The sequence below is a fragment of the Ancylobacter sp. IITR112 genome (assembly GCF_041415945.1).
GTDB lineage: Bacteria > Pseudomonadota > Alphaproteobacteria > Rhizobiales > Xanthobacteraceae > Ancylobacter.
The window spans coordinates 1,464,611-1,518,320 of record NZ_JBGCUS010000001.1 but is presented as its reverse complement, the minus strand read 5'-3'; the positions used below and the strand labels follow the sequence as shown (position 1 = coordinate 1,518,320).

Sequence of the window (53,710 nt, the reverse complement as noted above, 5' to 3'; positions counted from 1 at the left end):
TGATCTCGGCGGCGAGCGAGCGCATCGGCGCATCGGAAATCTGGTCCTCGGGGTAGAGCCACGGGCCAAGCGGCAGGATCTGCGCCAGCCATTCGCGCAATTCCTTCAGCCCGTCGCCGGCAAGCGCGGAGACCATGAACAGCCGGTCGAAGCTGATGAGTTCGGCGACCTTGGCGGCGAGTTCCAGCAGGCTCTCACGCTTCACCAGGTCGATCTTGTTCAGCAGGATCGCGCGCGGCCGCTTCACATCCGTCAGCCCGCGAATGATCGCCTGCACGTCCTCGGTCAGCCCGGCGCGCGCGTCGATCAGCAGCACCACGGCGTCGGCGTCGCCCGCCCCGCTCCAGGCGGAGCGCACCATTGCCTTTTCCAGCCGGCGCTTCGGCGCGAAGATGCCGGGCGTGTCCACCAGCACGATCTGCGTCGCGCCCTCAATCGCGATGCCGCGCACCAGCGCGCGGGTGGTCTGCACCTTGTGCGAGACGATGGAGACCTTGGTGCCCACCAGCGCATTGGTCAGCGTCGACTTGCCGGCGTTGGGCGTGCCGATAAGCGCGACGAAGCCACAGCGCGTGGTCTCGGCCGGTGCTTCGGGTGTTTCTTCGATGGTGTCGTTCATGCTGTGACCCGTTGGAGAAACGCCGCAGCGGCGGTCTTCTGAGCGTTCTGCTTGGAGGAGCCGGTCGCCTCTACCGGCTCGAAGCCCGGCACGTCGACGGCAATGCGGAATTCGGGATTATGGTCGGGCCCGGAGCGCTCCACCAACCGATAATGCGGCGGCGGCAGGCCCCGGCCCTGCGCCCATTCCTGCAAAGCGGTCTTGGGGTCGCGGGCGGAACTGCCGGGCGTGGAAAGGCGAGCGCGCCAGAAGCGCTCCACCATCGCTTCCGCCGCGGCGAAGCCGGCGTCGAGATACACCGCCGCCAGCACCGCCTCCACCACATCGGCCAGGATCGCCGGCCGCTCGCGCCCGCCTGAGCGGTCCTCGCCGGAGCCGAGCCGCAGATGCGGGCCCAGCCCCATGGCGAGCGCCACCTCGGCGCAGGCGTCCTCGCAGACGAGATCGGCGAGGCGACGCGACAGTTCGCCCTCCTCCGCCTGCGGGAAGGCGCGGTAGAGCATGTCGGAGACGATCAGCCCCAGCACATGGTCGCCGAGGAATTCAAGCCGCTGATAGGAGCGCACCCGCGCCTTCGACCCCTGCACGCCGGTGACGGCGCTGATATGGGTTAGCGCGAGCCGCAGATGGGCGCGGTCGGCGAAAACATGTCCCAGCGCCGCTTCCAGCGCCTCCAGGCCGGCGTCGTCGGCGACGCGGTTCTTGCTGCGCGTCATCGCACGAAGGTGAACAGACGGTCCCAGCGCACCGTCCACGGCCATTTCCAGAACTGCCAGGCCGCGTCGCCCTCCTTCACCGAGAAGAAGATGATTTGGGCGCGGCCAATCAGGTTCTCATAGGGCACATAGCCGACCTGACTCAGAACCCGGCTGTCGGTGGAATTGTCGCGGTTGTCGCCCATCATGAAATAATGGCCGGGCGGCACCTTGTAGACATCGGTATTGTCGTAGAAGCCGTTCTCGACGAGGTCGAGCGTGTAGTAGCTCACGCCATTGGGCAGGGTCTCGATCCAGCGCTTCACGCGCTCCACCTTGCCATTGCCCTCGTCATCCATCCAGTAGCCGGCGTCCTCGCGCTTCACCGGAACGCCGTTAATGTGCAGCAGACCGCCGATCATCTGGATCTCGTCGCCGGGCAGGCCGATCACCCGCTTGATGTAATCGGTACTCTCATCGCGCGGCAGCTTGAACACCACCACGTCGCCGCGATTGGGCGTGGAACCGAGAATGCGCCCGTCAAAAAGCGGCGGCGACAGCGGCAGCGAGAAGCGGCTGTAGCCATAACTGTATTTGGAGACGAAGAGATAATCGCCGACCAGCAGCGTCTCCTTCATCGACCCGGAGGGGATGTTGAAGGGCTGAAACAGAAAGGTGCGGATCAGCAGGGCGATCAGAAACGCCTGAAGGATGACCTTCACGGTTTCGCCGAGGCCGCCTTCCTGCTTCTTCGGTTCGGTGGTGGACGTCATGTTGCCTTCCGGTGCGCTCAGCGGCACGGCGATGCCGCGCGCGGCGGCCGTGCGGCTCCTATAGCGGCTCAGCGAAGCCGCGGCAACGCGCCCGGCTCACCTTCGCATGAGGTGACCTGACGGCAGAACCGCCTATCCCCCAGTCGAAAGCGGGACCGCGCTGATGATGACGAAGGCCTGCGCCAGCGGGCCATCATCGGTGATGGTCAGGTCGATGCGCGCCTCGTGCCCGGCCGGCGTCAGCGCGTCGAGGCGTGCCTTGGCTCCGCCAGTGAGGTTCATGGTCGGCCGGCCGGAGGGCAGGTTGACCACGCCCATGTCGCGCCAGAACACGCCCTGCGCCAGCCCGGTGCCGAGCGCCTTGGCACAGGCCTCCTTGGCGGCGAAGCGCTTGGCATAGCTCTCGGCCCGGCGGGCTCTGCGATCCGACTTGGCGCGCTCCACTGGGGTGAACACCCGGTTGAGGAAGCGCTCGCCGTGCCTCTCCAGCACTTCGGCCACGCGCCGCACGTCGGTGATGTCCGAGCCGATGCCGAGGATCACGCCCTGTTCTCCCTCACGCCGCCTGCGGCGCCCCGATACGGGCCCGCCCGCGTGCCATGGCCGCGCGCATCTGGCGCACGGCACCTTCCAGCCCGACGAAGATGGATTCGCCGATGAGGAAATGGCCGATATTGAGTTCGCGGATCGGCTCGATGGCCGCCATCACTTCCGCCGTGGCGAAGTCGAGCCCATGCCCGGCGTGGATTTCCAGCCCCAGCGCGCTGCCCTGCGCCGCCGCCGCGACCAGCCGCCCCAGTTCGGCCTCGGCCTCGTGGGCCTCGCCGGCGGCCAGGAATTCGCACCACGCGCCGGTGTGAAGCTCGATCACCGCCGCGCCGATATCGGCGGCGCGGGCGATCTGCTCGGCATCCGGGGCCACAAACAGTGAGACGCGAATGCCGGCCGCGCCGAGCTTCTCCACCTTGTGGGCCAGGTCGATCCCGCCGCCGATCACGTCGAGACCGCCCTCGGTGGTGCGCTCCTCTCGCCGTTCCGGTACAAGGCAGGCGGCGTGCGGGCGCTGTTCGAGCGCGATGGCCACCATCTCGTCGGTCGCCGCCATCTCGAAATTCAGCGGCACGGTGAGTTCCTCGCGCAGGCGGCGCATGTCGCTGTCGCGGATGTGACGGCGGTCCTCGCGCAGATGCGCGGTGATGCCATCGGCCCCGGCGGCGCAGGCCAGCTGGGCGGCGCGCACGGGGTCAGGCAGGTCGCCGCCGCGCGCATTGCGGATGGTGGCGACGTGGTCGACATTCACGCCGAGGCGGATGGGCGGGACGATGCGGGTCACGCCTTCACCCCCTGAATGCCGCGCGAGCCCGGCTTCACCGGCGGCAGCGCCGCCAGTTCCGGCGGCAGCGCATCGGCGGGATAGGCGGGAATGTCGAGCCTGGCCAGCGCCACCAGCGGCACGCCAAGGTCGGCCTTGCCGTTGGAACGGTCAATCAGGCAGGCGGCGCCGACAACATTGGAGGTGTGCTCGGCAATGGCCGCGAGGCATTCGCGCGAGGAAAGGCCGGTGGTGATGATGTCTTCCACCATCAGCACCTTGGCCTCCGGCGGAATGGTGAAGCCGCGGCGCAGCTGGAAGGTGCCGCCTTCGCGCTCCACGAACACCGCCATGGCGCCGAGTTGCCGCGCCGTCTCATAGCCCGGAACGATGCCGCCCACGGCGGGGGAGACGACATAGTCGATCCTGCCGAACGCCGCCTGCGCCTTCTCGGCCAACGCCTTGCACAGGCGCGCTGTCCGCACCGGGTCCTGGAAGATGAACATCTTCTGCAGGAACACCGGGCTGCGCAGGCCGGAGGAGAGAATGAAATGCCCTTCCAGCAGCGCACCAGCGGCGCGGAACTCGGCCACCACCTCGTCTTGTGTCATCGCAAACGCCCGGAGCAGATTTGAGAACGGCTGGCGTGATAACTCATCCCGCGGGCGCCGTCACCCATTGCCGCCCGGCTCAGGCGCGGACGGAAGGGACCACCCGTCCGACCCGGCTGCGCGCGCGGGCGCAAGCCAGAGCGGCCTCCCCGGCAAGCTGCTCGACTCGGCCGCTGGCGACCCTGTGGGCATCGCCGGCCAATTTGCCCCAGAAAACCTTGGCGGCACCCGACATGATACGGACATTGGCCTTGATCTGGTCGGTCATCGCGGTCTCCTGCGGAGGCTTCAGGGCACTGCCGAGGAAACGCCGAACAAGGTTAACGGTTCCCTATCACCCGTTTACCCGCTCGACACTCGACACCACGGGGCGTGCGCGCAGGTCGCTTAGAATGCCGTTGAGGTGGCGCAGATCATAGACGCCGATGTCGATCACCATCCGGGTGAAGTCGGCCGAACGCGAGGACATGCGCAGATTGTCAATATTACCGTCGCGCTCGCCGATCACCTGGGCGATCTGCGCCAGCGAGCCTGGCTCATTGGTGGCGACGACGACGATCTGCACCGGGAAGCGCTGCGGGTCATCCTCCTCCACATCCCAGCGCACATCGAGCCAGCGCTCGGGCTCCTCCTCGAAATCCTGCAGTGCCGGCGACTGGATGGGGTAGATGGTGATGCCTTCTCCCGGCGAGAGAATGCCGACGATACGGTCGCCGGGCACCGCGCCGCCATTGGGCGCGAAGCGCACCGGCAATTCGCGATTGATGCCGCGAATGGGGATGGCTGTCAGCGGGTCGGGATCGCTCTCGATGCCAGGGATCTTGAATTTGAGGCTCTGGCCCTTTTCCAGCTCGAACCAGCCCTCGCCCTTCAGCGCGGCACGCTCCTCGGGCCGTGGGCCGGTCCATTCCGGGTGAACCGCCTTCACCACATCGTCGGAGCGCATCTCGCCGCGGCCCACGGCGGCATAGACATCCTCCAGCGAGGCGCGGGCGAGCCGGCCGACCGAGGCGGCGAGCTTTTCCTCGGAGAACACCTTGCCGGCGCGGACGATGGCCCGTTCGACGATCTTCTTGCCGAGTCCGGCATATTGGGCGCGCACGGCGGCGCGGGTGGCGCGGCGGATCGCGGCGCGCGCCTTGCCGGTGACGACGATGGATTCCCACGCCGCCGGCGGGGTCTGGCCGGCGGCGGTGATGATCTCCACCTCGTCGCCATTCTGCAGTTCCGACACCAGCGGCGAAATCTTGCCGTTGATCTTCGCGCCGACCGCCCGGTCGCCGACGCCGGTGTGCACGGCATAGGCGAAGTCGATCGGCGTGGCCCGGCGCGGCAGGGTGATCAACCGCCCCTTGGGGGTGAAGCAGAACACCTGGTCATGGAACAGTTCGAGCTTGGTGTGCTCCAGGAACTCCTCGGGGCTGGACCCCTCGGCGAGCAATTCGATGGTGCGCCGCAGCCAGGCATAGGCGTTGGAATCGCGGGTAAGCGGGTCGGAGCCGCCCGTGTCCTTGTAGAGCGCATGCGCGGCGATTCCGTATTCGGCGATTTCGTGCATCTGCCGGGTGCGGATCTGCAGCTCGACGCGCTGGCGGCCGGGTCCGACGACGGTGGTGTGAATGGAGCGGTAATCGTTCTGTTTCGGCGTCGAGACGTAGTCCTTGAACCGCCCCGGCACCAGCGGCCATTTGGTGTGCACGACGCCCAGCGCCGCGTAACAGTCCTCCACCGTGTCAACGATGATGCGGAAGCCGTAGATATCGGACAATTGCTCGAAGGCGACGGATTTGCGCTCCATCTTGCGCCAGATCGAGTGCGGCCGCTTCTGCCGCCCGGTCACAACCGCGCCGATGCCCTTCTGGGCGATAGCGTCGGACAGTTCGCGCTCAATGGCGGCCACCAGTTCGCCATTGCTTTCCTGCAGCGCCTGAAGCCGCCCGAGGATGGAGTCATAGGCTTCCGGCGAGAGTTGGCGGAAGGAGAGGTCTTCCAGCTCCTCGCGCATGTCGTGCATGCCCATGCGCCCTGCGAGCGGCGCATAGATGTCGAGCGTTTCCTGCGCGACACGGGAGCGCTTTTCCTCCGGCACCCATTTGAGCGTGCGCATATTGTGCAGGCGGTCGGCGAGCTTGACCAACAGCACCCGCACATCGTCGGCGATGGCGAGCAGCAGCTTGCGCAGATTCTCCGCCTGCTTGGCCTGCTTGGACACCAGGTCCAGTTTCTTGATTTTGGTCAGCCCCTCAACCAACGCCCCGATCTGCTGGCCGAAGATCTTGTCGATCTCGTCGCGGGTGGCGTCGGTATCCTCGATGGTGTCGTGCAGCAGCGCCGCGACGATGGTCGCATCGTCCAGCTTGAGGTCGGTCAGGATGGCGGCGACTTCGAGCGGATGGGAAAAATAAGGATCGCCCGAGGCGCGCTTCTGCGTGCCGTGGGCGCGCATCGCATAGACGTAAGCGCGGTCAAGCAGCGCTTCGTCGGTATTGGGATTGTACCGGCGCACGCGCTCGACGAGCTCGTACTGCCGCATCATGACAGGGACTCGCGAGAAGGATCGGCCGGGGCGGCCGCTCAGCTAGATATCGTCCGCAAGACCGGCCAGCGCAAGCCGCATGTCGCGGAAATGGCAGGCAAAACGGAAACGGCCCGGCACAGGGCCGGGCCGTCTGCAAAGGGGTGGGCGCGGAGCCGAGCCTCGGCTCAGCCCTCGTCGTCGTCGCTCGGCTCGGGCGGCACGAGGCCCTGCAGGCCGGCCAGCAGCTCTTCCTCGGTCATGCGGTCCAGCATGACATCGGAATCGTCGCCGCCCGAAACCTGGGAAGCGATCATCGGAACGGTCTCTGGCTCCGGCTCGTCCACTTCGGTGAACTTCTGGAGCGAGTGGATCAGTTCCTCGCGCAGATCTTCCGGCGAGACGGTCTCGTCGGCGATCTCGCGCAGGGCGACGACCGGGTTCTTGTCATTGTCACGGTCAACCGTGATCGGCGCGCCGGACGCGATGGCGCGCGCACGATGGCCGGCAAGAAGGACCAGCTCGAAGCGATTGTCGACCTTGTCGATGCAGTCCTCGACGGTGACGCGAGCCATGCTTCGGCACTCCTGACGAAAGAGGGGAAGCGCGGTCCTTAAACCAATCCGCGCTCACGGGCAAGCTCTGCCGCCGGCATGAGGCGCCCTCTCCGTCCCTCCGGCGATTAAAAGCGGCGGACAACCGGGTCCACCGTCTCGCCGCCGCCATAAATCCGATATGTCTATGGCGTGAACGTTTCCCGGTATCGGCACGTATACCGGGGCGGCCACATTGTCAGTCCGGGTATATTCTCATTATGGTCCACGGCATGGAAAAGATCGCCCTCTTCATAGACGGGGCCAATCTGTACTCCGCCACCAAGTCCCTCGGCTTCGATATCGACTACAAGCGACTTCTGAAGGAATTTCAAAGCCGCGGCTATGTATTGAGGGCGTTTTATTACACGACTCTGGTTGAAGATACCGAATATTCCTCGATCCGCCCGCTGCTCGATTGGCTGGATTACAATGGCTATTCGGTGGTGACCAAGCCGGCGCGGGAGTTCACCGACAGCCAGGGCCGTCGGCGGGTGCGCGGCAACATGGATATCGAGCTGGCCGTTAACGCCATGGAGCTCGCCGCCCATGTCGACCACATCGTCATCTTCTCCGGCGACGGCGATTTCCGCTCGCTAGTGGAGGCGGTGCAGCGCAAGGGCGTGCGGGTGACGGTGGTCTCCAGCATCCACACCCAGCCGCCGATGATCGCCGATGAGTTGCGCCGGCAGGCCGACGTGTTCCTCGACCTGGTGGACCTGCAGGCGAAGGTCGGCCGCGATCCGGCGGACCGTTCCGGCCGCATGCAGGAAACCCCGCGCTTTCTGGAACGGCGCACGCCGGCTCCGGCCCCGGACGACGACGCGGCGGATTCCTGAGCCCCGATGGCGGCTTTCCACGCCTCCCCGGCGGTGGCCGACGCCGAGCCGCCGCACGACTGCCCGCTCTGCCCGCGCCTCGTCGCCTTCCGCGATCACTGGCGCGCGCAGGAGCCTGGCTGGCACAATGCGCCGGTTCCCTCCTTCGGGCCGGTCGATGGGCGGCTGCTCATCGTCGGCCTCGCGCCGGGGCTGCGCGGCGCCAACCGCACCGGCCGTCCCTTCACCGGCGACTATGCCGGCGAACTGCTCTATTCGACGCTGATCCGCTTTGGCTTCGCCACCGGCACCTTTGAGGCGCGCCCGGACGATTCGCTGCGGCTGGTGGATGCGCGCCTCACCAACGCGGTGCGCTGCGTGCCGCCGGAGAACAAGCCGACGACGGAGGAGATCCGAACCTGCCGCCCGTTCTTCTCCACGACGATCGGGCTGCTGCCGAGCCTCAGCGCCATCGTCGCGCTGGGCAAGATCGCGCATGACCAGGTGCTGGCGGCGCATGGCGCGCGGCTCTCGCACTTCAAATTCGCCCATGGTGCCGTGCATCAGCTCGGCGATCTCGTGCTTTTCGACAGCTATCACTGCTCGCGCTACAACACGAATACCGGTGTGCTGACGACGGAGATGTTCCACGCCGTCTTCGCCAAGGTGCGGGCGCATATCGACACGCTGGGCTGAGCGGTCAGGGCGCGACGGGCGCCCACAGCACATCCTCAATGTGGCGCGCGCCTGCGGCCAGCATCACCAGACGGTCGAAGCCCAGCGCGATGCCAGAGGCTTCCGGCATCTGGCCGAGCGCGGCCAGGAAATCCTCGTCAATGGGATAGCGCTCGCCATAGAGCCGTTCCTTTTCGTCCATCCATTGGACGAAGCGCCGGCGCTGCTCGGCGGAATCGGTAAGTTCGCCGAAGGCATTGGCGAGTTCGACCGCGCAGACATAGAGCTCGAAACGTTCCGCCACGCGGGCATCCGAGGGTTTCGGGCGGGCCAGAGCGGCCTCGGAGAGCGGGTACTCGCACAATAGGGTCGGCCGGCCGAGGCCGAGCCGGGGCTCGATCTTCTCCACCATCACCCGCGTGAACACATCCGCCCAACTGTCATCCCCGGCGACCCGAATGCCCGCCGCCCGCGCCGCCTGCCAGAGCGCGTCGCGGTCGTTCTCCGCCACCCCCACCGTCGCCATCAGGTCGATCCCGGCGAAGCGGGTAAAGGCCTCCGCTACGGTCAACCGTTCGGGCGCCAGCGTGACATCGCAGGAACCGCCGCCGAAATGGAACGTGTCGGCACCGACCGTGCGCGCCGCCAGCCCGAGCAGCGCCGCGCAATCCTGCATCAGCGCCTCATAGGTCTCTTCCGCCCGGTACCATTCCAGCATGGTGAATTCCGGATGGTGCAGCGCCGTGCGCTCGCCATTGCGGAAGACGCGGGCAAGGGTGAACAGCCGCGGCTCGCCGGCGGCCAGTAGCTTCTTGGCGGTGAATTCGGGTGAGGTGTGGAGATAGCGCGGCGTGCGCGCGCCATCGGGCCGCTCCAGCGTGGTGGCGAAGGCTTTCAGATGCGTCTCATTGCCGGGCGACACCTGCAGGATCGGCGTCTCCACCTCGATGAAGTCGCGTTCCGAGAAGAAGCCGCGCAGCGCGGCCAACAGATGCTGGCGCGCGAGCAGGAAGGGGCGCCGGTCGGCGTGGCGCGCGGGCGACCACCAGGGTGAGGCGGCAACAGACATGGCGGTTCTCCGGCGCGTGGATGCGCTGCGGGCGGGGTTGGCGGAAGACGGGCGCGCTTGTATAGGAGGCGCCAACGGAATCCCAGCGGTGCCCCGCGTGAGGCGGCGCACCCAACAGCCAGAGGACCGAAATGGTCAAGGTCATCGCCAGCACGCTGCGCAAGGGCAACGTGGTCGACATCGACGGCAAGCTCTATGTCGTGCTTACCGCCGACAACATCCACCCCGGCAAGGGCACCCCGGTGACCCAGCTCGACATGCGCCGCATCTCCGATGGCGTGAAGATCTCCGAGCGCTACCGCACCACCGAGCAGGTCGAGCGCGCCCATGTTGAAGACCGCCCCTTCACCTTCCTCTATTCGGATGGCGAGGGCTATCACTTCATGAACCCGGAGAATTACGACCAGGTCGCGGTGCATCCCGACGTGGTCGGCGACCAGGCCGCCTATCTGCAGGAAAGCATGCAGGTCATGCTGAAGATGCATGAGGGCGTCGGTATTGCCATCGAACTGCCGCAGCGCGTCGTGCTCGAAGTCACCGAGACCGAGCCGGTGGTGAAGGGTCAGACCGCTTCCTCCTCCTACAAGCCGGCGATCCTGTCGAACGGCGTGCGTTCGGCGGTTCCCCCGCATGTCGGTGTCGGCACCCGCATCGTGGTGATGACGGCAGACGGCTCCTATGTCGAGCGCGCCAAGGACTGAGGCCGTCTCACGAGACGAATCAAAAAGCCCGGCCAAGTGCCGGGCTTTTCTTTTGTTTCGGGCAGCGCGACCCTTCAGCCGCGGTCGCGCATCAGGCGCTGCTTGTCGCGCGCCCAGTCCTTTTCCTTCAGCGCCTCGCGCTTGTCATGCGCCTTCCGGCCGCGGGCGATCGCGATCTCGACCTTGGCCCGCCCCTGCTCGTTGAAATAGATGCGCAGCGGCACCACGGTCATGCCCTCGCGCTCCACCGCCTGCCAGATCTTGGCGATCTGGCGCTTGTGCAGCAGCAATTTGCGCGGCCGGCGCGGCTCGTGGTTGAAGCGGTTGGCCTGCAGATATTCCGGGATGAAGGTGTTGTAGATGATCGCTTCCCCGGTCTTGGCGGAGACATAGCTCTCCGCCACCGTGGCGCGACCGCCGCGCAGGCTTTTCACCTCGGTGCCTGACAGCGCGATGCCCGCTTCGAACACCTCGCCGATCTCATAGTCGAAACGCGCCCGCCGGTTGTCGGCAACGACCTTGCGTGGTTGTGTTTTCTTCTCAGTCATTGCTTTGCTCCGAACCGGAGCACGCGCCCCGATCTGACGTCAGTTGAGGATTCCGGCGTGGCGCATGGCCGCGCGGACGGTCTCCTTGGTCTTTTCGGTGACGGGCACCATCGGCAGGCGCGCCTCGTCGACGATCTTGCCGAGCACGCTCAGTGCATATTTGGTGGGGCTCGGATTGGTTTCAACGAACAGTGCCTGGAACAGTGGGAACAGCCGGTCCTGCAATTCCAGCGCCTTGGCGTAGTCACCGGCGAGGCAGGCGTCGATCAGTTGCGCGCACAGCTTGGGGGCGACGTTGGACGCCACCGAGATGCAGCCTTCGCCGCCATGCGCCATGAAAGCGAGCGCGGTGGCATCCTCGCCGGAGAGCTGGTTGAAGCCCGGCCCCATCGCCTGGCGCTGCTGGCTGACCCGGGCGAGATTGGCCGTCGCATCCTTCACGCCGACAATGTTCGTGAGCTCGAACAGCCGCGCCATCGTCTCCACGGACATGTCGACCACCGAGCGGCCGGGAATGTTGTAGATGTAGATCGGAATGCCGATGGCGTCGTTGATGGCCTTGTAGTGCTGGTACAGGCCTTCCTGTCCGGGCTTGTTGTAATAGGGCGTGACCACGAGCACCGCATCCGCCCCCGCCTTTTCGGCGTGACGGGCAAGGTCGATGGCCTCGATGGTGTTGTTGGAACCGGCGCCGGCGATCACCGGCACGCGACCCGCCGCCTGGGCGACGGTCCATTCCACCACGGCCTTGTGCTCGTCATGCGAGACCGTCGGGCTCTCGCCGGTGGTGCCGACCGGCACGAGGCCGTGAATGCCCTCCTCGATCTGCCAGTCGACGAGATCGCGAAAGGCTTTCTCGTCCACCGCGCCGTCGCGGAACGGCGTCACAAGCGCCGTAAAGGATCCACGGAAGGGCAGCGGGTGAGACATGGCGCGCTCCTGAAGCTCGATCATTCTTGTCGCACGGCATTGCGGGGCATGATGCGGCGAGGGGGCATCAGATATCGCGTCGGCGCGGCCGAAGGAAGGGCATTGTTGGCACTTCCCGTGGCAAAGCCCGGCAAAGCGTGCCTACGAAGCCACGCTGCCCCTGTTTCGCCGGGTTGCGCCGCTACACCCATGCGATGCTGGATGAGGGCGGAAAGTGACGGGCGGCCGGCATTGTGGTTAGCATTTCGTCAATAAGATCGCGCGACATTCGAAGCTGCCCATCTCGGCCGGAGGCAAGGCCGGCCCGAGCATCGTCCGTCTGGCAGGAGAGTGAGCCGTCATGAGCGAGTGCGCGAACATTTGTCCGCCTCGGCCGCGTTTGCGGGCCGGCCTGCGCCGCGGCTCGCGCGGCGTGCTGACGCTCGCCGCCGCGCTGCTCCTCGGCTCCGCCGCGCTCGTCCCCACGGCACAGGCTGCGACGCCGACCCCGCCCACCAAGCCTGCCAGTGCGAAAGACAAGCCGACAAAGACGACGGCGGCCAAGACGACGGCGAAGAAGAGCGCGCCGACCCCTTCCGCCAAGCCGACCGTGCAGGTATCGCCGAAAGTGACGGCGGCTTCGGCCGCAGGCGGCATGGCGCTTGCGGCCGGTTCCTCGCTCGCCGGCGCCAGCGGCGATCTCAAGACCGCGACCGATCTCATCGACAAGGGGCAAAGCGCACAGGCGCTCGCCATCGCCGATCAGATGCGCGATCCCGGCGCGCAGGCGCTGGTGCGCTGGCTGGCGCTGCGCGTGACCGCGCGCGATGTCGGCTATGACCGTGCCGTCGCCATTCTGCAGGCACACCCCACCCTGCCGACGCCGATCGTGCTGCGCCGCCGGCTCGAATATCTGCTCTATGTCGAGAACAAGGATCCGCAGACCATCCTCAGCTTCTTCGCCGAGCAGGCGCCCTATTCCGGCGAAGGCAAGATCGCCCTTGCCCGGGCGCTGTTCGCCGCTGGCGATCAGAAGGCGGGCGCGGCGTGGCTGCGCAATGCCTGGCAGGAGGACGCGCTCGCCTCCGACACCGAATCGACCGTCATGGTGGAGTTCGGCGGGCTGCTGACCCGCACCGACCACAAATACCGTGCCGACAAGCTGCTCTATGCCGAAGATGCCGAGCGCGGCCTACGCGCCGCCCAGCGTGCCGGCGACGATGTGGCGGCGCTGGCGCGGGCGCGCATCGCGCTCTTCACCGGCAAGGGCGACGTGGCAAAGCTACTGGCGGCGGTGCCCGGCGCGCTGCGCTCCGATCCCGCCTATCTCTACGCGCTCGCCAAGATGCAGCGGCGCAATGGCGACCACGCCGCCGCCGCCCGCACCCTCGCCAGCGCGCCGAAGGACCCAGGCCTTCTCGTCGATCCCGATGAGTGGTGGGTGGAGCGCCGGCTGGTGGCGCGCGGCCTGCTCGACAAGGGCGACGCCCGCACCGCCTACAAGGTGGTGCAGGACGCAGCCGTGCCGGAAGACGAGCACAAGCGGGCCGAGGCGCATTTCACCGCCGGCTGGCTGGCGCTGCGCTTCCTCAACGATCCGCGCGCCGCCCTTGTGCATTTCGCCAGGGTGCCGGAGAACCAGACCCATCCGGCCACGGTGTCGCGCGGCTATTACTGGCAGGGCCGCGCCTATGAAGCGCTCGGCTCCACCGCCAATGCGCGCTCGCAATATGCGACCGCGGCGCAATATGGCACCGCCTATTACGGCCAGCTTGCCGCGGCTCGGCTGGGCAACAGCAAGGTGAAGGTACAGTCGGCCCCGGCCGCCAACGCCGCCCAGCGCAACGCCTTCAACCGCGACGAAGGGGTGATGATCTTCAAGCTGCTGGAGAAGCTCGACAAGTCGAGCCTCTCCATCGCCCTCGGCTATGACCTCGCCGAACGCCTGCCGGATGCGGCGCAGCTCGGGCTGCTGGCCGAACTCGCCAAGCAGCAGGGCGACGCCCGCGCGGTGACGATGATCGGCAAGGTGGCACTCAACCGGGGCATACCGCTTGAGGCCGAGGCCTACCCCACCTTCGGCATCCCGGACTATCGGCCCATTACCGAGGATGTGGACCGCTCGCTGGTCTTCGCCATCGCGCGGCAGGAGAGCATGTTCAACCCGTCGGCCCGCTCCAGCGCCGGAGCGACCGGACTGATGCAGGTGATGCCCGCCACCGGAGCGACCATCGCCCGGCGCACCGGCACCAAGCTTGACCCCAAGCGCCTGGCCGTGCCGGCGGTTAATGTGCAGTTTGGCGCCGCCGAGCTTCGCAGTCTGCTGGACAATTACCAGAACAACTACGTGCTGACCTTCGCCGCCTATAATGCCGGGCGCGGCAATGTCGCCAAATGGATCGCCGCCTATGGCGACCCGCGCGACCCCTCGGTCGATCCCATCGACTGGGTCGAGCGCATCCCCTTCTCCGAAACCCGTAATTATGTGCAGCGTGTGATGGAGAATGCGCAGGTCTACAAGTCGCGCTTCGGCTCGCGCGGCTCGCTACAGATCGAGGCGGATCTGCGCGGCTCGCGGCTCTGACCCCGCTGAGTCGCCCTGCACGCCGTCTTGGGGTGTCAGGCTTGGGTGTCAGGCTTGGGTGTCAGGCGGGCCCGCGCCCGCGCAGCAGGCGCCGCAGCCAGCAGCCGCCCATGCAGCCCACGAGATAGGCGGCCAGCATGAGCACGGTCACGTCGATGGCGAAAGGCGTCATGATGCCCCCTTTCCCGTCGGGGCCGAGCCTCGCCGCCGGCGCGCCGGCGTGCAGCCGCTCCACCAGCCGGTGGCGAGGCCGAGCACCAGCGCGGCGGCCAGATAGGGCCAGAGTTCAAGCGCCAGGAACAGCATTCCTCACCTCACGATCAACTGAACGCCGGCGGCGGCGGGCAGGCTCGCCTCCCCCGGCGTCTGAACGGCGAGCGGGCGTTGCTCCCCGGTGATCAGCCGGTCGGGGGCGATGCCGGCCGCAGCGAGATACTGCACCAGAGACTGCGCTCGTGCCGCGGCCGTCATCATGTCCGTGTCGGGCTGGCGGATGGAGATCTCGATCAGCGCGTCCGGGCAACTCGCCGCCGCCGCCGCGAGACGGTCGAGCAATCCCAGGCTGGAAGGGTCTATACCCGCTTCGGCGGAAAAGCTGATGCTGCCCTTCTCAAGCAGATGGTTGATCACGCTCTGGCAGGCCGCGGCATCGAGCGGCGCCGCCGGCGGCGCGACATCGAGCGCCACGTCGAGCGTGAAGTTGGACGGCAGGCCGGCGGCCAGATTGGCCCGGACGGAAGCCACCGCCTCGGGGTAAAGCACGGTTCCCGTCACCTTGAGCTGGGTGTCGTCGAAGCGTGCCTCGCCGTTGTCCAGCCGCGAGAGCTGCCGCATTGCTGTCATCACTGCCGCGGTGAAGCCCTGCGGCGCGCCCTGGGCGATTGCCGATACGTCATTGAGCCGGTCGCCGAGAAACTGGATCTTGGCGGCCTCGACCAGCCGCTCATGCTCCGAGGGCGACGGGAAGAAGCCCGACAGCGTCAACCCGTCGCCATCCTTGCGCAGGCTGAACACATAGGGTGAGACGACCGGCGGGCGGACATCGCTGCGCAGGGTGAAGCCGCGCGGCGGCGATTCTTCCAGCGCCGCACGGACCGTCAGGAATGCCGCCGCGTCGAGCGCCTCTCCGGAGATGGCCAGCGTCGTGCCATTGCCCCGCACCGAGCCCTGGCGCAGCCGCGCAAGCTGGTCGATGCCGAAACTGGTCGCCGCCACCCAGACTTCCCCGGCGGGGCCGCCCATGGCGATACGCATCTCGTCGCTCACCGGGACACCGGGAAAATCGCCGCGCACCGCGTCGAGCACCAGCCGCTTGGCCTCTTCCGACGGTGCAAAGCCAGTCAGCCGCAGCCCGTTGGCGGTGCGCTGCACGCCCCAGATGAAGGGGTCGACGCGCGGCGGCTCGACGGCGAAGCGCGTGAGCGTGTAGCCCTCGGGAAGGTTGCGCCGGGCCGCGGCCACCGCATCATAAGCGGCGAAGTCCGGCGCCGTTCCTTCAATGGCGATGGTGGTGCCGGACAGCATCACCGTGCCATTGGGCAGGCGCGCCAACTGACTGAGGGCGAAGGCGGCCGCCTTGAGCCAGCCTTCGGTCGGCGGGGCGCCATCGGCGAGGCGCAGCCGGTCGGAGATCGCCGCTCCCGGCAATGCCCCGCGCACGAGATCGAGCAGGGCCCGCCTGGCATCGCCGAGCGGAATATAGCCCGACAGGGTCACGTCGCCGTCGCGTTCGCGTGCCGCCGACCAGATGAAGGGGGAGACGATCGGCGGCAGCACGGCGAAGCGCGCCAGTTCGAAATCCTTGGGCAGTTCGCTGCGCACCGTCACTTCCAGCGCGTCATAGCTGGCGAAATCGGGCGCCCTGCCCTCGATGGAGAACGCATTGTCGGAAATGGTGATACGGCCCGCCGGCATCTTGGCGAGCTGCTCGATGCCGAAGGCGACGACGCCGATGAAATCGCCGGCCGGCACGCCGCGCGCGCGCACCAGTTCCTTCTCGCCCGTCACCACGACGCCTGGCGCCATCGCCGCAGCCGCCTCGGCGATGCGTCGGCGTGCATAAGCGGAGGGGACATAGCCTTCCAGGTGCAGCTTGCTGCCATCGCGAATGGCGGTGAAGGTGAAGGGGCGCCGCTCCGGCAGCAGCGTGGTGCGGTCCTCGACGGTGCGCACGCCCGACAGGCGCGCCAGTTCATAGCGCACCTTGATGCGCGCCTCTTCCGACAGCGCCTCGCCTTCGAGCAGGGCATTGCGGCCCTCGAACCGCGCATGCGCCCAGGATTCGCCGATGACCGTGAGCAGCGATTCCGCCCGCGCGGTCAGGTCCTGTTCCACCGGTGCCCGTGCGAACATGACCGTGATCGCCACCAGAACGGCGAGGGCGGGCAGCCCTTTCCACCAGGCGCGCCAACGACACATCATTTCTTCCCCCGTGCGGCAGCCGGAATCAACCGGCCGCCAGGCCGGGGGAATTGACCATAGTTCCACGACATCAGGAAGCGGCCCCCTCCTGCCGGCGTCTCGTCACACCCACTCACCCGCGCGCATCACCAGCTCGGCCGTTCCGGCGGCGGTGACGCCGTCGACATCCACCTCGCCCGATCCGATCATCCAGTCGATATGGATCAGGCTCGCATTGGCGCCGCGCGCCGCCAGTTCTTCCGGCGTCAGCGAGGCGCCGTTGACGAAGCACTTGGAATAGGACTGGCCGAGCGCAATATGGCTGGCGGCGTTCTCGTCGTACAGCGTGTTGTAGAACAGAAGGCCGCTCTTGGAGATCGGCGAGGAATGCGGCACCAGCGCCACCTCGCCGAGCCGGCGGGCGCCCTCATCGGTGTCCAGCACCTTGTTCAGCACATCGGCGCCGGTGCGCGCCCGCGCCTCGACGATCCGCCCGCCCTCGAAGCGCACCGCGATGTCCTGAATCAGCGTGCCCTGATAGGACAGCGGCTTGGTGCTGGCGACATAGCCCTCCACCCGGTCCCTGTGCGGGGTGGTGAAGACCTCTTCGGTCGGGATATTGGCATTGCAGATGATGCCGTTCTTCGCCTGCGAGGCGCCGCCGGCCCATTCATGCTCGTCGGCGAGGCCGACGGTGAGGTCGGTGCCCGGCCCCCGGAAGCGCAGCGCGGCGTAACGCTGCGCGTTCAGCCGGGCCGTGCGTGCCTGAAGCTCGGCATTATGCGCCGCCCATGCCGCGACCGGATCGGACGCATCGACGCGCGAGGCGGCGAAGATCGCGTGCCACAGCTTGGCGACGGCGATGTCCTCGGGATCGTCAGGGAACATCGCCTTGGCCCAGGCGGGCGCGGCATAGGAAACGATGGTCCAGTTGATGTCGAAATTGGCGATGTGGGTCAGCGCCGGCATATAGGCCTTGGAACGCGCCCGGTTGGCCCGCGCGACCTTTTCCGGGTCCTCTCCCGCCAGCAGCGCCGGGTTCTCGCCGGAAATGGCGAGCCGGGCCGCACCGGATGCGAAGGCCTTGGCCATGCCCTCATAGAGCCAGCCGGAAGCGGTGTCGAAGCTGTCATCGCGCCCGCTGCGAAAGCGCATCAGGGTCGCTTCCTCATCGCCGAACAAGGTGGTGACGAGGCTGGCGCCGGCCTTGTAGGCGTGTTCGGTGATTCGGCGCACCAGCGGCAGCGCGTCGAGCGAGGCTGTCATCACCAGTTCCTGGCCCGGCTGGAGGCCGAGCCCCACATGCACGGCGACAGCGCCGAGCCGGTCGAGACGCTCCTCGTGCGACAGGAGTTCGGGAGGGGTGATGGCGTGCTTGGTCATGCGGGTCTCCGAAGCGGCGGTGTCGTCGCTGCACCATTGAAGGAAGCAGCGGCAGCGCCCGTCAAGCCGCAAGCCCTACAAACGAAAACGGGCGAGCCCAAGGCCCGCCCGTCTCCTGCTGTCAAAGCCGGCGTGATCAGCGCTCGCTGCGCTTGTTCGCCCGCTCCTGATTGATGATGGCCTGATCGCCGGGCATGTACCACGGATCGGCATAGGAAGGCTCATAGCCATAGGACGGGCCGAGCGGCACGGTACGGACCGGAGGACCATAGACCGGCTCGCCATAATAGCGCTCGCCGACATAGGCGTTGCGGCCTTCATAGACATGACCGCGGTAGCTCGGGTCGGCGAAGGCGGTGCCGGCCGCGCCGGCGGCGAGAATGCCCAGAGTAGCAGAGGCAAGAAGAAGCTTGCGCATGTTGTCGTCTCCGTCGTCTGAAAGCTTTTGTTTCTGGATCGGAGCCTGAACTCCGGTCCGTTCGGCCAGACAACGGCGCTGATGATGAAAAGGTTCCGTTCACGTCTTTGCGCGCAGCGCGCGAACAAAGACAAAAGGCAGCGAATGCACGGCAGACGTGCCGAATTACCACCCAACCAGCCAATTGGCGAGCTGGCCGCCCAGCACCGCCGCGCCAAGGCTCAGCCCGAGCGCGACGATCACGGCGCGGCGCGTGCGCCGCTGCAGGTCGCGGTTGCGCACGCTGAAGGACAGCGCGTCCACCGCCGCCGCTATCGCCTCTTCCGGGGAGGTTGCGACCGGGCGGCCGTCCGGGACGATCATCAGATTTTCCGGCTTGCCCCAGTCCTCGACCAGATGCCCGTCGCCGTCCCGCCCGTCCACCTGCGGCGGATGGCGCTCGACCAGCGCGCGCGGATCGGCCGACCACAGGAAGACGGGCTTGCCGCGCGCCTCCGCATAGCCGATCTCGAACGCGGTGCCGGGGTCCATATGGGTGCCGCGAAATGGGGAGATGTTGGCGATCACCGCGTCCGCCGCGTCGACCATGTCGAGGCAGGCCCGGCGGATGTCGACGCCTTCGGGATGAAACGGAAACAGCCCCTGCGCCCCGGCCGCCGCGCAGATCGCCTGCAGCCGGGCGCCCTCTGCGGCGGCGTCGGCGCGAAAGACCTCGGGACCGGCGAGATAGAGGCGAAGCTGGCGGGGCATGTGCATCTCGCGGCTCGCAGGCCGACAGGTTCGCCAGGCCGGCACGCCACGGCGCCCGGGCAGCGTTCATCGGGCGGGGAGTGGCGACCGCGGCTGGGCTCGAACCAGCGACCTGCCGCTTAGAAGGCGGCTGCTCTATCCAGCTGAGCTACGCGGCCCCGCTCCCGCCCGCCATCGGCCCGGTCAATGGGTCCATTGGCCGACGCGGCGGAAGCTGAAATTGTCGGAATAGGCCATGCGGCGGCGGGCCGGCTCCTGCGGCTCCTGCAGTTGATAGGCGATGCCGTGCCGCTCGGCATAGGCGACGGCTTCTTCCTTGGTCTCGAAGCGCAGGCGCACCTGGCTCTTCATGTCGCCGGAACTGGTATAGCCCATCAGCGGCTCGACCAGGCGCGGCTGCTCGGGCTCGTAATCGAGCACCCAGAGCTTGGTCCGGGCGTTGCCGGACTGCATGGCGGTCCGGGTCGGCTTGTAGATGCGTGCGACCATTTCCCCTCGCTCCCTTGCCGCGCCGCCGGCCCCCGCCGCATGAGATCGGCGTCGCCGGGCAGGCCCTCGCCCGCCCTGATTAAGGCGCTCCCTACGTTCTGGCAATGGCCGCGCGCCACCTTCTCCCGCAGCGGTGACGGGACGGCGCGGCGCCGCGTGCGCCGGCGGGTAACGCCGGGACGGACGGGCCCGTAATCGGCGTCGAAACCGACAGCATTCGGGCCCTGCGAGCAAGCAAGTCGCCCACGTCGTATCAGCATCTCCCGACCTAGGACGGGGGCTCCCCCAGGCCATCGTGCCGCTACTGGATAACGCTCGATCGTAAGCACCCCTGACTTTTGCTGTCTCTCGTCCTATATAAGCAGGGCGTCGTCATGTGTGACGGCCTATTTTACCATTCAATCAGACCACAGGATTGGACAGGATTTGCAGGTTCTCGTACGCGATAACAATGTCGACCAGGCTTTGAAGGTTCTGAAGCGGAAGATGCAGCGCGAAGGCATATTTCGCGAGATGCGGGCGCGCCGCGCCTATGAAAAGCCCTCCGAGCGCCGCAACCGCGAGGCCGGTGAGGCCGTTCGCCGCGCCCGCAAGGTGGCGCGCAAGCAGGCGGTGCGCGAGGGGCTGATCGCCGCCCCGAAGAAGAAGCCGTCGACCCGGCAGGCCCCTGCCCGTGCGGTCGCTCCCAAGCCGCCTTCCGCGTCCTGACGCGCGACGCCTCCCCAGCGCCTGACGACCTCGAAAGGAATCGACCATGAGCCGTACGCTCCCCGCCTCTGCCCTGCCCACCGCCGATGCGCCGGCCGCCCGGCCGGCCATGACCCGGATGGAATCCAAGGCCGAGGCGATCTCGCGCGCGGCGATGGAAGCGATTCAGCAGGAGGTCGCCAAGCGCGAGGCGAAGACCGCGCAGCTACGGGCGGCGCGGCTGGCCAAGGAAGCCGCCGACCGCGCGGCCGCGCCCAAGCCCGCAGCCGCCAAGCCGGCCGCTGCCAAGGCTGCCGGACCCAAGCCGGCCGCTGCCAAGCCGGCCGCCGCCAAGGCCGCCGGACCCAAGGCTGCCGCCGCCAAGCGTAGGGCTGCAGCGGCCGGCTAGATCATGTCACTGTTTCACGCAAACAGTGACATGATCTAATTCCTTGTTTTGGCGCGTTCTCCTCACGCGGACCGGGCATCCCGCTTGGCTCGAAAGCGCTCTGGGCGCCGTCGGGCCGGCCGGTCCGCGCCGGGCGATGCAGGCGAGTTGCCGGTGCTCGCCATCTTGCCGAGCGGGACCCTTCTGTGCCATCTGACAGCGGCCCGGTGTTCTGGGCTGGGAAGATTGGTCCCGGCCGTCGGGAACGAGCCTTGTCGGGGCATAGCGCAGCCCGGTAGCGCGGAAGTTTTGGGTACTTCAGGTCGCAGGTTCGAATCCTGCTGCCCCGACCAGCCATCCGATTGATTTTGAAGGTGATTTCGGTAGGCGTTCTGACGCCGTTCTGACAAAACGTTCTGACGGCTGTTCCGGCGGTGTTCTCACGCGGGGCTGTGGCGAGCGCAGCCTAGCCTTCGCCCGCCAGCTTTGGCTTCGTCTCTGGCTTTGGAGGGTGCGCCGATTGTGCCCACCCGATTGCAGGCGGCGCAAACCCGATGGCTCACGGTGCGATGAGTGCGCGGCGTGGATGTCAGTCAAGTAGACCCGCCCCAGGTCGGCACATGCGCCGGCAGCATGGTGAGCGCGATCCGCTTCGATCCGCATTCAGCGCACCGGAGCTTGGGCACGAGATCCGCATGCAGCGCGCCATGTTCCGGGCCGAGCTTGGCGGCGAGCGCCGGCAGGTCGAGTTCGCGCGCATGCCAGCAGGCCAGGCACGTCGCCCGGATGCCGTAGCCCAGCGCAATGCAGCCGCCGATGGTGTCATTCGATGATCCCATGGCAGGAGCATAGGCCAGAAACGCGAAAAGCGCCCCGCCACCCGTGAGGGCAGCGGGGCAAGGCGACAGGGAGGAACGCCCCGAGGGGCATTGACCGGGAGGCGTCCCGGCGGCGATCCGCGCGTCTGCGCGAATTTCTTCGGTCTCCACAAAATGGTGCTTGTATTTAGCGTAAATTGCGCTATATTGATCCTGTCAGCCGGGGCTGACGTCCGGCGCCTCCCGGATATAGCGAGGCAGGAGATAAGACCATGACCAAGATTTTCTTCGGCGACCGCTGCATGCTCGAAGTGACCGAGCTCCCGTCTCTCACCGGCACCGAAAAGCAAGTCGCTTGGGCCGAAGACATCCGCGCTTTCGCGATCAATGAAATGCGTCGCGCCTTTGATCATATGCGTACCGCCAAGAATATTAACGACAGCGCCGACCTGGACCGTGGCGCCGAATTCGCCCACAAGACTTTTGCTCCGCTTTTCGACACCAAGACCGAAGCAAAATACTGGATTGACAACCGCAACACCGATATCCGCACCCTCGCCAAGTCACTCTGAAAACGACGGGCGGCGGCTGATGCCGACATCCTTGCCGATCTCATCAATGAGCATCTATGCCTGCCGCGACACGCTCGCGGCAGGCCTCGTCACCCGGTTTTCCGGCCTCCACCCGAGCGACACGCCTGCGGTACACCGCGCCGCGATGCCGCGGGGCGTGGATGTCAAGAGCCTCGAATCGACACCGGCCATCGTGACGCCTCTCCGGTCGCCCTCGCTCGATGAGATCCACAATCTGGCCATCACGCGGGCATGGGCATCGGGAGCCTGGGATATCACGCTCTCCCTGACCTCTCCGCTCGACGACAGCGCCATCATGATGGTGGTCGCGGGCAAGGATTATGACCTCGCGCCCGGGCTCCGCGATGCCCTGATTTCCGCCGGGCAAAAGGGCCGGCTGGCACTATGGCTGTGGAGGCCGATCCATAGAGGGAGCCCTACCCGCGGACTCGCGCACGCCGCCAAGGATCGCACGCTGCAGCCTGATGGCAGCCGAGCGGGCGAGCCCCCGGAGGGCCTTAAGCGGCCGATATGGTCGTGGCGAGGCAGCCGGCAATGGACAATCCGGCTTGGCCAATGGAGCGAGACGCATCGGCCGGCGACAGCCGCGCAGCGGCGATATCTCGCCGTCCTCTTGTCTCAGCGTCGGGACGCGACGCCGATCCCGGCCTTGCTATCGTTTGCCAGGGCGTCGGAGTGGATCGACACACTCAAAGGAGACAGCGCGTGACCAGTCGCTATATCAAGCACATCACGCTCAACACTGGACATTCCGTCCAGTCGCCGCGCGCCGGGGTGCGGGACGATATCGTCAATCTGCTGCGCCCCGTCCTGCGTAACGCCATCGAGAGCCACGCCCTTACCCCTCTGGTCTATGGCGCTCTCAACGTCTCGCTGCGGGCGACCAGTGGCGGCGCCCACGCGATGATTACGCTCTTTGACGACGCCTCCGGCCACCCCATCATCACCATGACCGTGGCGACGAGGTCGCGAGGGGCAACGGGCCTGTGGGAGATGCTGCATCGTGATTTTGCTGGCATGGACACGGACCCGTCCGTACCGCCTCTGGCACCGTGGTGCGGCGTCGTCCTGCTGCCAGCCCTGCCGCTGCGGCCCGACGCTCTCGGATGGGCGGGAGACCTCGAGCGGTGTCTCGCATGGGCCTGGATGGAGGAGAGACATGGATCTTGATCTGGAGGCTATCCGCCTGCGGCTCGGCGTGCCGACTCAGGTCGGCTTTGCCGCCCTGCTGGGCATCAGCGGCCAGCAATATCGCAAGATCATTGCTCGCACATCGCCGCCGACACGCACGCTAACTCGGCTGGTACACGCCTATATCGCCGGCTACAGGCCGGCGGATTGGTCGGACATCACTGTCGACCGGCGCCGCATCCGGCAGGCGGGCTAGCCGCCTCACACCTCCGGCCCCGCCGGCGGGGCCGGCCACTTGCCCTCATAGGCGTCCATCCGCGCCCGGTGCCGGGCCGACCTGATGGCGCGCTCGATAGCCTCCCACTCCTCCAGCGTGCCGATGCCGGAGAAGCCGGGGCCGTCGATGATCAGAAGGCCGGTTGGCGGATCGTAGGAGGCGCGGAAGCCGGGCGTGGCAATCAGCTTCATGGGCGATGCACCGGCTGGCGCTTGGCGGCATTCTCGACCACCCGGTCGAGCCGCTCGTTGATTCTGTCGAGCGAGGTCCGCACCCCGCCGACCGCGCCGAGAATTTCATCGCGCACCTGCTGCACATCGTCCTTGCTTACATAGGTGCGCGCAGCCTCCAGCTTGAACTCGGCGAGTAGGCTTTGCGCCAGCGCGGCAGCGGCGTGGGCCGCTTGCGCCTTCATGTTCGCATCGTCAGCCACGGCCTTCCCCGTCTTGTCGATCCTTCCCTCGATCCTCCACCAGACGGCGGCAACGGCCCCGAGAATGGTCAGAACGAAGAGGACGCCCTCGCCCGTCACGTTTCCGATCATCAGCGCCACCCACACACGGCTTTGCCGGCCGCATTGTTGGCCTTGACCTGGCGGATCGTTTCATCGGTATCGGCGGCAGACCAGCGCACGGGCTGGAGCACCGTGCAGACCGCCTTACCCGTCGCGCCGCTGCCATCCGTCATCGTCGCGCAGCCGGCCGTCGAGAGCGTCGCGATCAGCGCGCTGGCGCGCAGCAGTGCCGCGCTCAATGATGTCGTCCGCACGGGCCTGCTCCTGTTCTTTGGCGCGCTGGAGGGCGCCGGACGCGCCTTTGTTGCGTCCGGCGAGATAGGCAATGCCGCCCGTCGCGAGGGCTATGGCGGCGGTCTTGATCGCGGATGGCAGCAGCGCCCACACGGGGCGCCAAAGCGAGTAGGTGGACGCGAGGAGAGCGGCGCCGGCGAGCGCCCACACCCACCAGGGCGTCCAGTCGAGGATGGCGGCGAATATCCAGCTCATGCCAGCGCCTCGGCAAGCCGGGCCGCCTTGCGCCGGGCGTACCAGCGCCAGCCGAGCCCGCCGAGCGTGACCAGAGCGCCGGCCACGATCAGCGCGACGACAAGCTGCTGCACGCGCTCGCTGGCGCCCGCATAGGGCTCGATCTGCTGGCGCACCGTCTCGATCACAGTTCCGACCGTCGCGGTGCCGCCGCCGGCACCAATCGCCGCGTCGGCTCCGGCCGTCGAAGGCGGGCGCGGCGCGCTTTCGGCCGACGCCTTGGCGCCCGCGCCGTGGATTTGCTCCGGCGCCGCACCCACCGATCCGCTCGCCCACGCCTGCCCCGTCGACTGGACGGCGGCGACGCGGCGCGCCCATCCTTTTCCGAAGGTCTTCCAGGTCTTGAGCGCCCGCAGAAAGGCCAGCCGCTCGGCGCAGATCGCGGCGACCAGCGCGTCATGGTCCGAGTGCGCCTGCACGGCGGCAAGCGTGGCGACCCCAAAGATGCCGTCGACGCGATTGAGCCGCAGCGCCCGTTGCAGCCAGCGGATGGCACGGCCCGGCCCGGAATTGACCGCGGCATCGTAGACCGCGAAGTCGACACCCGCCGGCAGGTCGTCGCCGCGCACCGCGTCCCAATACTGCTTGCGGTAGATCGAATCCCGCTGCTCCGCCCAGCCCGGCCATTTGCCCGTGCTGGCGGAAAGGGTGCGCTTGGGCACGCCGCTGGCAGCGCACCAAGCGTCAAAGACGCGCTGGGTGATGCCCTCATAGGTACGCCCGCCCGGATCGGACGGGTGATTGCTGAATTTGCCCTCATAGGCGAGCACATGGGGCTGCGCCCGCGCGAAACCGGCGGCGGTCATCGGCAAATCTCCAGATTGTCGGCATGATAAAGCCGCCCGGCGAGGGCGGCTCTTGAGGCGGTCAGTGGCGGCGCTCGGTTCGCGGCGGCGCCTCGTCTCTCGCCGCATCGGCGATGTGCTCGGCAAGCGCCAGCACCAGCATGGAGGCGAGATAGGCGGCGAGCCGCAGATCAGGATCGTCGCGCAAGGTGTCGTGCAGGCGCTGCGCGGTGTGGCGCAGGGTCAGAAGCTGGTCGATTGGCATGTCCCATCCCCTCGGTTGCAAGGGGAACAGACTTGCACGGGCAATATGCCGTATATTACCTATGGTGAGATTACTCTGCGCCGCCTGCTATTCCGACGGGATGATCCGCACCAGCCCCGTCGCCTCGCTGATCAGGGCATAGGTGCGCATCGGCAGCGTTTCGGTGTTTTCGGGGTCTTCGAGCGTGGCGATCTTGGCGCTCTCCGCCGCGTTCGACACATCCGTCGAGGTCACACCGCCAGCCAGAGGCCAAGTATAAGGCGACGGCAGCGACCAGGCGGCCGTCTTGGAGTAGGGGTAGCTCGCCGCTTGAACGTCCGTAAGCGGACAAGACATCATGAGGTGTGTCGCCGGCTCAAGGCCGTCTGCCGACATCGGAATGGAAACGTTGTCGCCCTCGTCCCCATTCACCACGTTGAAGAGGCGATTGATCGCCTCCCCGTACTCGATAGGCACGAGATACATGCACCACCTGGACATCAGAAAGCTCCTGTTTTGGAATTGACCCATTGTTCGGTCGCCGCGATCAGCGCGGCAGATGTTGCGCCGCCTCGCGCGATCAGCGGCCCTATGCGACCGTTGAAAAAAAGAGATGTGCCGCTGCGACCACCAATATAGTGCGTGTAGTTCCCGAAATTTCCGCTTCCCAGTGACGAGCCAGCGGGCACCAGAGGTGGGACGGCCCCGTTAATGCGCGGCATTATTTCGGTAGCTAAACTCGCGCCCGCTATGTCGTATACGCACGACGCGACGAGAGTGAGCGGCGCGGACGCTAACGCCGTGGTGTTCTGCCCGCCGAGGCCGGTGCCCCGCCCCGAAAAGCTTATTTGTCCCGAGTTTACGGCGGTGGGCACAACGAATGCGATTGATCCGTTATTGGTAATCGTCGTCGGAGAAGTATCCCATATGACAGACACAGCGGCCTCCGACAACTTACGGAAGCCCGCCCACACGGTAAGCTTGTCTGACGCCGATAGCGGTACGGACGACACTGTGGACATGAAGTCGTCGAAGGCATCCGGCAGCGCCCAGTAATAAGTGCCATCGGTCTGCCACTTGAAACGCTTGCTCTGTACCGACTGTATGTAGTGGTTGCCGTTCCCGCTGATGTCATCGGCGCAGGCGATCAGGTCATCATGCGCCGTGCAGGGGACGGTGCGCGCGGTGTCCTTCCAGACCGTCCCCGGCAGCCAAGGAATGATGTAACCCTGCTCACCGGATCCGAAGAGATCCGACACGGGGCTGAAGCCGCCAGCCCGCCGGCTGCGCATCGTCAGCCCGTACCCAAATCCATACATCTCACTGGCTCCTCGGTGCTGCGCTCTTGTAGGGATTGCCGGCATCCATCCGCCCGGCATCGCCAAGCGTCCAGGCGACCCATCCCTCGATCCGCGCGAGATCGGCATCGCTCAGATAGGCATCGGCGATCACATGCGAGGACAGCCCGCCAAAGCCGTTGACCGTGTAGCTGCCGGTGCCCGAAAAGGCCGCGACCGACGATGTGCCGCCCCCCGCCGCTGCGCCATTGATGCGGAAGCCGTAGGTGCCGGCCGGCCGCGCGGTCTTGGCGGCGACGAGATAGGTCTCGCCATCCACGATCAGCCGGCTGCTCTCCTGCAGATTGGCAAAGCCGGCGGTGAGGATGCCGAGCACCCGCGTGCCGTACTGCGTCGCGGGCGAGGCCCAGCTCTTGAAAAGCCCCCAGCCGGTGACATTGCTGTCGGAAATGATCGCGGTCCAGTTGAACCAGTCGTTCGGGCGCGGCGACAGCAGGCCGACGATGCTGCGCGCGGCTGGCGCGGCACTCAGCCCGCCGACGCTCAGACGGCGGTCGAAATCGAGATAGATCGTCGGCCGCCCATCCGCGCCCGTCGCCTGGTAGAGCGGGCGCAGCGCCGTGCTGGGCTGGGTGTAATACATGCCGCCGGCAATCGGCGACCAGCCATAGAGGCGCCCGCTGTCGAGATAGAGCCCCTGGCGCACGTCGAAGGCCCCGACAAGGCCGTCGAGCCCAGCCGGGGTCCACATCTGGATGGCGTTGCTCACGCGCTCGCCGACGCGGTAGCGGATCGCCCGCCCCTCCAGCTCCAGCGTCATCGTCCAGTCCTGCGCCGTCTCGCCGGGCAGGTCGACGCCATCCGCCTGCCACACCCCGCCGGGCTGGTCGGCATGGTAGAGCGAGCCGGCATAGCCGCCGGTCGCCGCGCCCGCGTCTATGGTGATGACCGGCGGCAGCAGCCGCCGGCGCGTGATTACAAGCCCCTCGCCCAGCATCACCGCCTCAGAACTTGATCGCGTACAGCAGCGCGACATTTCGCGGCCGCGTCTCCGCGCCGTGATTGCCGCTGGTCGGCGCGCCAGTATTGGTGTTGGTGATGCTGAAGGCACCACCATCGCCATAACCGAGACCGCCAGAGACACGCGCCGCGCTGTGGTCGTGGTCCTGCAACTGATGATTTTGCCAGGAGCCCAGCGCCCGGCCGCTGTCCACCCCGCGCCCGTCATCCCAGGCGCGATCGAACTCGCCGCGCAGGTCCGGCAGCCGGAAGGTGCCTCCCGATGCTTCGCGGAAGCGGAAAGTGCCCGCCGCCCACACGCCGCTGGTCTCCACCAGCCCATGATGCAGCGCCCAGCCATAGAGCGCGGCATAGGTGGTGGTGCTGATATCCGCGCCATTGGCCTTCAGCGTGCCGCGCCGGGGCGTGGACCGGCCGAGCTTGACGATGTCGCCGATCCCGTCGCTGGCATAGCCCTCATAGGCCGCGCCATTGGCGTCATAGACCTGCCAGGTCATCGTGTCGGCATAATCGACATGGTAGAGCGGCCCGACATCTTCGGTCGGCAGCGGAGAACCCGCCGCCACCGTCAGCAGCGCGCCGGTGAAGGTCACTTTTTCCGCCAGCTCGTCGAGTGCCGCCTGCACATTCTCCGCATCAAGGCCGGACGTGGCGTTGTCATAGCGGGTATTGGCGGAATTGAAGACATCCGCCTCGACGCCATCGGGGTCATAGTCCGCCGCGTTCATACTGCCGACATTGGCATCCTGCGCGGCGGCGATCAGCGTGCCGAGCGTAGCCGTGATCTCGTAAAAGCCCGCCGCCACATAGAACGCCACCCCGCCGTCGCCATCGGGGTCTATGGTGAAAGGATTGTCCAGCGGCTCGGCGCCCTCCTTGTCGGCGAAAAGGCTTGCCAGCAGGCCCGTCGCCTCATTGCGCACCGTCACCTGCGCCCCGGGCATCACATTGCCGGCCTCGTCAGTGATCGTCGCCTGCCAGCGGTAAAGGGTCATGGTCCGTCCTCGTGCGCGGAAATGGCGGTCACAGCAGGCCGATGATGCCGGTGGCGGTCGTGCCCGTGGCCCACACGCGGGCCGGGCCGATATCCAGCGGGCCGGGGCTGGCCACGGTGAATGTCACGGTGCCGCCGGCCACCATCGTCACCTTGATCGTGCCGGCGCCATTGACGTAAAGCGCCTTCGGCACCTCGGCGAGGTCGGTGCTGTCACTGGGCGTGATGTCGAAAGCCCTGCGCGCCGGCGCGGTCGGCGTCGCGGCATGGGTGGCGAACGAGTCGGCCATGGTCGTCTCCTGTTGAGCGTCAGTTGATCTGCGCACCGCGGATATCCGCTGTGCCTGAAAGGGTGAGATGGCTCACGCCGTCGATCGCAACCCCCGCAGCGCCGCCCGTGGCGAAGCCGCTGCTGGTACTCGGCCGCCCGGCCTGTCCCGGCCCGCCGCCGCGCCCCGCCGTGCCGAATCCGACGCCCGGCGCCTCGGAGGTGCCGGGCGCGCCATTCCCATTGCCGGGGCCGCCCTTGCCGCCAATGGCGCCCTGGCCGCCGCCGCCACCGAACACCGTGTTGCCGCTGACATAGGCGACGCCGCCGCCGCCGCCCCCCCACACACCGCCGCCCTCGAATTGGAGTTCCGCCGGCTGGGCAAGCTTCAGCGCCGGCCCGCCGGGCCGGCCGAACAGGTCGAAAAGCCATCCGCCATTGCCGCCCGCGCCCTGTATGCGCCCGCGCAGCACGATCTTCGGCACCGTGTAGGAAGGCCAGTCGCCCAACTCGATCGCCGGCAGCGTGGTGGAGGTTGAGCCCACCACCACCCCGGCCTCGATGACGAAGGTCACACTGTCGCCGCTCACCGGCTCCGGATAGCTGTAATCGTGGATCGTGCGCAGGTTGAGGTTGAAGTCATTGGCGTCGATGTTGAGCACGCGGTTTGTCAGGTCGTCATCGTCGAGGATGGTGCCACGCATCTCCTCCGCTTCCACCTCATAGAAGGTCGGCGTCGGGTTGATGCTCACCACCTGCACCGGCACAAGGTCGGCCTCGCCCGTGTCTGTCTGCAAGATGCGCGAGGCCAGGAAATAGCCCCGCCCTTCCAGCGGCGTCAGGCGTCCGCCGCGCAGGATGGAGAAGCTGAAGCGCCGCGGCGCGTCCCGAAACCGGCCGAGCAGGATATACTTAACCTATCTGTTTGTTTTCAGCGGCTTACGCCTTCTTGTAGCGCCCTTGTCGCGCCAAAGGCGGCCGCAATCCCATGAGCGGCCCTAGAGGTGCGCTCATCTTCCGGGAATAGATGGCCATAAACATTGTAGGTCGTCGTGACCGAAGCGTGCCCTATTACTGTCTTCAGGTTCATTGCGGGCAGGCCAGCCTCAATCAAGAGGCTCGCAGCTGCATGGCGCAGAGAGTGGATGGTAAAGCGCACACGGTCCCCATCGACCAAATTGGCATCTTCCATCATTCTCCGCCATTCATCCGATATGTTGGTCCTCGCAGGCGTTCCCCTAGCCGTTCGCAGCACATCGCCTGACATGTCCATAAAGCTATCTGGTCCGAACACCGAAAACGCCTTTCCAGCCTCGTAGAGGTCCAGCTTGCGTTTTCTCAGAGCGCTAGGTTTACTTGATCGCCCCCCGTCACTTGCCTCTTTGTCGACAAACTCATTTATCCGCCACAATCGAGCGACGCGGCAAAGCGCTTCATATACAGGGTACGTCAATGGCACCGAGCGCACGCCCGCGCGCGACTTGGGGCACTTCCTTCCATCGTACCGGGATCGGGAGTGTCGGACATGAATAACGCCGCGACGGATATCAATGTCCTCCCACCGAAGCGCACACATCTCGCCAAGCCTCAGCCCCCCGAACACGCCCAGTCGTACAATGGCATACCGGTTCACCGCAGAGGCCAAAAAGCCCCCTTGCAGCCTCCGCGATGACGCCTCCAATAGCGTGCTAATTTCCGCTTTACTCGGGGCCACCCTCCTTTTGCGATTAGACTGAGGTAATTGCACCGGATCATCACGAAGAACATTCCTTGTGATCCATCGGCGCTTTATCGAAAATCGGATAATTCCGATCAAAGTAACCATCACATTTGAGATCGTTGCTTTAGCAAGATGCTTTGACAGATCGTCAATCAAAAATTGCACTCTATCACTCGTAACATCTTTTATCTTCATATGTCCGATATTTGGAATTATATGGTTATTTACCCGCGAGATATGTCCGTGGAGAGTTCCGCCGGCCATTCGGTCAGCCACTTTCCAGCGCCGCTCACAATCGAGAAGATACCCCTCCGCTGCTTCCTTAACCGTCTTTGACGCTCGGTCAGCGACGTGCGTGCCGTTCTCGATTTCCGTTTCAACGGTTGACCTGAAGCGATCGGCATCCTTTTTCTTCTCGAATGTCTTCATGCGGCGCTTGCCGCCTTGGTCGGTGTAGCGCACCACCCAGGCCGTTTTCGTCTCGCCCTTGTGGGTCCACTCGCGCTTTGCCACGCTCGCCATAGCTTCAACTCCTGAATATGAGGGGAAGCCGGCCGCACCTCACCGGGCGCGGCCGGCGAGGGTGTCAGTTCGCGGCGCTGCCGGCCTCGGCGAGGCTTGCGCACCAGTGCTCAATCTGCCGGTCTATCTGCTCCAGCCTGTCGCAGGCATGGAACAGCACGGCTTGCAGAGCGTCGGAATGAGGTGGGCTTAGCTCATCCCTCAAGCCGTCCACCATCAGCCGCGCCGCGAGGCAGAAGCGGGCCGCGTCCAACGCCGGCAGATGGATCTCGCGCAGATGCGTCAAGGCTGACGCCGTCATGTCGACACCCCCCGCTGCGCCTGCTCCCACAGGCCGTCATGGTCGGCGATGCCGCTGTCGTCGTCGTCGTGCGGCTGGTCGAGGATATCGCCGCCGTGCTCGTTCTCAGCCTCGGCATCGTCGCCCGCGTCTTCCTCGCGGTCATTGGCGCAGCCGATAGCCCATCGCGATTGATCGCCGCCGGAAGCGCCCCGCAGCCGGTCAGAGAAGCCGTAGGCGGCAGGGAGCGGCCCGCCGTAGCAGATGCGGGGAAAACTCTCCGGCGCGGCCAGAGCGGGCTCCCTATCGCTGTCATAGCCGTCTGGATCGTCAGAGGCGTCCCACTCGCGGTCGCTGCCATCATCGAAGAACCAGCACCCGCCGCCGATGGCGTGCCAGCCGAGCGAAGGCTCGTCGTCTTCCTGCGACACGGCCCGCCCCGAAATGCACGGGCCAGATTGCTCCGGCCAGCTGGCATCAAGCTCGTCACCATCCGGCTCGCGGTCGGCGTCGATAGTGTCGAGGGCATCGAGCATGGACAGCGCCGACTCGATGATGCGCGAAAGCTCCCGGCGGGTATTCAGCCGGTCGGCAAGCGGGGGCGGGAACGGCCCTCCGTAGTCTTCTCCGATGTACATGGGTTCTGCTCGCGGTCTAGAACCGGCTTTCCAGGGCCGGGGATGCCACCCAGTTGGGGGCACCCACGCCAGCGACAGGCTGGCACCGGGAGTCTGGAAACACGTCCGCGAGAACGTGCGCCACGGCCTTCACCCGAAGGCTGTTTTATCCCAAGCAACTTTTCAGTTGCCTGCGCCGTGGCACTCCCGGCATAGTGAGCCGGTCACGCCCACGGCAGGGCGCGTCAAATTTCGGCGACGCACAGACCCGGCAAGGTCGCAGCGCACGCCTATCGCGGCTGAGATGCTATCCCCGGCAAGGGACCATCTCGGGAGTTTCCAGGCTCCATTTCAATTCATGCGCCAGTTCGCACCATCCGGCAAGATGGTGGCGAACCCGCGCGCGTTATTTTTGTAGCTACGTTTATTGACGCATCTTATTTTCGTAGCTACGAATATCCACATGATCATCACATGGGACGAGCCCAAGCGGCTGGCGAACATCGACAAGCACGGCTTCGACTTCGCCGCGCTGTCGCTCGAGTTCTTCGCCGCCGCTGTCATCGTCCCCGCGAAGGACGGTCGCCAACTCGCCATCGGCGAGCACAACGGCGCGGTCATCATTGCCGTGGTGTTCGCCCCGCTCGGCACCGAGGCGCTTTCGGTCATCTCCATGCGCCGCGCCGACAGGAAGGAAAGGAGCCTCTTGCATGACTAAGGCATGGCCCAGCTTCATCACCCGCGATCTTGGAGACACCCCCGAGGATGCCGCCGAAATGATGCGCCGGTGGGAAGCCTACAACACTGAAATGCAGGCGATCATTGCCGCCGGAGGCGCGCGCCAGGACGCGGACGGCTGGTGGATTGACACGATGACCGGCGAGCTTATCGGCCCCGATCCCGAGACCGAACGACCCCGCACAGACGAGGAACTGGCACAGGCCCGCCCTCTTGCCGAGGCGCTGCCGGAGCTTGCCGAGACCATCCGGCGGGGGCGCGGCCGTCCGAAGTCAGAAACGCCCAAGCGCCTGCTTTCGCTGCGGCTCGATTCCGATGTGATCGAGGAATACAGGCGCACCGGGCAAGGATGGCAGGCGCGCATGAACGATGACCTGCGCAAAGCGCGGGGGCTGTAGGAGCTGGTGATGGCCAGAACGGCAATCCGGCGCGCCCATCCGCAGGGCGGGCCGCTGGTGGCGGCGGATGGCGCATCCTGACGCTGGCCGCCCGAAGACCGGAACGCCCGCCCACGGCGCCCGCTGGCGAGCGGCGCCGCATAAGCCCGCGCGGCGCACGATCAGCGAACCGGGCCGCTCAATATCTCCGCGATGCGCGCCAGCCCCTTCGCGGTCACGTGGACGCGGCTCGCCACGCGGTCGCGCCCGTCGTCGTCGCGATACAGGAAATCGATGTGATCGAGAAAGCCGGACTGAATCTTGTCCTGATAGCCGATCCAGCTGGCGTTGCCCGGCCGCTTGTAGATCCATCGCCGCATCGAGAGGAAGGATATCAGCTCCGTAGGCCGCACGTTGAGCGTCTTCGCCGCGTCGCGCAGGCACATGCTGCCTTCCGCGCCCTCAAGCCGCGCCAGGTGGCGGACCTTCTCGGCCTGTCCGGCGATGATCGCGTCGCGTTCCGTCACCTGCCGGCGCATGTGATCGACCACAGCAAGCACTACCAGCGGATCGGACGGGTCGAAGGCGGCGGATGGCGGCGCCGCGGCGGCTTCCAGTTCAAGCCAGCGATCAATGATGCGGGCGCGCAGATCGAGGCGATAGCCGGAAACGAGGATAAGCGTTTCCCGCTTGGGAAGGCGTAGAACAGGCGACTTGATTGGAGCGCCGCCACTGGGGTTAGGGCGCTCCACCACGCCCCCAAAGTTGGGGAGACGGTCGCCCCCGTGGAGCTCTGCCAACATCTTGCGCGCGTCGCGCATGACATGATCGTGCCGCTTGTCGAGCAGGTCCGCAATTTCCAGCGTGGACATGGTGAGCGGCTGGGCATCCACACCGCTGATGTCGATGGCGGCAAGGCCCGTATCGGTCCCTGAATTCATCCCAAATCCTCCGAAGAACGCGCCCGGCCGGCCGAAGCAGGACGCACAACGAAAAGCGCCTGGACGAGCTTTTGCTCGGGCGCTGCACCCTCTCGGCCGAGGGAAATGATTGGCGGTGTAGTCAAGACCTAACCGGCCGCACCGAGCCGCAGGGCGGGCCGCTGATTGCGACGGACGGCACGCCCGGTGCCGAAGCCGTGCCAAGGCCAGAACGCCCGCCCACGGCGCCCGCTGGCGAGCCGGGCCGGCAATCCGATGGCGAGGGGCGCCCCGAACCTGCGGCGCGGCGTCAGGGCCGGCGAGGATGCCGGGGCGATCCGGCGAGCCCAGCCGCAGGGCGGGCCGCTGGCGGCGACGGTGCGGCGTGCCCGGTGCCGAGGTCGCGCCAAGGCCAGAACGCCCGCCCACGGCGCCCGCTGGCGCGCCCGGCTGGCGATCCGAGGGCGAGCGGCGCCCCGAACCTGCGGCGCGGCGTCAGGGCCGGCGAGGATGCCGGGCCGATCCGGCGAGCCCAGCCGCAGGGCGGGCCGCTGGCGGCGAAGGTGCGGCGCGCCCGGTGCCGAGATCGCGCCAAGGCCAGAACGCCCGCCCACGGCGCCCGCTGGCGAGCCGGGCCGGCGATCCGATGGCGAGCGGCGCCCCGAACCTGCGGCGCGGCGTCAGGGCCGGCGAGGATGCCGGGGCGATCCGGCGAGCCCAGCCGCAGAGCGGGCCGCTGGCGGCAGATGAGCGGCGTGCCCGGTGCCGAGGTCGCGCCAAGGCCAGAACGCCCGCCCACGGCGCCCGCTGGCGAGCCGGGCCGGCGATCCGATGGCGAGCGGCGCCCCGAACCTGCGGCGCGGCGTCAGGGCCGGCGAGGATGCCGGGGCGATCCGGCGAGCCCAGCCGCAGAGCGGGCCGCTGGCGGCAGATGAGCGGCGTGCCCCCTGCCGAGGTCGCGCCAAGGCCAGAACGCCCGCCCACGGCGCCCGCTGGCGAGCGGGCCGGCGATCCGGTGGCGAGCGGCGCCCCGAACCTGCCGGCGCCGCATCAGGGCCGGCGGGGATGCCGGGCTGGTGAGGTAGGCGCTTCGGGGCGCTTCTGCATGCGCATTGCCAGGCGTGCCATTACCAACCGCACCGCAAGGCCAAGGGGAACCGGGACGTGCGGCAGTCGCCCGCGTGATGCGCTTAGGTCATCGCTCCCGAGATCGTCGGCGTGACGACGGGGGAAACCGCTCGATCTCATGGACGAGCCTCCGTAGTGGACTGGAAAGGAAGCGAAGGGCGAGGCCGGCGCCGCAGTGGGCGCACGGCAGCAGCATCGCGGGACGGCAACGGAAGCCGCCGCGAGTTCCTAAGTCATTGGTGTTGCGTCGAAAAAAACTACCGGCGGAATTACGCGCCGAAAAACTCGCTCTTGGGCGCCGGTACGGCGGCGAAGGCTGGAGAGTTTTGACCCACCCCTCCCCTTGGCCATCAGCTCACAATAGGGAAATAAATAGGCTTGCCATGGGCCAGACTATATCTAACCCATTGATTTAAAACGTTTTAATTGAACGCTTGCGGCGTCGTGCCCCTGAATTCTCGCTCGACCGGAAAAAAATCCCTCAATGCGAGGGACGCGGGTCTGCGGGCAACGCGCCTTCCAGACTTTTGACACCCCCCACCCCCGACGCGCTCGCGCCACGACGCAGGCATGTGCCATGCCTCAAGCATCCAGCACCGACGGCGCCCGTGCGCCCGGCCCTGTTAACCGGGCCGCCGCCCGACTGATGGCAAGATGAACCGAACACGGCGATGCGCGGCGCTGCTCCCACCAACCCGAAGGCCCCTTACCTTAACCGCTTGATATAACTAAGAAATATAAGAAGAGGGGCGCGCGCGTGCGCGATCCCGCGCGTGACCCCGAGGTGTGGAGGTATGCCAAGCTATTGAAATGTCGGGGTGATTAGGTGGCAACCTGCATTTAAGAGGTGGCCGAACGTGTGACAGGTACGCCAACGCAACGGGCGCAGAGCAGCACCAACGGTAGAGGCACGCTAACCCTCGCCGCTTCCGTCGTCTACTCCCTGCGCCGGGCCGTCCCCTTCGGACGGTTGATCGGCCTCATCCTCAGCATCAGCGTCGCGCGTCCATACGATAGCCTGCTCAAGCATTTCCTCAAGCGCGGCGCGGCACGACGCCAGATCGGGCAGCACATAGCAGCGGCACCGCTTGAACGTGCCGGAGTGGATCTCCCACGTCCGGCGCTCGGCGGTCAGCCCAGGCACAAGGCGCCGCATCTTGATGCCGAATGAAGTCATTTCGGCCCGGCGACGAATGCCGATCCGCTCCGATGTTTCAATGTAATCTTGGAACAGCGTATCGACGGGCAGTGCTTCGGGCCAGCGGTCAAGTCCCTTGGTCGGGGCGCCGCTTTCGAGCCGGTGATACCACCAGCTGGTCACGCTATCGAGGGAATGCAGCTTCTGCTCAAGCAGGCCCGACGTGCGCGGGATGCGCCGCAGATCGATGCCCGACAGGTCGAAGTGAAGCAGGTCGAACAGCAGCGCCTCGCGCCCGCCGGCGTCAAGCTGCTCGTCCATTTCCCTGAAGTATTCGTTGTTCTGCGCACAGCGTGGGTTCACGTCGAGAACGCACCAGCGGCGTTCCTTCATGCCGGCCGGAACAACCCAGTCCTCATTCGAGGTGATCATGATGCGCACGTAGTTATCTACCGCGATCGCATCGACACCCTTTTCCTCGATCATCTGCACATGAGAGGTCACCAGTCCTTTCAGGCGACCTTCCGCGACCTTATCGCCCGCCCAGAACGCTTCTTCGGCTTGCAGCAGAAGGCACCCGACAAGATGGGCGTTGAACCGGTCAATGACATAACGAGGATCATCAACGGCGAAATAGTGCGGGCCGATCAGCGAGCCGACAACCTCGCCCATCTTGCTCTTGCCGGCGCCCATGGTACCCCGGAGCACGAGGGCGGTGCCGATCCGCTCGCGCGGCTTCTGCACCAGGTGCGCCAGCCAGCCGAAGACCCAGCGAAACAGGTGCTCGTCACCCTCGCAGACATTGTTGAACAGGTGATCGCGGAAGATGGCATAGCCGTTCTTCTTGAACACGGGCGCCACAGTGAAGCCACGCCACATATTCATGTATCCCGGCGTTGTTTTGGCATCGTCGCCGGGCCGGAACTCGATGCCGGTATACTCGCGCCGCATTGGCGAGCGAAGCCATGCATCCGCCCACGTCTCCACCGTTATCTTTCCGTCCCGGTCCTTTTTCTCAGTGACCTTGTTGAGGCTCCAAGCCCGGAACGCATCCATTCCCAGCACATTGACGCATCGACCCAGCGGCCCGTCGCCAGCCTCGCGGATGATCACGAGCCGCGACCGCATGAGCACGACGCACCATTCCCGGTTCATCGCATCCACCGAATATCCCATGGCGCGCGGCTCGCGAGGCGTGTCGTCCGCCTTCAGCTTGGCCTTGGCCTTTCCCTTGCGGCCCGCATCGTGCGGCGCGTCATCCCCGCCAACCTCGATGTACCTGTCTTTGTCATGCGTCATGTTCTTGCTCCAGAGGCGCCAGCACGCGGCAGGAGCGCGGCGGCGTTACGATGTCGAGAAGCTGGCGGGCGTGGTCGGCATCCTCGCCGCAGATTGGGCCGCCTATGCCCATCAGCCGCCGCCAGACGCGCGCCCGGTCGATGACGACAAGGCCGCGCCCGCCAGCCTTCAGCCAGCCCAGCACGTCGCGGAAGACGCTGCAGGGCGCCCCGTCGAAGAAGGTGGCGGCGTCTTCAATCAGATCCTCGCCCAGCAGCACGGCGCGCCCTTCGAGGCTGGCGGGCTTGTCGGGGCGAGCCGGAAACCACGCCACCATGTCGATGAAGTCGCCACCGAACCCGTAGGCGGGAATGACGAGCGCCCGCCTGCCATCGTGGCGAAAGTCAAAGCGCCCTCCAGGCATCATCCGCACCGTGGCCGCCTTCGGGGCGCAGCGGGCAAGCCGCAGCGTGGCGTCGGTTATGCCTGCGGCCCGCAGCGCGGCGAGTTCGGAGGCGTCAGGAAACGGCAACGCGGCGTGGTGAAGGGCCAGCGCATCGAAGGGCGAGCAAAGGCCCGCATCCGCTGCCGCATAGGCCAGCGAAGCCCATCCCGCGTCCGGTGAAACATCCGGCAGGCGGGGCGGCGCAGCGCGCGACACGGGAAGCGCTCCCGCCTCACTCTGGCGCCTGCCAGGACGAATCCACCAGCCGTCCAGCATCGTCATAGACAAGCCGGCACCCGGGCGGGAACGGCAAGCCCGGCTGGTGCCCCTGCGGCTCGCCATAGGGCAGGAAACCCGCATCGTCCGCCTCATACCAGCGCCGGCCGATGGCGAAGGCGTTGGTGAGGCGGCAACCATCGTCGCGGAAGCGCTCGGCAACCGACAGATACCCGAGCGCGATCAGGTCACCCAGCGCCCGGCGGGCGGACTTGCGGGTGATGCCGGCACGGGTGGCGATCTCGCCAACCGCAGGCTCGCAGACGAAGCCGCCGTCCATCATGGTGGCGACCAGCAGCAGCACGCGCACCGCCATCGGGCTGAGCCGCGCATCCATCGCCGCCGCAGTCGGCAGATAGGCAAATCCGGGAACGTTCATTTGCCGCCCCCATCGGTGTGGGGAGCGCTGGCCTTGGCTTCCAAATCGGCAAGCCATGAGTCGAGAGAGGCGCGACGAGCGCAGACCTTGGCCCCCAGCTTGAATGTTGGAATGTCTCCCTTACCGGCAAAATGCTTCGCCTGCCGGGCCGACAAGCCCAGGTACTCCCCGATGGCCTCATAGCCATGGATTACCCCGGCATCCTCTTTTTCGCTCATTTGAAACGCCTCACTGTTGTCGCGCCGTTGTCGCGCGGCGCCGCCGGACGCATGCGTCCTTTCGTGGATTTGCAAGGCTTTGCCTTGCCACGCGTAGGCAACAAAAAACCCGCCTCGGATGCCTTCCGGGGCGGGTTAAGTGTTTGATAATTATGCGGTTATTCTTCTCAGTGTGTCATGTCGGGTTAATTAGGATATTGTTGACCCGCTGCGCCACCACCCGGGCGAAGGCGGAAATCCAGCTGCCATGGATCTTGCGATAGGCCGGCGTGCCATAATCCGCCTGCGCGTCGGCGTCGATGGTGAGCGCCGCGCTGCGGTAATTGTCGGCATCGTCCGGCTTTTGCGTCGGATCGCGCAGGCCGAAATAGGTCCATGCCTGCGAAATGCGCTCTTTCGGCTGTTCGCGCACCCGCAGCGTGCCCGCCATCATCACGCTGTCGTCGATCACCTCGGAATTCGACGGGATCGCCCGCAGCACCTGTAGCCGCAGCTTGCGGGCGGCATCGTCATCCCACACCGCCAGCCCGGCCTGCTCGATCAGCCCGGCGACCAGATCCTCTACATCGTTGGGCTCCGGCACGTTGCGCGAATACACCCGGCGCAGATGTGTCTCGCACTCCTCTTCCCATTCGGCGAGGGGGATATAGCTGTCCGGCACCTCGGCATAACTCACCATCAGGTCGCGGATGATGAAGGCCGGGGTCTTGCCGACATAGTCGAGGCACAGCTGCACGCGGTCCTGCGCCTCATGCGCCTGCGCGCTGGTGCCGCGCTGCGCCCGCGTCAGGGTCAGCACGTCATTGTCCCGGACGAAGCCGCACACCTCCTTGCCGCCAATGCAGACAAAGCCGCTGGCGGGATATTCGGCGTTGCCCGCGCCGGAAGGCGCCAGCGTCGCCGTGGTCGCGCTTTCTGAGATATCCGCCAGCAGGAAGCCGTTAGAGGGCTTGGGCGCCTGCGCCCGGTCGCCGCTCAACAGCTTGAGCGTATCCTTGGCGGTGATGGTGAAGGCACCATCAAGCGACGGGCCCTCGAAGCTCTCGATCAGGAAATGGCGCACCTCCATCTGGTCGAGGCTCTGGCCAAGCTCGCCCCGTATCACTCGCAAAGCCCGCTGGCGCAGGTAAGGCTGGCGCGCCCGCAGCTTGCCGAAGAACGTCCCGGTGGCGAAGGGGTCATAATCTCGCTCGGTACGGTAGGGGTCGAAGCCGAGCTTGCTGTCGCCCCAGCGGAAATCCTTGAAGCGGACGGAAGCGCTGGCCCGCTGCCCCAGATCCTTGCCGAGCGAAATCACCGCTGGCGTCACGCTCACATCGTCGAGGCAGCCAATCGCCTCGATCCCGCTTGCCGCGAGGTCCGCCGTGCCGAAGGCAAAGCGCAGCGTCAGCGGCTCGGCCGCTGCCGCGTAGTTCACCCGGTCCTGGCAGGTTCGCCGGCTATTGAAGCACTTGCGGGTGCCGGTCGGCGAGCCGCCGGTGAGCGTCGCGGTGCACGGTGCGGCGCCATAGGTGAGCGAACAGATCTCAAGGTCGATCTCGACAAAGGTCAGCACCCTCATAGCGCCACCGCGTCGATCTGCAGGGTAATGTGCACCATCACCCCTTCGCCGGTCATTTCCTGTTCGGGCCGCAGGTCGCCCTTGAGCACGCCATAACCGACATCGCCGGGGTAGAGCGCCGGCAGGACGCAGAAGAAAAACGGTCGCTCCATCGAGGCGCGGGCGAAGCCGTCCATGTTCGCGCGAAACCAGCTATCCGGCAGGTAGCGGAAGCTCACGCTGGTGGTGAGCGCGCGGCGGGTGACGATGCGGCCGAGATAATCCCCACTCTCGGCAAAGCCGGTCACAATGTCGGTGGAGCCGGCATAGCGGATCGGCACCGCACCGGGCTGGATGCCGCGCGGAATGCGCGTCAGCCGGCCGATATAGACCACGGCGATTTCCGGCGGCACGGCGCCGTCCGGCATCGCCAGGCGAAAGCGCAGCGCTCCGCCGGTATAGGTGAGCGGGAAGCGCAACATCAGCGGCGCGTCGCCAGCCGGCACCAGCGGCGCCGCAAGCTCGATCCACTCGCCCTCATCTTCCGGGTCCGGAATTTCGAGCGAGAGGTTGCAGCCGATCGAGCCAAGATTGTGCCGCTCGATCCCGACATAATCCACGCCCTCGCCCCCCGGAATGGCGAAGGTCACGGTCTGCTCGGCCGCGCTGGTGGAGCGCCAGCCTTCCGCTGTCGAAGGCGTGGCAAGGTTGCTGGCGGGGTATCCCGCCGCCTCATACTCGGCAAGGATGCCGCCCGCCTGCACCACACTGTGCCAGCCGAGCACGGGGGCGCTGGCGTCGGTGCTGTCGAGCGGATCGGCCAGCACCAGCGCATAAGAAAGAACAAGCGCCATGATCAGCAGCCCCGATCAATACTTGAGTTCATAGCCGTCGCCCATCAGGTCGCTGATCTGCGACATCAGCTCGATCACCGCCTGGCGCGAGAACACGTCGCCTTTGATCTCGACATAGGCCGGCGCCCGGCTGGCGCTGTCCGTCGACCCGGCCGGTGCGGCTGTGGCGACGGAGGAATAGGGCACGCTCGGCCGGCTGGAGCCGCCGGGCCGGGCGGCGGCGATGCTGGCGATCTGCGCCGCACCAGCGGCTGCCACGGCGGCAGCCGCCGCGAAGTTGGCCGGCACCGGCAGTTTCAGCGCCTCGGTCACGCCCACGGCGGTATTCACCACCGCCTGCCCGATGCCGAACGCCTTGGAAGCCAGGAAGCCTTTTTCGCCGAAGGTCGCCGCGAGATCGGACAGTGAGCCGAGGGTGTCGGAAACACCGCGCCAGGTCATGTCGCGGATTTGCTGGTCTCGCGCCGCCTGCCGCTCGGCGATGGCGTTCATGTTGTCGGCATATTCCTGCTGCGCCCGCTGCGAGATGTCGCGCCACTCGGCTTCCATCCCCTCCCGGCCCTGATAGAAGGCCGTGAGCATCTCCATGCGCTGCGCGTAGCTCTGTTCTTCCAGCTCTACCTCGGTCATCAGCGATTGGCGCAGGCTTTCCACCCGAGCAGAAAGTTGGTCCGTCATCGGGTCTTCGACGGGCGCAGAGATATTGCCGGGCGATTGCGGCGCGGCGGGAGGAGAGGTGGACCCAACAGGCGGAAGGTTGCCGCCAAGGTCCACAGCGGCAAAAGCCTTGCGGAGATTGAGAACCGTTTCGAGCTCGAATTTCTCTGCCTTCAGCGCCTCCAGCCGGGGGCCGAACTGGGAAAGGAAAGCATCCTTCTGCCAAGAGTCCGGCGCGTAGGAATCGGCGAGACCTTGAAGCTGGTTAAGCTCCCGATCTGTCTCATCCAGACGAGCCTTTATTGTATCGTCCTTCTGTTGCCCGACCTTGTCGAGCCGGTTCAGCATTTGGTCGAGACTCACAACGACGCCGACAACGGCGGCCTTGACGCCGTTGTTTATCGTCGCAGCGATTTCCTGAAACTTCTTATCGATCTCCGACGCATTCTTGATCACGTCATCGTCGAGCACGCGGCCCAGCTCGTGCGCTCGGTCTATTGTGGTGCGGATGCCGGCGGTGCCCTGGTCGATCAACTGCACAAACTGCTCGCCGCCGGAGCCGCCAAGCAGTTCGTCGAAGATGCGGATCTGGGCGGCTTTATCGAGCCGGCCAAGCCGGTCGATAATCTCCAGCATCAGTTCGGATGGATTTTGCAGCTTTTCCTTCAGGTCTTCGGCGCTGTAGCCGAGCCGCTGAAAGGCGTCCGCCGCGCTGCCGCCGCCGGTGACGATGAACTCATCGGCCCGCAGGTTCAGCTCCTTGAACCCGTCGACCATCGCGTCGAGGCCGATACGGTTCTGTTCGGCGACGAACTTCCATTCCTGAAAGGCGGTGATCGACAGACCGGCGCGCTTGGCCTCGTCGCCAAGTGACGCAATTTGCGCGGTCGCATCGCGCACGGCCACCGCCACCCCGGCAAAGCCGATGCCGGCGAGTGCCGCGCCCATGCCCAGCGCGGCGGAAGAGACAACATTGGCCGCGCTCGCCAGCCCGTTGCGCAGATTGGCGGCGAGCCCCTTCGCGCCGCGATTGACCCGCTCGACACCATCGTCGAATTCGGCCGTGTCAAGGCCGAGCATGGCCCGCAGGCTGCCGACAACCAGTCCCTTCGCCATGTCTCACCTTTTCCGTGCGGGGCTTGCCGTCACCGCCGCCCATTGGCGGAAGATCGCCAACTGCTCTTGTGCCGTCTGGGGGCGCGGCGCCGCGCGGCGCCCGGGGATGAGCAGGGTCTTCAGTTTCGGTAGGCGCTTGGCCCGCGCCAGCGCGGCGCCGGTCCATGCGAGGCCGGCCCGGTCATTGTAGGCGCGGCGTTCACGCTCGGCCGCGCCTTCCATCATCAGCGTGATTTCGCGCAGGGTCAGGCCCCAGAACAGCGACGGGTCGAGGCCAAGCTCTATCCAGCCGGACAGAAGCGGGCCGGGGTCGATCAGCCCGCCGCCACCGGAGGGCGGGCCTCCGCCCCCGCTTTCTTCGCGGGGAAGGCCAGCGTGAAGGCCTGCGTCACGCCGCCGAGCGCCGCCGGCAGGCCGGCCTCACCCAGGATGTCACCGGCCCCGGCCTCATCCACCGCGTGATGGTCTTGCAGCGCCGCCCACAACACCGCGCGCAGCAGGGTGAGCGACATGCGCGCCGGGTCGCCATGCATGGCCAGAATATCGGTCATGATGGCGCCCATCGGCCGGCCGAGCTTTGCCTCCAGTGCGCACATGGCGTTGATGGACATGGAAAGCGTATAGGTCGCCGCGCCGGCGACGAGCGGCACCTGGCCGCGATGCGGGTTCGCCATCATGGGGATCACGCGGCGATATCGGCAAGGCCGGCGCTGGTGGCCGAGGCGCTGCCTTCCGAATTGGTGGCGGTGACGGTGACGGTGATGGTGTCGCCGCTATCGCTCGCCTGCAGCGTATAGGTCTGGCTGGTCGCGCCAGAGAGGGCGACGCCCTCATTCTTCCAGGCATAGGCGAAGCTCGGCGCGCCGCTCCACTCGCCGGGATAGGCGGTCAGCACCTGCCCGACCTGCGCCACACCGGAGATCGCCGGCTTGATGAGGTTCACGGGCGCGGCGGCGGCGTCATTCACCACCACGCCGCTCACCTTGACCGTGAGCGTGGCGGTCATCTTGTCGTCCATCGGCGCTGTTGGCGCATAGCCGGTGATGATGGCATCAAAAGTCACAGTCTCGCCGGCCGGGAAGGTGCATCGGGCCTTCACCTTGGTGCGCAGCACGCTCAGGATCAGCGCCTCGCCCGCGCCGCCAGGCAGGAAGTTCATTTCGATGGAGGCTTCGCCCGGGTCCATCAGGCCGGGGATGAACTCCCGCGTACCATTGGCCGACTGCATATGCGTCACGTCGATCGCATCCACCGCGAAGGCGGGCGGCGTGAGCGAGGTGACTTCACCGGGCGACGCCCAGGTCGAGCCGCCATCGGTCGAGATCTCGAAAAGACTGCCGTAGCCGATGCCGGGCTCGTCCATGGTCGCAACTCCAATGTGAAGGGAAGGGTCAGGCCGCGACGCGCGACCAGATGTCGAAGTCCAGCGAGACGAGGTGAAACACCTCGCTCTCGATCTTGTCGGCGCTCACGCGCTGCGCGGTCAGGAAGATGCCCTGAAAGGCGATGCCCCCATGTGTGCCGCGATAGCCGGCGAGGCGCGCCGTCACCGCCCGCGCCGTCGCCATTGCCGGCGCCATGCCGGCGGCGTCATTGCCCTCCGGCGCCCGGGCGCGCACGTCGATCTGCACCAGCGCGCCGTCGAGCCCGTCCACACCCTGCATATGCAGGCCGACAGCGCCGCCGATGCGGGCAAGGCGGATCGCCGGCGAGGCGATGCCCTGCGGAAAGACATTCCAGTTGATCCGGTCGCCCACCAGCGCCGTCAGAGGGGCATCGGCGAGCAGCAGGGACACAAGCGCCTCTTCCATCACGCTGCTCCCGCCGTTCCGGTCTTCGGTGCCCGCTTGGTCCGCGCGCGCTTCGGCTTCAGCGCACGCGCCGCCGCCCGCCGGGCCGCCTTGTCGATCTCGCTGGTGAGTTCGGTCTTGATCTGGCCGAGCACCTGGTCGCGCGTCGCCGCGAAAGCGGGGCGCATATAGGCATGCGGCGGCTGTTTCACCGACCCGAATTCCTGCACCACGGCCTTGATCGCCGCGCGCTTGGTCTTGGCCTTGGCCGGGCCGACGGATACCTCGACAAAAGACGCGCCCACCCCCGCCTCGCGCCGCGCGCTGCGCAGCGCCGCGCGCGCTTCGGCCTTGCTGCCGCCCGCTCGCAGCGTCTCGCCGAAGGCGCGCTTGCCCGCATCGCCCTCGACGCTGTTTTTCGTCGCCGCGATGATCGAGGCGGACAGGTCGCCCTTGTCCTTCGGCGCCAGCGCCGCCGCCCGGTCCACCATCGGCTGCGCCGCCTTCAGCAGCGCGCGCCGCATTACACCCTTCGCCGTCGCTTTTGAGAGCTCGCCCAGCGCGGCGTCGAGTTCCTTCAGGCCCTGCACCGAGACCTTGAGCTTGCCGACCATCAGAGAGCACTCATCTTTCGGCCCTCGCCGAGGCGGTGATCTCGATCTGGTCGCGATGACCAAGTTCTTTCAGCCCGGAGATGTCGAAAGCGCGCCCCTCGAAATTCAGTCCCCAGCGCGGGGTGATGGCGGCCAGTGTCGGCGACCAGCGCACGCGGAAGCGCGCGCTCGTGGACGCCATCACCTCGCCCGACTCCATCTTCTCCGCATCGGACAGCGCGCGGTATTCGGCGAGCGTCTGCACCGGCGTGCCGGGGGCAACAATCGGTGCATTGAAAGCGTCACGGCCGGTCTCCGTGCCGGGCGGCGTCAGGCTGATCAGGCGGTTATAGAGCGCGCTCGACATCACGCGCCCCGCATGAAGTTGACTAGCCGGCTGTCAAATGTCGTCCAGCCATCGACCTTGACCGGCTCGGCCGTGCGGAAGGCCTCGGCGATATGCAGCAGCATGGCCTGCGTCAGGCTCGGCGGCACATCGTCAAAACCGGCAACCATCGTCACGCTGATGCGCGATCCCGGGCGGATCGCCGGCCATGACTGGCCGAAAGCTGGCACGATAGCGGCTTCAAGCCCATCCGCCCGCAGATCATAGGCGCCCGCGTCGAGATCCTGATCGTCACCAGCCGTGTCGACATAGGCCACGGTCACCACAGACTGCACCGGCGCCACCGGCAACCGGACAAAGTCGGCGAACCCGTCGCAGCGGGCGACGACCGTCTGCCCGGCAATGCGGATGCCGCACCGCTGTTCCACCACGTCGCGGGCATCGGCGATCAACTGCGTCAGCAGCGCGTCGAAATGAGTTTCGCTGGAAAGCACATGGCACTGGGTGCGCGCCTGCGCCAGCGTCACCGGCTCGGCCTCGGCCGGCGTGACGACAGATGCCGGGTACCACATCAGCCGCGCGTCTCCGCTGGCCGCTTCTTGGTGGTGCGCTCGCGCTTCGGCGCGGTCGACGCAACCACGGCCTCGGCAACTCCGGCGGCAATCAGCCGGCCGGCTTCATCGTCGCTGAAGCGCTCGGTCTCGTCTCCCGGCGAAAGGCTGAAATCAGCACCGGAAATGCTCTGCTTCATCCTGATCTTCATGGCCAATCCCTCATGAAAAGGGCGGCGACTTGAAGCCGCCGCCGCAGACAGGCCCCGCGTCAGGACGCGGCGGTGATCAGGTGCTTGATTGCGGCGGTGTTCGCCGCCTCGCCGTCGAAACGGATAAGGCCGGCGATGCCAAGATCCGGCCAGAACCGCTCACGCAGCACGCCGATGACCGGCTGGCCGACCTTGCGCACCCAGTACTTCTTGAGATCGCCGAACAGCACGACCTTCTTGGCGGCGCCCAGATGGTCCATGGCCTGGTTGACGTAATAGCGGCGCCCGTTGATGGTCGACGGCACACCTGCCTGGAAATCGCCCTTGCTCCAGAGATAATTGCCGTCGCCATCCTTGAGCTTGCGGATCGCCTTCAGCGTCGAATCGTGGAACATGAAGCCCACGCTTGCCGCGCCGCGATAGGCCGGATCGACGGAATGTTCGAGGTCGATCAGTTCATCGGCGGTGATCGCCGCCGTCGCAGCAGCCGTCACGCCCAGCGCGGAAGCGGTGACAATGCCATTGGGCGCCGAGGAACCGCTGCCGGTCGTCAACTGGGTGTTGGCGGTGCGGCCAAGGCGCTCGCCGAGCAGATGGCCGAGCAGCACCTCCATGGCGAAGATGCTGTCCGTGTCGAGTTCCCACGACCAGCGGATGAATTCCGTGTCGAAGGAATAGGCGTCGAGGCTCTTCTGGCCAAAGGTGACATCCTCGCCGCCGTCATCGGTGAGCGCCGCGCCTTCAGTATGAGCGGCGGCGATCTTCGACGTATCATCGACGGTCGGCAGCTTCATCGGGTTGCCGCTGGCGGTCACCACTTCCTGGATGACACTGCCGTCATACATCGGCCCCGTGGCCTTCATCGAGATCTCGATCTGCGACAGCAGCTCGGTCGGCACCGTGAAGCCGCCGGCGGAGTTGGTGCCCGCCGTCTGGGTGCGGAATTCGGCGCGGCCGGTCATCAGCACCTGGCGCTCTTCGCCGGTCAGCTCTTCCGGCCGCGCACCGCAGATCACCTTGGCGAAAACGTGACGGTAGGAAAGGCTGGCGCCAGCGCCGTCACCTTTGACGTTGCCCCCTGAATGCCCTCGTTCATAACCAGAATCCGTTCTGGTTGTGGTCCTGCCTGGACCGGGCTGCGAACTCGTTTGGGGTAAGGCCGCCGAGGCTCGTGTGAGGCCGGTGGCCGTTGTAGTCGATCCGCCAAGCTTCGATGATCCGACGTGCCATCGGCAAGCCCTGGAACAGGTGCTCGTTCAGACATTCGTCGCGGAAGCGGCCGTTCAGGCTCTCGACGAAGGCGTTCTGAACCGGCTTGCCGGGAGCGATGTAGTGCCACTCGACACCTGTGTCCTGCTGCCAACGCAGGACCGCGTGCGAGGTCAGTTCGGTGCCGTTGTCGCTGACGACCATGAGCGGCTTGCCACGACGTTGGATGATGGCGTCCAGCTCCCGTACGACCCGGTGGCTCGACAGCGACGTGTCGGCCACGAGCGCCAGGCACTCCCGGGTGAAGTCGTCGACGATCACCAGCACGCGGAACCGGCGTCCGTCCGCGAGCACATCGGAGACGAAGTCCAGGCTCCATCGCTGGTTGGGTGCCTGCGGCAAGGTCATCGGCGCTCGCGTGCCAAGCGCTCGCTTGCGTCCGCCGCGACGGCGCACCGACAGCCGCTCCTCGCGGTAGAGCCTGAAGAGCTTCTTGTGGTTGATCTCCTTGCCCTCTCGCCGAAGCAGGATCAGCAGACGCCGATAGCCGAACCGCCGACGCAAGCTCGCCAGCTCACGAAGGCGCTGGCGGAGCGCGGTATCGTCGCCTCGCGTCGAGGCGTAGCGATAGGTCTTCGGCTCGATGCCGATGAGGCCGCACGCACGCCGCTGCGAGTAGCCCTTCTCCTCGATCGCCCAGGTCACGACCTTCCTCCGGGAACTGGGCGTCAGAAGTTTTTTCCAAGAGCCTCGCGGAGAGTGGCTACGTCGAGCATCGACTCGGCCAGAAGCTTCTTCAGCTTCCGGTTTTCCTCCTCGAGCGCCTTAAGGTTGCGGGCGTCGGACACCTCCATCCCGCCGTACTTCGTGCGCCACGTGTAGAAGGTCGCGTCGCTGATCCCGTGCTTCCGGCAGAGGTCCACGACCGGGATTCCGGCCTGGTGCTCCTTCAGGATCCCGATGATCTGTTCCTCGCTGAACCGGCTCTTGCGCATCGTCCGTCTCCTCTCGACGGATCCTAGCTTCTGAGCGGGGTCATTTCAGGGGGCAACGTCAATCCCATTCCTGCCGCGTCACCACGAAGCCGAACGACATGCCGGAGATGTCGCCGCGCTTGATCAGCGCCTGCACGTCGCGGCCATCGCTGGTGTCGGGAAGGTCGATCTCGACGGCGAGCCCCTTGCTGTCTTCACTGAGCCGGAGCGTGCCGGCCGATTTGCGCCCGAGCACGCGCCCCGGGTCATGGTCGAAATAGGCCCGCACATCGGCAGATTTCAGTGTCTCGGTGAAGGCGCCGCGGGCGATCACCTCGCGAAAATAGCCCCCGATATCGACCGTATCGCCGAACACGGCGGCGTAGCCGGCCACGGTAACGAGATCGCCACTCGCGCGGAATTCAACGGGGCTGACGACAGAGCGCTTCTCGGCGTCAGCCGCCTCACTGCTGGGCTTGCGGGGCATCGGGCTGTCCATCCTGCGGATCGGTGGGTGACGAAGCGGGCGGCGGCGCGAAAGGACCGGTACCGAGCACGACGGTCGCGCCCTGCACGAGCAGCTGGTCCGCCGCCGGGTTCGGATCGGGCGGGCGGTTATCCAGCCGGCGCGCCTCATTCGGCGTGATCTGCGCCGTCTGGATGGCGCGGGCGAGGCCTTCGATCCGGCTGCGGAAATCGCCGCGCTGCAGCCCGTCGAGATTATGCTCGACATAGAGATCGCGCCGCTCCCGTCCGAACAGTTTCAGATTCATCTCATCTTCCAGCGCCTTTGCGTGCTGGCCGATCAGATGCTTCACCAGATGCAGATCCTGCTGCTCGGCATTGTTGAAGGAGAGCTTGGAAAGCTCCTGCAGGAACATCGGCGGCAGTTGATAGGCGCGGGCAATCTCCTCGATCTGGAAGCGCCGTGCTTCGGTCATCTGCCCCTTTTCCGGGTCGAGCCCGATCGGCACCAGGTCATGCCCCGCCGGAATGTTGACGATCGGCTTGTCGCCCTCCCGCGCATCCTTGATCGAGCGCATCACATCGTCCTGCGCCCGCTTTAGCGCGGCGGCGCCCTGCGGCAACGGCCCCTTCAGCGCCAGCGGGGGCACGCCGCCGCCGGCAAAGAACCCGCTGCCATAGTCGTTCATCGCCAGCGCCAGCTGGATCGCCTTGCTCGCCAGCTGGATCGGCCCGTAATGCTGCGTCTGGTCGGCGCGGAGCATAAAGGGAAGGTCGATCACATCCGTGGAAGGGTATTCCTCGCCGTCGACCACGTAGAACAGCCGCATGCCACGCCGGCGGATCGCGACGCGCGACGGGTTCAATGCCCAGAGATTTTCGAACGCATCACCCTGCCGCTCGATCCAGATCAGCCCGCGCCCGCCGGTGAAGAATTGCTGCCACATATATTGCCGCAGCTTGTAGGAGCCCATCTCAGCGTTAGGCGCCGCCAGCAGCGCCTCGATCGGACCGTTTTCCCGCTGCGCGCCATCACCCACGCGGCGATAGGCGTGCAGCGGCAGCACCGCCAAGGTGCGCGACAGAAACGACACGGCAGCGCTCACAGGGGTGACGCGCAGTGCCGCGTCGATCGTCACCGGCGGCAGATTGCCGGCAGTCCCCACGCCAAAGAACGAAAGAAAGCTCTCGGAACTGACCGGCACCGTCGGGTTCTCGATCGACGCGGCGCGGGCCTCGGCCGGTCGCCAGAAGCGGGACAGTTTCATGAGGCCACCAGACGGAAATCGGGGTTATCCCAGGGGGAGACCGGCGGCGCCTCGTCATCCGAAGCGAAAGCCTGGCTGCAGGCATTCACGGCGGCGGCGATGCCGTCGATCTTTTCCGCCGACCGTTTCTTGGCCGGCGCGAAATTCATGTTCTCGTCGAAACGGACGACGGCATTCGAGGCCATCCAGCGCATGACCGGATGCCCACCATGGTCGAGCAGCCCGGCATAGACCAGCCGCTCAAAGTGTTTGCTTGGCTCGCCAAGGCTTTGGATACCCTGCCGGACTTCCACGAGAGCTTCAGCGTCCACCCCCTCGGCCTGTAGATCGGCCGCGAGCTTGGCCGCATTCCACGGGTCGAAACCGATCCGCTGCACGTCGAAATCCGCCATGCCGTCGAGCAGCGCCTTCTTGACGAAGTTCTGGTCGACATAGTCGCCCGGCGTCGTCTCGATCGCGCCGGCCTTCAGCCATTTGTCATAGGGCACCCGGTCATTCTTCACCCGCATGGCGAGCGTCATTTCCGGCACCCAGAAACGGCTGAGCATGTGCCACGCCGGATCATCCTCGAAGGGTGGAAACAGCCACACCAGAGATGTGATGTCCTGCGTCGACGAAACGTCAAAGCCACCGAAACAGGGCCGCCCCTTGAGCCGCGCCGGGAAGCTGCGCCAGGCGTCACGATCGCGGGCGCAGGCGTCCCATTTCTTCATATTGAGCCAGCGGACAGCCCCATCCACCCACTGATTGAGGTGGTAGCAGCGGAAATGTGCTTCCGCCCGCGGGTTGTCGACGGCCTTGGCGCGTTCGCTGCGCAGGAAATCCCAGGTCGGCGACAACCCGATATTCGGGTTTGCCTTCCTCCATACCCCTTCGTCCTGCCAGTCATCCTCCGGGCCGGCGGCGAAAAGCACCACCAGCGTGCGCGGATCGTCGATCCTCCCCTCGAAGATGCCGAGGCTCTCATCCCACAGCTCGACACCCGTGAGGCTGGTCTTGCGACCAGCCGTCGAGGCGTAAAGCTCGATCGGCTGCAGGCGCGTTCCCATACCCTGCCGCAGCGTGGTCTCAACCTCGCGACTGCGCCATTCATGCATCTCGTCGCCGACGCTCACGGTCGGTGACTTGCCGTGCTTGCCTTCCTCGGCGCCCGACAGCAGCTCGAACAGCGACGCCGTCGGCTTGAGATAGATCGACTTGGCCTGCGGCTGGCTGTCCGCCTTCAGTTCCTCATTGCAGGCGATCATCGCCTTCATCTTGCGAAGCACGACCTTCGCCTGGCTTTCATCACGGGCGAACACGAACCCCTGTCCGCCATGCACCCCCTCTATGGCGAAGAACAGCAGCGCCAGCGCCGCGAGGAATTCGCTCTTGCCGTTCTTTCGCGGGATCCACAGCAGCAGCCGACGGAACACCCGCACATGATCGACCTTGGCCTTGCCGGTCCATGGGTCAATGACATCGGTCGGCACCTTCCAGCCGACCAGCAGCCGGACGATGATGTCCTGCCACATCTGCAGCCGGAACGGCGCGCCGTGGAAGCGGTCATCCGTGAGCTTGAACCATGACGGCCAAAGCTCGACGACCTTGGCCGCCTTGGCGTGATCGAACCATGCGCCCGGCAGGCTGGCGGCACGACGCCACGCCCGCCGTGCCCACTCATAGACCTCCTGATCGGCGACCTGCTTGAGCCAATCCGGTTCCGGCCACAGCGCGCTGCCGGCCGCAGCCTTGATGGCCGCCGCCGATGTTTCACCCATGGCCAGCGATCAGATCAGCAGTGCCCGCCGGGCGGCAGCGAATCCAGCGACGACAGGCTGCCGATGAGCCGCCCCGCAGCTGGTTCATCTTCGGCTGCCTCGTCGGGTCCGGCCGTCGTCGGATTGCGGCTCGCCGGCGCGATCCCGCCGAACAGACCGGGGTTTTTCGCCACAGCGTCGGCCTGGTCGCGAAACAGCGAATATTCCTCGCGCGGCGTCAGGCCGAATTCGGCCGAGAGCTTGCGCACATTGCCGAAGGCGATCTCGCGGAAGGCGACGATGGGGCGCGTGCGCTCCATCATCGAACCCGACACCGTCTCGACCAGCTGGAAGATGCCGTTGCGGCGGATGTCGTCGCAGGCCGAGAGCCATTCCCCGAAATAATCGGGCCTTTGTTTTTCAAGTACTTAGGCGGCGTTGTTGCGTTCTTGTCGCGCCGCGAGCCACCTAGGCTAGAACCTCGGCGATTTGCTCGGCTGCCTGATGGCGCCGCCCGATGCCAACGATGGGGTGCGCATAGACCTGCAGCGTCATGTCAAACTTGCGATGCCCTAAGATCGAGGCGACATCGGTGATGGCGAGGCCCGCCTCGATCATCATGCTAGCCGCAAAGTGCCGCAGGGCGTGGAAATGGTGGAAACCATCCCCGTTAGATGGCAAACCAGCGTCCACAAGAAGCGGGCGCCAGTTCCAAGTGTGGAAATGGGAACAATAATAGGGCGTGCCGGTGCGAGTTCGGAAAAGTAGACCCCTCTCGTTCTCCAAGTAGAACCGGTCTATCCACACCTTCACGAGATCGGCAACGCGGGCAGGCATTGGCACATCTCTCACCCCGGAAGGAGTCTTCGGCGACTTGAGAATGTCATAGCGCGTAAGGCTCTGACGAACCTTTATAAAGCCCTGATCGAAATCGAAGCTGGAGACGGTCAGCG

67 protein-coding genes, 2 tRNA genes and 1 pseudogene (2 of these 70 cut by a window edge) are annotated in these 53,710 nt (G+C 66.3%); 13 read left to right on the top strand and 57 right to left on the bottom strand.

Annotation, left to right across the window (positions count from 1 at the left end; genetic code table 11):
- From era to rpoZ, 9 genes are all read right to left on the bottom strand, one after another.
- Positions 1-619 carry the 5' portion of a GTPase Era gene (era, locus tag AAC979_RS07200; protein ID WP_371346138.1) on the bottom strand. 317 nt of this gene lie to the left of the window's left edge, so 619 of the gene's 936 nt are visible here — the first part of the coding sequence; the start codon lies at positions 617-619; its stop codon lies beyond the left edge, outside the window.
- Positions 616-1,335, bottom strand: a complete 720-nt coding sequence (rnc, locus tag AAC979_RS07195; RefSeq protein ID WP_371346137.1) for a ribonuclease III — start codon at positions 1,333-1,335, stop codon at positions 616-618. The genes era and rnc overlap by 4 nt, the downstream gene beginning before the upstream one ends.
- A complete protein-coding gene (gene lepB, locus AAC979_RS07190) occupies positions 1,332-2,087 on the bottom strand; it encodes a signal peptidase I (protein WP_371346136.1) in 756 nt (251 codons plus the stop codon). The genes rnc and lepB overlap by 4 nt, the downstream gene beginning before the upstream one ends.
- 132 nt (positions 2,088-2,219) lie before the next feature.
- On the bottom strand, positions 2,220-2,630 hold the full coding sequence (gene acpS / locus AAC979_RS07185; protein ID WP_371346135.1) for a holo-ACP synthase: 411 nt from the start codon (positions 2,628-2,630) through the stop codon (positions 2,220-2,222).
- A gap of 13 nt (positions 2,631-2,643) precedes the next feature.
- Positions 2,644-3,420 (bottom strand): pyridoxine 5'-phosphate synthase, encoded by a 777-nt coding sequence (locus AAC979_RS07180; RefSeq protein ID WP_371346134.1) that lies wholly within the window; start codon positions 3,418-3,420, stop codon positions 2,644-2,646.
- On the bottom strand, positions 3,417-4,010 hold the full coding sequence (gene pyrE / locus AAC979_RS07175; protein ID WP_371346133.1) for an orotate phosphoribosyltransferase: 594 nt from the start codon (positions 4,008-4,010) through the stop codon (positions 3,417-3,419). Before pyrE ends, AAC979_RS07180 begins: the two co-directional genes overlap by 4 nt.
- Before the next feature lie 79 nt (positions 4,011-4,089).
- Positions 4,090-4,278, bottom strand: a complete 189-nt coding sequence (locus tag AAC979_RS07170; RefSeq protein WP_371346132.1) for a CsbD family protein — start codon at positions 4,276-4,278, stop codon at positions 4,090-4,092.
- Positions 4,279-4,344: 66 nt separating this feature from the next.
- Positions 4,345-6,546, bottom strand: coding sequence for a bifunctional (p)ppGpp synthetase/guanosine-3',5'-bis(diphosphate) 3'-pyrophosphohydrolase (locus tag AAC979_RS07165; protein ID WP_371346131.1), 2,202 nt, complete (start codon positions 6,544-6,546; stop codon positions 4,345-4,347).
- 167 nt (positions 6,547-6,713) lie between these two features.
- A complete protein-coding gene (rpoZ, locus tag AAC979_RS07160) occupies positions 6,714-7,100 on the bottom strand; it encodes a DNA-directed RNA polymerase subunit omega (RefSeq protein WP_371346130.1) in 387 nt (128 codons plus the stop codon).
- 239 nt (positions 7,101-7,339) lie between these two features.
- Here rpoZ and AAC979_RS07155 point away from each other — a divergent pair, with 239 nt between their 5' ends.
- On the top strand, positions 7,340-7,957 hold the full coding sequence (locus tag AAC979_RS07155) for an NYN domain-containing protein (protein ID WP_371346129.1): 618 nt from the start codon (positions 7,340-7,342) through the stop codon (positions 7,955-7,957).
- Between the two features lie 6 nt (positions 7,958-7,963).
- Positions 7,964-8,632: a uracil-DNA glycosylase gene (locus AAC979_RS07150; protein ID WP_371346128.1), complete on the top strand. Its 669-nt coding sequence runs from the start codon at positions 7,964-7,966 to the stop codon at positions 8,630-8,632.
- Positions 8,633-8,636: 4 nt separating this feature from the next.
- On the opposite strand, the gene epmA is transcribed toward AAC979_RS07150, so the two are convergent.
- Entirely contained in the window at positions 8,637-9,680 is a 1,044-nt protein-coding gene (epmA, locus tag AAC979_RS07145) for an EF-P lysine aminoacylase EpmA (protein ID WP_371346127.1), read from the bottom strand.
- 131 nt (positions 9,681-9,811) lie between these two features.
- Here epmA and efp point away from each other — a divergent pair, with 131 nt between their 5' ends.
- The gene (gene efp, locus AAC979_RS07140; RefSeq protein WP_371346126.1) at positions 9,812-10,381 is read left to right on the top strand and encodes an elongation factor P; all 570 of its coding nucleotides are present in this window, start codon (positions 9,812-9,814) and stop codon (positions 10,379-10,381) included.
- Positions 10,382-10,455: 74 nt separating this feature from the next.
- On the opposite strand, the gene smpB is transcribed toward efp, so the two are convergent.
- Together smpB and dapA are read right to left on the bottom strand one after the other, a co-directional pair.
- Entirely contained in the window at positions 10,456-10,929 is a 474-nt protein-coding gene (gene smpB / locus AAC979_RS07135; protein ID WP_371346125.1) for an SsrA-binding protein SmpB, read from the bottom strand.
- A 39-nt stretch (positions 10,930-10,968) separates the two neighbouring features.
- Positions 10,969-11,859, bottom strand: coding sequence for a 4-hydroxy-tetrahydrodipicolinate synthase (gene dapA, locus AAC979_RS07130; RefSeq protein ID WP_371346124.1), 891 nt, complete (start codon positions 11,857-11,859; stop codon positions 10,969-10,971).
- Positions 11,860-12,199: 340 nt separating this feature from the next.
- On the opposite strand from dapA, the gene AAC979_RS07125 reads away from it, so the two are divergent.
- The gene (locus AAC979_RS07125) at positions 12,200-14,422 is read left to right on the top strand and encodes a transglycosylase SLT domain-containing protein (RefSeq protein WP_371346123.1); all 2,223 of its coding nucleotides are present in this window, start codon (positions 12,200-12,202) and stop codon (positions 14,420-14,422) included.
- A 168-nt stretch (positions 14,423-14,590) separates the two neighbouring features.
- Here AAC979_RS07125 and AAC979_RS07120 read toward each other — a convergent pair whose 3' ends face one another.
- The 7 genes from AAC979_RS07120 to AAC979_RS07090 form a co-directional block, all read right to left on the bottom strand.
- Positions 14,591-14,728: a hypothetical protein gene (locus AAC979_RS07120; protein WP_371346122.1), complete on the bottom strand. Its 138-nt coding sequence runs from the start codon at positions 14,726-14,728 to the stop codon at positions 14,591-14,593.
- A 3-nt stretch (positions 14,729-14,731) separates the two neighbouring features.
- Positions 14,732-16,843, bottom strand: coding sequence for a flagellar motor protein MotB (locus AAC979_RS07115; protein WP_371346121.1), 2,112 nt, complete (start codon positions 16,841-16,843; stop codon positions 14,732-14,734).
- 102 nt (positions 16,844-16,945) lie between these two features.
- Entirely contained in the window at positions 16,946-18,205 is a 1,260-nt protein-coding gene (locus tag AAC979_RS07110) for an aminopeptidase (RefSeq protein WP_371346120.1), read from the bottom strand.
- Positions 18,206-18,341: 136 nt separating this feature from the next.
- On the bottom strand, positions 18,342-18,623 hold the full coding sequence (locus AAC979_RS07105) for a hypothetical protein (RefSeq protein WP_371346119.1): 282 nt from the start codon (positions 18,621-18,623) through the stop codon (positions 18,342-18,344).
- 165 nt (positions 18,624-18,788) lie between these two features.
- Entirely contained in the window at positions 18,789-19,373 is a 585-nt protein-coding gene (locus AAC979_RS07100; protein WP_371346118.1) for a nucleoside 2-deoxyribosyltransferase, read from the bottom strand.
- 81 nt (positions 19,374-19,454) lie between these two features.
- Positions 19,455-19,531: transfer RNA gene (locus AAC979_RS07095), tRNA-Arg, on the bottom strand.
- 25 nt (positions 19,532-19,556) lie between these two features.
- The gene (locus AAC979_RS07090) at positions 19,557-19,862 is read right to left on the bottom strand and encodes an ETC complex I subunit (RefSeq protein ID WP_371346117.1); all 306 of its coding nucleotides are present in this window, start codon (positions 19,860-19,862) and stop codon (positions 19,557-19,559) included.
- A gap of 426 nt (positions 19,863-20,288) precedes the next feature.
- Between AAC979_RS07090 and rpsU the strand changes: the two genes are divergently transcribed.
- The 3 genes from rpsU (at position 20,289) to AAC979_RS07075 (ending at position 21,290) form a co-directional block, all read left to right on the top strand.
- Positions 20,289-20,570 carry a 30S ribosomal protein S21 gene (gene rpsU, locus AAC979_RS07085; protein WP_371346116.1) on the top strand — a complete coding sequence of 94 codons (282 nt, stop codon included), beginning with the start codon at positions 20,289-20,291 and terminating at the stop codon, positions 20,568-20,570.
- Positions 20,571-20,616: 46 nt separating this feature from the next.
- A complete protein-coding gene (locus tag AAC979_RS07080) occupies positions 20,617-20,958 on the top strand; it encodes a hypothetical protein (RefSeq protein ID WP_371346115.1) in 342 nt (113 codons plus the stop codon).
- A gap of 255 nt (positions 20,959-21,213) precedes the next feature.
- Positions 21,214-21,290 (top strand) — tRNA-Pro (locus tag AAC979_RS07075).
- A gap of 240 nt (positions 21,291-21,530) precedes the next feature.
- Here the strand turns inward: AAC979_RS07075 and AAC979_RS07070 are convergent.
- A complete protein-coding gene (locus AAC979_RS07070; protein ID WP_371346114.1) occupies positions 21,531-21,776 on the bottom strand; it encodes a hypothetical protein in 246 nt (81 codons plus the stop codon).
- A gap of 251 nt (positions 21,777-22,027) precedes the next feature.
- Here AAC979_RS07070 and AAC979_RS07065 point away from each other — a divergent pair, with 251 nt between their 5' ends.
- The 4 genes from AAC979_RS07065 to AAC979_RS07050 are packed head-to-tail and all read left to right on the top strand — an operon-like array spanning position 22,028 to position 23,735.
- On the top strand, positions 22,028-22,327 hold the full coding sequence (locus AAC979_RS07065) for a hypothetical protein (RefSeq protein ID WP_371346113.1): 300 nt from the start codon (positions 22,028-22,030) through the stop codon (positions 22,325-22,327).
- Positions 22,328-22,373: 46 nt separating this feature from the next.
- Entirely contained in the window at positions 22,374-23,057 is a 684-nt protein-coding gene (locus tag AAC979_RS07060; RefSeq protein WP_371346112.1) for a hypothetical protein, read from the top strand.
- Positions 23,054-23,518 carry a hypothetical protein gene (locus tag AAC979_RS07055; protein WP_371346111.1) on the top strand — a complete coding sequence of 155 codons (465 nt, stop codon included), beginning with the start codon at positions 23,054-23,056 and terminating at the stop codon, positions 23,516-23,518. The genes AAC979_RS07060 and AAC979_RS07055 overlap by 4 nt, the downstream gene beginning before the upstream one ends.
- The gene (locus tag AAC979_RS07050; RefSeq protein ID WP_371346110.1) at positions 23,508-23,735 is read left to right on the top strand and encodes a hypothetical protein; all 228 of its coding nucleotides are present in this window, start codon (positions 23,508-23,510) and stop codon (positions 23,733-23,735) included. The genes AAC979_RS07055 and AAC979_RS07050 overlap by 11 nt, the downstream gene beginning before the upstream one ends.
- A gap of 5 nt (positions 23,736-23,740) precedes the next feature.
- Here AAC979_RS07050 and AAC979_RS07045 read toward each other — a convergent pair whose 3' ends face one another.
- The 14 genes from AAC979_RS07045 to AAC979_RS06980 all read right to left on the bottom strand — a co-directional run bounded on the left by AAC979_RS07045 (position 23,741) and on the right by AAC979_RS06980 (position 32,465).
- Entirely contained in the window at positions 23,741-23,947 is a 207-nt protein-coding gene (locus AAC979_RS07045) for a hypothetical protein (protein WP_371346109.1), read from the bottom strand.
- Positions 23,944-24,309, bottom strand: a complete 366-nt coding sequence (locus tag AAC979_RS07040; RefSeq protein WP_371346108.1) for a hypothetical protein — start codon at positions 24,307-24,309, stop codon at positions 23,944-23,946. Before AAC979_RS07040 ends, AAC979_RS07045 begins: the two co-directional genes overlap by 4 nt.
- A gap of 105 nt (positions 24,310-24,414) precedes the next feature.
- Positions 24,415-24,759, bottom strand: coding sequence for a hypothetical protein (locus AAC979_RS07035; RefSeq protein WP_371346107.1), 345 nt, complete (start codon positions 24,757-24,759; stop codon positions 24,415-24,417).
- A complete protein-coding gene (locus AAC979_RS07030) occupies positions 24,756-25,604 on the bottom strand; it encodes a glycoside hydrolase family 108 protein (RefSeq protein WP_371346106.1) in 849 nt (282 codons plus the stop codon). Before AAC979_RS07030 ends, AAC979_RS07035 begins: the two co-directional genes overlap by 4 nt.
- 61 nt (positions 25,605-25,665) lie before the next feature.
- Complete coding sequence (locus AAC979_RS07025) at positions 25,666-25,848, bottom strand: hypothetical protein (protein ID WP_371346105.1); 183 nt, start codon at positions 25,846-25,848, stop codon at positions 25,666-25,668.
- An 87-nt stretch (positions 25,849-25,935) separates the two neighbouring features.
- Entirely contained in the window at positions 25,936-26,328 is a 393-nt protein-coding gene (locus AAC979_RS07020) for a hypothetical protein (RefSeq protein WP_371346104.1), read from the bottom strand.
- On the bottom strand, positions 26,328-27,146 hold the full coding sequence (locus AAC979_RS07015; protein WP_371346103.1) for a hypothetical protein: 819 nt from the start codon (positions 27,144-27,146) through the stop codon (positions 26,328-26,330). The genes AAC979_RS07020 and AAC979_RS07015 overlap by 1 nt, the downstream gene beginning before the upstream one ends.
- Before the next feature lies 1 nt (position 27,147).
- A complete protein-coding gene (locus AAC979_RS07010; RefSeq protein WP_371346102.1) occupies positions 27,148-28,122 on the bottom strand; it encodes a hypothetical protein in 975 nt (324 codons plus the stop codon).
- A 7-nt stretch (positions 28,123-28,129) separates the two neighbouring features.
- On the bottom strand, positions 28,130-29,140 hold the full coding sequence (locus AAC979_RS07005; protein ID WP_371346101.1) for a hypothetical protein: 1,011 nt from the start codon (positions 29,138-29,140) through the stop codon (positions 28,130-28,132).
- Between the two features lie 28 nt (positions 29,141-29,168).
- A complete protein-coding gene (locus AAC979_RS07000; protein ID WP_371346100.1) occupies positions 29,169-29,429 on the bottom strand; it encodes a hypothetical protein in 261 nt (86 codons plus the stop codon).
- 19 nt (positions 29,430-29,448) lie between these two features.
- Positions 29,449-30,204, bottom strand: a complete 756-nt coding sequence (locus AAC979_RS06995) for a hypothetical protein (RefSeq protein ID WP_371346099.1) — start codon at positions 30,202-30,204, stop codon at positions 29,449-29,451.
- 134 nt (positions 30,205-30,338) lie between these two features.
- Positions 30,339-31,649, bottom strand: a complete 1,311-nt coding sequence (locus AAC979_RS06990; protein WP_371346098.1) for a tyrosine-type recombinase/integrase — start codon at positions 31,647-31,649, stop codon at positions 30,339-30,341.
- 64 nt (positions 31,650-31,713) lie between these two features.
- On the bottom strand, positions 31,714-31,950 hold the full coding sequence (locus AAC979_RS06985; RefSeq protein ID WP_371346097.1) for a hypothetical protein: 237 nt from the start codon (positions 31,948-31,950) through the stop codon (positions 31,714-31,716).
- Positions 31,947-32,465, bottom strand: a complete 519-nt coding sequence (locus AAC979_RS06980) for a hypothetical protein (RefSeq protein WP_371346096.1) — start codon at positions 32,463-32,465, stop codon at positions 31,947-31,949. Before AAC979_RS06980 ends, AAC979_RS06985 begins: the two co-directional genes overlap by 4 nt.
- Before the next feature lie 544 nt (positions 32,466-33,009).
- Here AAC979_RS06980 and AAC979_RS06975 point away from each other — a divergent pair.
- Positions 33,010-33,264, top strand: coding sequence for a BrnT family toxin (locus tag AAC979_RS06975; protein ID WP_371346095.1), 255 nt, complete (start codon positions 33,010-33,012; stop codon positions 33,262-33,264).
- Positions 33,265-33,322: 58 nt separating this feature from the next.
- Entirely contained in the window at positions 33,323-33,682 is a 360-nt protein-coding gene (locus AAC979_RS06970; RefSeq protein ID WP_371346094.1) for a BrnA antitoxin family protein, read from the top strand.
- A 161-nt stretch (positions 33,683-33,843) separates the two neighbouring features.
- Here AAC979_RS06970 and AAC979_RS06965 read toward each other — a convergent pair whose 3' ends face one another.
- The 23 genes and pseudogenes from AAC979_RS06965 to AAC979_RS06855 all read right to left on the bottom strand — a co-directional run.
- Positions 33,844-34,533, bottom strand: a complete 690-nt coding sequence (locus AAC979_RS06965; protein ID WP_371346093.1) for a phage antirepressor KilAC domain-containing protein — start codon at positions 34,531-34,533, stop codon at positions 33,844-33,846.
- 2,089 nt (positions 34,534-36,622) lie between these two features.
- The gene (locus tag AAC979_RS06960; protein WP_371346092.1) at positions 36,623-38,146 is read right to left on the bottom strand and encodes a primase-helicase family protein; all 1,524 of its coding nucleotides are present in this window, start codon (positions 38,144-38,146) and stop codon (positions 36,623-36,625) included.
- On the bottom strand, positions 38,136-38,786 hold the full coding sequence (locus AAC979_RS06955; RefSeq protein WP_371346091.1) for a hypothetical protein: 651 nt from the start codon (positions 38,784-38,786) through the stop codon (positions 38,136-38,138). Before AAC979_RS06955 ends, AAC979_RS06960 begins: the two co-directional genes overlap by 11 nt.
- 16 nt (positions 38,787-38,802) lie before the next feature.
- The gene (locus tag AAC979_RS06950) at positions 38,803-39,225 is read right to left on the bottom strand and encodes a helix-turn-helix domain-containing protein (RefSeq protein WP_371346090.1); all 423 of its coding nucleotides are present in this window, start codon (positions 39,223-39,225) and stop codon (positions 38,803-38,805) included.
- Complete coding sequence (locus tag AAC979_RS06945; protein ID WP_371346089.1) at positions 39,222-39,443, bottom strand: DNA-binding protein; 222 nt, start codon at positions 39,441-39,443, stop codon at positions 39,222-39,224. The genes AAC979_RS06950 and AAC979_RS06945 overlap by 4 nt, the downstream gene beginning before the upstream one ends.
- Before the next feature lie 175 nt (positions 39,444-39,618).
- Positions 39,619-41,004: a hypothetical protein gene (locus tag AAC979_RS06940; protein WP_371346088.1), complete on the bottom strand. Its 1,386-nt coding sequence runs from the start codon at positions 41,002-41,004 to the stop codon at positions 39,619-39,621.
- On the bottom strand, positions 41,001-41,837 hold the full coding sequence (locus AAC979_RS06935; RefSeq protein WP_371346087.1) for a hypothetical protein: 837 nt from the start codon (positions 41,835-41,837) through the stop codon (positions 41,001-41,003). Before AAC979_RS06935 ends, AAC979_RS06940 begins: the two co-directional genes overlap by 4 nt.
- A 15-nt stretch (positions 41,838-41,852) precedes the next feature.
- The gene (locus tag AAC979_RS06930; protein ID WP_371346086.1) at positions 41,853-43,610 is read right to left on the bottom strand and encodes a hypothetical protein; all 1,758 of its coding nucleotides are present in this window, start codon (positions 43,608-43,610) and stop codon (positions 41,853-41,855) included.
- 3 nt (positions 43,611-43,613) lie between these two features.
- Positions 43,614-43,835 carry a hypothetical protein gene (locus AAC979_RS06925; RefSeq protein ID WP_371346085.1) on the bottom strand — a complete coding sequence of 74 codons (222 nt, stop codon included), beginning with the start codon at positions 43,833-43,835 and terminating at the stop codon, positions 43,614-43,616.
- 89 nt (positions 43,836-43,924) lie between these two features.
- Positions 43,925-44,287 (bottom strand): hypothetical protein, encoded by a 363-nt coding sequence (locus tag AAC979_RS06920; protein WP_371346084.1) that lies wholly within the window; start codon positions 44,285-44,287, stop codon positions 43,925-43,927.
- Between the two features lie 5 nt (positions 44,288-44,292).
- Positions 44,293-44,973: a phage tail tube protein gene (locus AAC979_RS06915; protein WP_371346083.1), complete on the bottom strand. Its 681-nt coding sequence runs from the start codon at positions 44,971-44,973 to the stop codon at positions 44,293-44,295.
- Positions 44,974-45,001: 28 nt separating this feature from the next.
- The gene (locus tag AAC979_RS06910) at positions 45,002-45,421 is read right to left on the bottom strand and encodes a DUF3168 domain-containing protein (protein ID WP_371346082.1); all 420 of its coding nucleotides are present in this window, start codon (positions 45,419-45,421) and stop codon (positions 45,002-45,004) included.
- Positions 45,421-46,014 (bottom strand): HK97-gp10 family putative phage morphogenesis protein, encoded by a 594-nt coding sequence (locus AAC979_RS06905; RefSeq protein WP_371346081.1) that lies wholly within the window; start codon positions 46,012-46,014, stop codon positions 45,421-45,423. Before AAC979_RS06905 ends, AAC979_RS06910 begins: the two co-directional genes overlap by 1 nt.
- 10 nt (positions 46,015-46,024) lie before the next feature.
- The gene (locus AAC979_RS06900; RefSeq protein WP_371346080.1) at positions 46,025-46,360 is read right to left on the bottom strand and encodes a head-tail adaptor protein; all 336 of its coding nucleotides are present in this window, start codon (positions 46,358-46,360) and stop codon (positions 46,025-46,027) included.
- Positions 46,360-46,911 (bottom strand): hypothetical protein, encoded by a 552-nt coding sequence (locus AAC979_RS06895; protein ID WP_371346079.1) that lies wholly within the window; start codon positions 46,909-46,911, stop codon positions 46,360-46,362. The genes AAC979_RS06900 and AAC979_RS06895 overlap by 1 nt, the downstream gene beginning before the upstream one ends.
- Positions 46,911-47,108 carry a hypothetical protein gene (locus AAC979_RS06890; RefSeq protein ID WP_371346078.1) on the bottom strand — a complete coding sequence of 66 codons (198 nt, stop codon included), beginning with the start codon at positions 47,106-47,108 and terminating at the stop codon, positions 46,911-46,913. The genes AAC979_RS06895 and AAC979_RS06890 overlap by 1 nt, the downstream gene beginning before the upstream one ends.
- Before the next feature lie 53 nt (positions 47,109-47,161).
- Entirely contained in the window at positions 47,162-48,118 is a 957-nt protein-coding gene (locus AAC979_RS06885) for a phage major capsid protein (RefSeq protein ID WP_371346077.1), read from the bottom strand.
- Positions 48,119-48,194: 76 nt separating this feature from the next.
- Positions 48,195-49,306, bottom strand: a protein-coding gene (locus tag AAC979_RS06880) for an IS3 family transposase (RefSeq protein WP_371346076.1) whose coding sequence is annotated in 2 segments (ribosomal slippage) — positions 48,195-49,051 and positions 49,051-49,306 — 1,113 coding nt in all. Because the reading frame shifts where the segments join, the coding sequence is not laid out codon by codon here.
- A 58-nt stretch (positions 49,307-49,364) separates the two neighbouring features.
- Positions 49,365-49,772, bottom strand: a complete 408-nt coding sequence (locus AAC979_RS06875; RefSeq protein WP_371346075.1) for an HK97 family phage prohead protease — start codon at positions 49,770-49,772, stop codon at positions 49,365-49,367.
- A complete protein-coding gene (locus tag AAC979_RS06870) occupies positions 49,750-51,018 on the bottom strand; it encodes a phage portal protein (protein WP_371346074.1) in 1,269 nt (422 codons plus the stop codon). The genes AAC979_RS06875 and AAC979_RS06870 overlap by 23 nt, the downstream gene beginning before the upstream one ends.
- Positions 51,015-52,778 (bottom strand): terminase large subunit, encoded by a 1,764-nt coding sequence (locus tag AAC979_RS06865; protein ID WP_371346073.1) that lies wholly within the window; start codon positions 52,776-52,778, stop codon positions 51,015-51,017. The genes AAC979_RS06870 and AAC979_RS06865 overlap by 4 nt, the downstream gene beginning before the upstream one ends.
- 14 nt (positions 52,779-52,792) lie before the next feature.
- Positions 52,793-53,146: pseudogene (locus AAC979_RS06860) on the bottom strand (P27 family phage terminase small subunit); the annotation flags it as partial.
- Between the two features lie 79 nt (positions 53,147-53,225).
- On the bottom strand, positions 53,226-53,710 hold the end of the coding sequence (locus AAC979_RS06855) for a tyrosine-type recombinase/integrase (protein ID WP_371346072.1). Its footprint extends 670 nt past the window's final position; 485 of the gene's 1,155 nt are visible here — the last part of the coding sequence; its start codon lies beyond the right edge, outside the window — the gene reads right to left on this strand; it ends in the stop codon at positions 53,226-53,228.

Coding starts and splice junctions, on each gene's coding strand:
- rnc (WP_371346137.1), bottom strand. CDS start 1,335: ATGACGCGCAGCAAGAACCGCGTCGCCGACGACGCCGGCCTGGAGGCG.
- lepB (WP_371346136.1), bottom strand. CDS start 2,087: ATGACGTCCACCACCGAACCGAAGAAGCAGGAAGGCGGCCTCGGCGAA.
- pyrE (WP_371346133.1), bottom strand. CDS start 4,010: ATGACACAAGACGAGGTGGTGGCCGAGTTCCGCGCCGCTGGTGCGCTG.
- AAC979_RS07170 (WP_371346132.1), bottom strand. CDS start 4,278: ATGACCGACCAGATCAAGGCCAATGTCCGTATCATGTCGGGTGCCGCC.
- AAC979_RS07165 (WP_371346131.1), bottom strand. CDS start 6,546: ATGATGCGGCAGTACGAGCTCGTCGAGCGCGTGCGCCGGTACAATCCC.
- rpoZ (WP_371346130.1), bottom strand. CDS start 7,100: ATGGCTCGCGTCACCGTCGAGGACTGCATCGACAAGGTCGACAATCGC.
- AAC979_RS07155 (WP_371346129.1), top strand. CDS start 7,340: ATGGTCCACGGCATGGAAAAGATCGCCCTCTTCATAGACGGGGCCAAT.
- AAC979_RS07150 (WP_371346128.1), top strand. CDS start 7,964: ATGGCGGCTTTCCACGCCTCCCCGGCGGTGGCCGACGCCGAGCCGCCG.
- epmA (WP_371346127.1), bottom strand. CDS start 9,680: ATGTCTGTTGCCGCCTCACCCTGGTGGTCGCCCGCGCGCCACGCCGAC.
- efp (WP_371346126.1), top strand. CDS start 9,812: ATGGTCAAGGTCATCGCCAGCACGCTGCGCAAGGGCAACGTGGTCGAC.
- smpB (WP_371346125.1), bottom strand. CDS start 10,929: ATGACTGAGAAGAAAACACAACCACGCAAGGTCGTTGCCGACAACCGG.
- dapA (WP_371346124.1), bottom strand. CDS start 11,859: ATGTCTCACCCGCTGCCCTTCCGTGGATCCTTTACGGCGCTTGTGACG.
- AAC979_RS07125 (WP_371346123.1), top strand. CDS start 12,200: ATGAGCGAGTGCGCGAACATTTGTCCGCCTCGGCCGCGTTTGCGGGCC.
- AAC979_RS07120 (WP_371346122.1), bottom strand. CDS start 14,728: ATGCTGTTCCTGGCGCTTGAACTCTGGCCCTATCTGGCCGCCGCGCTG.
- AAC979_RS07115 (WP_371346121.1), bottom strand. CDS start 16,843: ATGATGTGTCGTTGGCGCGCCTGGTGGAAAGGGCTGCCCGCCCTCGCC.
- AAC979_RS07110 (WP_371346120.1), bottom strand. CDS start 18,205: ATGACCAAGCACGCCATCACCCCTCCCGAACTCCTGTCGCACGAGGAG.
- AAC979_RS07105 (WP_371346119.1), bottom strand. CDS start 18,623: ATGCGCAAGCTTCTTCTTGCCTCTGCTACTCTGGGCATTCTCGCCGCC.
- AAC979_RS07100 (WP_371346118.1), bottom strand. CDS start 19,373: ATGCCCCGCCAGCTTCGCCTCTATCTCGCCGGTCCCGAGGTCTTTCGC.
- AAC979_RS07090 (WP_371346117.1), bottom strand. CDS start 19,862: ATGGTCGCACGCATCTACAAGCCGACCCGGACCGCCATGCAGTCCGGC.
- AAC979_RS07080 (WP_371346115.1), top strand. CDS start 20,617: ATGAGCCGTACGCTCCCCGCCTCTGCCCTGCCCACCGCCGATGCGCCG.
- AAC979_RS07070 (WP_371346114.1), bottom strand. CDS start 21,776: ATGGGATCATCGAATGACACCATCGGCGGCTGCATTGCGCTGGGCTAC.
- AAC979_RS07065 (WP_371346113.1), top strand. CDS start 22,028: ATGACCAAGATTTTCTTCGGCGACCGCTGCATGCTCGAAGTGACCGAG.
- AAC979_RS07060 (WP_371346112.1), top strand. CDS start 22,374: ATGAGCATCTATGCCTGCCGCGACACGCTCGCGGCAGGCCTCGTCACC.
- AAC979_RS07050 (WP_371346110.1), top strand. CDS start 23,508: ATGGATCTTGATCTGGAGGCTATCCGCCTGCGGCTCGGCGTGCCGACT.
- AAC979_RS07045 (WP_371346109.1), bottom strand. CDS start 23,947: ATGAAGCTGATTGCCACGCCCGGCTTCCGCGCCTCCTACGATCCGCCA.
- AAC979_RS07035 (WP_371346107.1), bottom strand. CDS start 24,759: ATGAGCTGGATATTCGCCGCCATCCTCGACTGGACGCCCTGGTGGGTG.
- AAC979_RS07030 (WP_371346106.1), bottom strand. CDS start 25,604: ATGACCGCCGCCGGTTTCGCGCGGGCGCAGCCCCATGTGCTCGCCTAT.
- AAC979_RS07025 (WP_371346105.1), bottom strand. CDS start 25,848: ATGCCAATCGACCAGCTTCTGACCCTGCGCCACACCGCGCAGCGCCTG.
- AAC979_RS07020 (WP_371346104.1), bottom strand. CDS start 26,328: ATGTCCAGGTGGTGCATGTATCTCGTGCCTATCGAGTACGGGGAGGCG.
- AAC979_RS07015 (WP_371346103.1), bottom strand. CDS start 27,146: ATGTATGGATTTGGGTACGGGCTGACGATGCGCAGCCGGCGGGCTGGC.
- AAC979_RS07010 (WP_371346102.1), bottom strand. CDS start 28,122: ATGCTGGGCGAGGGGCTTGTAATCACGCGCCGGCGGCTGCTGCCGCCG.
- AAC979_RS07005 (WP_371346101.1), bottom strand. CDS start 29,140: ATGACCCTTTACCGCTGGCAGGCGACGATCACTGACGAGGCCGGCAAT.
- AAC979_RS07000 (WP_371346100.1), bottom strand. CDS start 29,429: ATGGCCGACTCGTTCGCCACCCATGCCGCGACGCCGACCGCGCCGGCG.
- AAC979_RS06990 (WP_371346098.1), bottom strand. CDS start 31,649: ATGGCGAGCGTGGCAAAGCGCGAGTGGACCCACAAGGGCGAGACGAAA.
- AAC979_RS06985 (WP_371346097.1), bottom strand. CDS start 31,950: ATGACGGCGTCAGCCTTGACGCATCTGCGCGAGATCCATCTGCCGGCG.
- AAC979_RS06980 (WP_371346096.1), bottom strand. CDS start 32,465: ATGCTCGATGCCCTCGACACTATCGACGCCGACCGCGAGCCGGATGGT.
- AAC979_RS06975 (WP_371346095.1), top strand. CDS start 33,010: ATGATCATCACATGGGACGAGCCCAAGCGGCTGGCGAACATCGACAAG.
- AAC979_RS06970 (WP_371346094.1), top strand. CDS start 33,323: ATGATGCGCCGGTGGGAAGCCTACAACACTGAAATGCAGGCGATCATT.
- AAC979_RS06965 (WP_371346093.1), bottom strand. CDS start 34,533: ATGTCCACGCTGGAAATTGCGGACCTGCTCGACAAGCGGCACGATCAT.
- AAC979_RS06960 (WP_371346092.1), bottom strand. CDS start 38,146: ATGACGCATGACAAAGACAGGTACATCGAGGTTGGCGGGGATGACGCG.
- AAC979_RS06950 (WP_371346090.1), bottom strand. CDS start 39,225: ATGAACGTTCCCGGATTTGCCTATCTGCCGACTGCGGCGGCGATGGAT.
- AAC979_RS06945 (WP_371346089.1), bottom strand. CDS start 39,443: ATGAGCGAAAAAGAGGATGCCGGGGTAATCCATGGCTATGAGGCCATC.
- AAC979_RS06940 (WP_371346088.1), bottom strand. CDS start 41,004: ATGAGGGTGCTGACCTTTGTCGAGATCGACCTTGAGATCTGTTCGCTC.
- AAC979_RS06935 (WP_371346087.1), bottom strand. CDS start 41,837: ATGGCGCTTGTTCTTTCTTATGCGCTGGTGCTGGCCGATCCGCTCGAC.
- AAC979_RS06930 (WP_371346086.1), bottom strand. CDS start 43,610: ATGGCGAAGGGACTGGTTGTCGGCAGCCTGCGGGCCATGCTCGGCCTT.
- AAC979_RS06925 (WP_371346085.1), bottom strand. CDS start 43,835: ATGATGGAAGGCGCGGCCGAGCGTGAACGCCGCGCCTACAATGACCGG.
- AAC979_RS06920 (WP_371346084.1), bottom strand. CDS start 44,287: ATGATGGCGAACCCGCATCGCGGCCAGGTGCCGCTCGTCGCCGGCGCG.
- AAC979_RS06915 (WP_371346083.1), bottom strand. CDS start 44,973: ATGGACGAGCCCGGCATCGGCTACGGCAGTCTTTTCGAGATCTCGACC.
- AAC979_RS06910 (WP_371346082.1), bottom strand. CDS start 45,421: ATGGAAGAGGCGCTTGTGTCCCTGCTGCTCGCCGATGCCCCTCTGACG.
- AAC979_RS06905 (WP_371346081.1), bottom strand. CDS start 46,014: ATGGTCGGCAAGCTCAAGGTCTCGGTGCAGGGCCTGAAGGAACTCGAC.
- AAC979_RS06900 (WP_371346080.1), bottom strand. CDS start 46,360: ATGTCGAGCGCGCTCTATAACCGCCTGATCAGCCTGACGCCGCCCGGC.
- AAC979_RS06895 (WP_371346079.1), bottom strand. CDS start 46,911: ATGTGGTACCCGGCATCTGTCGTCACGCCGGCCGAGGCCGAGCCGGTG.
- AAC979_RS06875 (WP_371346075.1), bottom strand. CDS start 49,772: ATGCCCCGCAAGCCCAGCAGTGAGGCGGCTGACGCCGAGAAGCGCTCT.
- AAC979_RS06870 (WP_371346074.1), bottom strand. CDS start 51,018: ATGAAACTGTCCCGCTTCTGGCGACCGGCCGAGGCCCGCGCCGCGTCG.
- AAC979_RS06865 (WP_371346073.1), bottom strand. CDS start 52,778: ATGGGTGAAACATCGGCGGCGGCCATCAAGGCTGCGGCCGGCAGCGCG.